Genomic DNA, 55205 nt, shown 5'->3' with positions numbered 1-55205 from the left:
GCGGCCGGCCGAGCTCAGGTGTTGCGCGACCTGGGCGTTCGCCGTCCCCTCCTGCGCGGTCACGGCGTTGCTGGTTTCGAACGTCGCGGTCGACTGCTGGACCTGGAAGTTGATCTTCGTCAGTTCGAGCTGCGTCTTGGTCAGGTCGTCCGCCTGTTGCTGGACCTGGTTCGTGTTGGTTGCACCACCTGCTGCCTGCGTACCCATGTTGCGCTCCTTTACGTGAACTGCATCCACCTGGCGACGAGAGCCCCATGCTCCGCCGTCGACGTGAGCCGCCGCACGCTCGCGACGCCCCGCGTACTGTGCGCACCGCGCGCCGCGCGATGCGCATGACCTGTCGCGGCGCTAGTGCGCCGCCCCCTTCGATGCGCGTGCCGCCGCGGCACCGGCCGCCGAACCATCCGTCAACTGCGTCGGCACCGGCTGCGCGATCCCGGCCGCCGCACCGCTCGCGAGCGGCGCCACGGGCGGTGCCGGCACCGGCTCGGGCGCCTTCGCCTGCGGCCCGCCGAGCGGCATCGTGATGTGCTGGCCGTTGCGCTCGAACACGACTTCGTCCGGGCCGATCGACACGACCGTCGCGCCTTCCTTCAGCCGCGCACCTTCGAAATAGCGGCTGCCGTCGGCCGTCTCGATGTAGCGCTGGTCGCCGTCTCCGGCGAACACGGTCGTGATCTCCGGAATCCCGGCCGTCCCGCCCAGCGTCGTCGCCGTGCGCGGTGCGGCCGGATCGGCATCGCGCACGTGATCGACCACTTCGAGCGCCGGTCGCGCGTCCTTCATGTAGTTGCGGATGCGCGGCTCGATCTGCGCGCGCGCGGCCGTGCCGGTCACCTCGATCCGGCCACGGCCGAGATACGCGACCGTCAGTGCCGTGTCGCTGAAATAGGTCTGCGCGGTCGCGACCAGGTCGCTGACCACATAGATATTGCCGAGCGCCGCGTTGTCGACGCCCGCGACGATCTGCGCGACGCGTTCGCGCGCGGCCGGATCGCTCACGTAGCCCGACACGATCACGCCGTCGTCGCGCGGCGCGACGGCCAGCTCCGGGTACGCGCGCAGCAGTTGCTGCAGCCGGTGCGTGCGCGCGAGCACCGATTCGTGCTGCCACGGCAGGCGCCCCGACCACGTGACGAAGCCGTAGCCGAGCGCGCCGAGCAGCACGCCGAGCCACAGCGCGACCAGCGCGATCACGAGCCGCCGGCTGCCGAGGCGGCGCAGCCCGCCCGCGAGCCAGCCGAGCCACGCGGCCTCGCGCGCGGTGTCCGGCGCGCCGGCTTCATCCGGCAGCGCGACGCTCGCCTGCGCATGCCGCGCGATGCCGAGCCGGATCGAGCCGACCGTCACGACGTCCTGCGGCGTCAGCGAGCGGCGGCCCGCGCCGAGCGGCTCGTCGTTGAACAGCACCGGCGCGCCGGCGTCGCCGCCGTGGTTCTGCACCGTCACCGCGAGCGCACCGACCTGCAGGCATACCTGCTTCGCGCCGATCTCGCGATCGGGCAGGATCACCTCGCAGTCGGCCGCGGTGCCGACCCAGTTCGCGCCGCGCGCGAGCGACATCGTGCGGCCGTACATCGGCCCGCTCAGGAAGCACAGGTTCCACGGCGACGCGGGCGCGGCCGAACCGGCCCCCGCGCCTCCCGCGCCGCCGGGCAATGCGCCGTCGCCGTGCGGATCAATGATGCTCGTCGACATGCGTGGTGGCTCCTGCGGTCGTCGCCGCCGGCCGCGCCGCCGAATCGGACGGCGGCGGCAACGCGGGCGGCCCGAACTTCGTGCCGGGCAGCGGCTTCGGCGTCAGCGGCACCGCGACGTCGTTGTCCGGCGGGCGGTACATCGACATCCCTTCCGGGTTGGCCGGCCCGTCGGCGCCCGGGTTCACCGGCGAGCCGTCGGGCGCATACATCGACGCGGTCGTCACCACGCGCGGCGTCAACAGGTAGAACCGCTCCATGTGGTTGCCCGACTTGTCGGTGTACTTGAACAGGTTGCCGATCAGCGGAATGTCGGACAGCCAGGGCACGCCGCTCTTGTTCAGCCTGACCTCGTCGTCGTTGAAACCCGCGATCAGCAGGCTCTTGCCTTCGTCGATCATCGTCTTGGTGACGATGTTGCGCTGCTGGATCACCGGCACGTTCGACACGGCCTGCCCCGGCACGATGTTGCCGTCCTGGATGTCGATCGACATCATCACGCTCTGCGGGTTGCCGGACACGGCCGCCGCGTTGCGGATCGCCTCGTCGACGATCATCGGCGTCACCTTGATGCTCGTGCCGGTCGTCACGCTGTACAGCGACGAATCCTGGTAGCCGGGCACCTGCACGTAGAACTGCGTGAGGTTCTCGAGGATCGCCTCGGTGTTGTCGAGCGCGAGCACCTTCGGCTTCGATCGCAGTTGCGCCTGCCCTTTCTGCGCGAGCGCGTTCACGCGCGTGAGCAGGTAGTTGCGCAGCGACCCGCCGATCGACGCGGTGAGCGCGATGCCGGTCGGCATGAAGGTGCCCGTCTGCCCGGTTTCCGACGTGCCGATCCCGAACGTCAGCGGCGGATTGCCGGTGCCGTTGTACTGCGTGTTGCCGTTCAGCGGGTTCTGGCCGTTGCCGATCTGCACGTCGCCGTGCGTCGTGTGCAGGCGCCAGTCGATCCCGAGGCTGTCGAGCGAATCCTCGTTGATGTCGATGATCGTCACGTTGATCTCGACGATGCGCGGCCGCTCGTCGAGCTGGTTGATCAGCGACTGGTAGCGGTACATGTTCTCCGGCAGGTCGCGCACGATCACCGCGTTGATCGCCGGGTCGGCGACGATCTGCGGCAGCGTGTCGCCGCCGCCGTTCGAGAACGGCGAGAACCCGCTGCCCGTGCTGCCGTCCGCGCCGCCATAGCCGCCCTGGCGCGGGCCGCCCGAGATATCGGGGAAGTCGAGTCGCGGTACCGCGATCGTCAGCCCGGAGCCGAGCTTCACCTGGCGCGCCGCCTGCCCGAGCGACGGGTTCGACGGCGCCGCGGTCGTGTCGCCCACCTTGCCGAACAGCCGCCGCAGGATCGTCGCCACGCCCGGCACCGTCACTTCCTTGCCCGAGCGGTTGATCGTGAAATCAGACGCCCATCCGTACTTGAGCCGGAACGCGCGGATATCCGCATGCGCGCCGTTCGCCGACGGATCGCCCACCGAGCCCACCGCCTGCCGCACGAGTTCGACATAGCGGCGCGGGCCGGCCACGTACACGCTGTTCGCGCGGTCGTTGATCACCAGCGTGTAGCGCTTGTCGGGGATCTGCATCGCCTGCAGCGCGCGGCCGATTTCACCGGACGCATTCGGCGGAATCGGGATCATCTGCGTCTGCGACTGGTCGGCCGGATCGACGTACAGGAACGAACCGTCGTAGTACCAGGTCAGGCCGTAGGTCGAGCAGATCGTGTCGAGCGTCTGCTGCGGCGTACCGGAGAAGCGGCCGCTGATCACGCCGTCGACCTTCGGGTCGACCACGGCCGTCACGCCCTGCGACGACGCGAGCTCGCGGATGAAGTCGCCGATCTTCTTGCCGTTCGCGACGATCGTGAACGGCTTGTTGCGCCAGCGCAGGTCCGCGGCGCGCGCAGGCTGCGCGGGCGCCATGCACAGCGAGGCCGCGAGCAGCGCGGTCGCGCACACGGCAAGCGCGGCCCGTTGCAGGCTGCGCGGTTGAAACCGGATCGAGGCGACGCGTCGACGCATCAAAGGACTCCTGTTGAAGAAACGAACATGCGTTCCAGCGCCTGCTGCGCGAAGCGCAGCACTTCGCCGCCGAGCCAGCCCGACAGCAGCACGAGGGCGACCATCACGGCGATCAGCCGCACCGCGATGCCGATATTGGCGTCCTGCACCTGCGTGACGGCCTGCAGGATCGCGACGACGAGGCCGGTCACGGTGGCGATCAGCACGATCGGCAGCGACAGCAGCAGCACGAGCATCAGCGCCTGGCGCGTCAGGTCGAGGATCGTCGAACTCGTCATTGCACGGCTCCCGGCACGCGCACGTCGGCGCCCGCGCCGACCGTCCCGTCGTCCGGCGGGTTCTTGACCCAGCCGACCGTATGCAACTGCACGTCCTCCTCGACTTCCTGGTACGACAGCACCGCGAGGTCGGGCAGCACCGGCTGCAGGATCGTCTTCACGTAGCGGCGCGCGCCGAGCGCGACCATCACCGCGAGCCGCGCGACGCCCTGCGCCGTGCCGTGGCCGCCGGGGCCGGCCGCCTGCGCGGCCTGCACGATCGCGCGCACCTGCTCGCCGATGTCCTGCTTGACCGCGCTCGACAGCGCGAGGAAATTGCCCTGCTTCGTGCGCATCACCGCACGCTCGATCCGCTCCTGCAGGTTCTGCTCGAACAGCACGACCCGCAGCTGGCGCGTCGTGCCCGCGTGGCGGTCGGTGATCATCCGGCGCAGGTCGACACGCACGAGCTCGACCAGCGCGATCACGTCGTCGGGTTCGTTCGGCGCCCAGGTGATCAGGCTCTCGAAGATCACGCGCAGATTGCGGATCGGCACCTGTTCCGCCAGCAGCCGGCGCAACACCTCGGTCACGCGCTGCAGCGGCACGAGCCGCGTCAGTTCGCCGACGAGCTCCGGATGGTCGCGGCGCACCAGGTGCACGAGCGCCTGCGTCTCCTGGATGCCGAGCAATTCGTCCGCGTGCTGGCGCACGATCTGCTCGACGTGTGCGGCAAGCGCGCTTTCGCTCGACAGCCACTTGCCGTCGGGCGCAGCGCCGTCGGGCTTGATCCACAGCGCGGTCGCGAACGGGCCGAACGCTTCGGCCGGCTGGCGCTCCGCGCGCTCGGGCAGCGGCGCGACGCCGTCCCACAGCAGCCAGCCCGGCTTCAGCGCGCCTTGCGCGGCGAGCACGTCCTGCAGGTAGATCCGGTACGTGCCGGCCGCCGCGCCTTCGTCGTCGTTCAGCGTGATGCGCGGGAACACCGTGCCGATGTCCGCGTCCACGCGCGCCTTCGCGCTCGACAGAGCAGCCTGCAGGTGCGCGAGGTTCAGGTTCGTGCGCAGGTCGTCGGACAGCGACACCGCGATCAGCGACGTGACGCCGGCCGCATGCGACACCTTCGCGGGCTGGCCGTCGTCGGCCGCGCCGGCGCGCCCCGCGACATGGATCAGGTTGAAGCTCGGCGCGGCCGTCTTGCGCCTGAGCTGCGAGAACGCGAACGCGCCGAGGCCGAGCGCGATCAGCGCGAACGACCATTTCGGGAAACCGGGCACGACGAGGAAGCCGCTCAGCACGAACGCCGCGATCAGCAACGCGCGCGGATGCGCGCCCAGCTGCTCGCCGAGCTGTTCGCCGAGCTGGCGCTGCCGCGCATCGCGCGTCGCGACGCGCGTCGTGACGATGCCGGCCGCGATCGACACGAGCAGCGACGGGATCTGCGACGCCATCCCGTCGCCGACCGTCAGGATCGCGTAACGTTGCAGCGCCTCGCCGATATCCATACCGTGCATCAGCGTGCCGACCGCGATCCCCGCGACGATGTTGATGAAGGCGATCACGAGGCCCGCGATCGCGTCGCCCTTCACGAACTTCATCGCACCGTCCATCGCGCCGTGCATCTGCGATTCCTGCTCGAGCTTCTCGCGGCGTTCGCGCGCTTCGTCGGCGCTGATGATGCCCGCGCGCAGGTCCGCGTCGATGCTCATCTGCTTGCCCGGCATCGCATCGAGCGAGAAGCGCGCGCCGACCTCGGCCACGCGCTCCGACCCTTTCGCGATCACGATGAACTGGACGACTGCGATCACGAGGAACACCACGCCGCCCACCACGACGTTGTTGCCGACCACGAGCCGCCCGAACGCGTCGATCACGTGACCCGCGTTCGCGTGCAGCAGGATCAGCTTGCACGACGCGATATTCAGCGCGAGCCGGAACAGCGTCGTGAACAGCAGCAGCGCGGGAAACGACGAGAAGCTGACCGCCGACGGCACGTAGGTCGACACCGTCAGCAACACGACGCTCGCGGCGAGATTCAGCGAGATCATGCCGTCGAGCGCGGCCTGCGGCAGCGGCAGGATGAACAGCGCGACGACGGCGACGATGAACGTCGCGAGGAACAGGTCGGCGCGCGGCGACGCGCCCCCGAGGCGCCGTCCGGACACGCCGCGGCCAGCGGAAAACAACCGCTGCCAGTCGCGGGGGAGCGCCTTCGGTTCTGCCATCGTGCCGTCGTCCTGTCGTTCTTGCCGGCTCGCACGGGCCACCCTGCCCCATGTCGCACGGACCGTTGAATGGGACGAGTGTAGCGACGGGGAACGACGGAAAAAGGGAGGCGCCTCGTAGCGTGAAAGCGCGTTTTCCGACGACGATCGAATCGGACTACGAAACCCGGCGGCGCGTGTCGGCACGCGCCGCCGGAACCGCTTCCATCGCGCGCCGGGCCGCCGGCGCGCGCGTCACGCGGACGTCAGGTCGGACGGCAGGCGCCGTGCGGCGAGGTACGCGAGCTGCGCGCGGTTCTGCACGTTGAAGAGCTTTTCGAGCGAGCGGATGTGGTGACCGACCTTGTGCAGCGACGTGCGCAGCGCGCTCGCGATCTCCTGGTCGGACAGCCCGTGCACGAGCCGGTCGAGCACCTGCTGCTGCTCGTCGCCGAGCGCGAAGCCGCGCATGCGCGCGATGCGCGCCTCGAGGAACGGCAGCGCGACGCGATGCACGGCGAGGCTCACCGACAGCGCGCCGCCGATCACCCGATCGTCGATCCAGTCGGTGCCGTGCGTCTCCGACGTCACGTTCACCGCGACACGCAGGTCGAGACGCGGCGCCGACAGGCCGAAGATCACGCCGCTGTTCATCGCGTGCGCGCGCAGATGGCCGGCAAGCGCCAGCACCTTGCGGTCGCCGCTGCCCTGCGCGGCCGCCTCGATCTCGTCGAGCCGCCACGCGACCGGAAAGCCGCTCTGCCGCACCTGCGCGAACCGCGGGTCGCTTTCGTAGAGCATGCCTTCGATGAACGGCTGCATGAACGTCGCGGGAGCGAGATCGCGCAACAAGTGCGCGCACAGGATGCGCCGCCCGATCATTTCATACGCACCGTAACCGAGCGTGCTGAATCCGATTTGCCGCAATCGCGCATGGCATTGCGCGAAATCGACCGGTGCGAAGTCGGATTTACCGGGCGCAATTGAGATGCCGGTAAAAAAGTCGCGTTCGATTGCCTGATATTCGCTCGAATAAGCGGCCGCAGCCGTTATATCGGCTTGTGAGAACCATTCGACGCGTGGTGCGCCGTCAGCATGTGTCATGAGGAGCCCGCCCTTTCCCAATATGTGAAACTGCGCCCCGTCACGATCTGGTCTTTTCTTTATGATTTTCTGGTCGTCGTTATATGCGTGCGAGTATGGATCTTTCGCCGCCATTCGTATTACGGCATATTACGCAGATACGAGCATTTTTGTACAATGCCCCCGCGTTTCGTCAGGGATGACGATCGGCGCATATCAAAACGATGCTCGATCGCACCGCCGTGAATGCCGTACACGATACGGCCGCCGCCAGGCGATGCGCGTCGATTCCGAGGGATGGCTCATGTCCGATATTGCATTGCATGAAGAAGCGGTCGCCTCCACCATGTCCCGCCCGTCGCGTGGGTTGAACGCATGCGCGGATGCGCTGCGGGAGCGCGCCGTGCAGGTCGTCTGGTGCGACGACGTGAAACGCGGCGACGTCGCGCAGCCGCACGCGCCGAAGCTCGGCGTCGCCGATACGCTCGCGCACGCGCAGAGCACGGCCGAGCGCAACCGGATCGTCACGAGCCTGCTGCATCTGACGGGCTTCTCGACGTTCGCGTACTTCGCGCTCGAATTCGCGCGCGAGCGGGTCGAAAGCCTGTACCTGCACGAAGCGTTCACACCGGCCACCTATCGCGGCGACTACGTGCGGCACCACCACCACGACATCGATCCGCGCACGCTCGGCGCACGCGTCTGCAACATGCCGATCGTGTGGGACCTGCAGCAGTTGCGTCGCGAACACCGCGAGCGCGACGACGGCCCGCGCGTGACGCCGGCCGCGCTCGACGGCTTCCTGCAGACGATGCAGGACGACGGGATGTGCAGCGGCATCATGTATTCGATGGCCGTGCCCGGCACGCGGCTGCATGCGTTCATGAGCTTCACCGCGCCGCGCCGCACGCGCGAATGGATCACGCCGGCGACGATCGAGCAGGCACTGTCGATCGGGCTGTCGGTGCACAAGTTCGCGTCGCCGCAACTGATCTCCACGTCGCGCGAGCGCGCTGTGAACGGGCTCACGCCGTTCGAGCAGGAACTGCTGCTCGGCATCGCCGAAGGCGCCTCCGACAAGGAGATCGGCCGGCGCCTCGACACGAGCGCACACAACGTCGACTATCACCTGCGCAAGCTGCGCAAGCGCTTCGGCGTCGCGAACCGGATCCAGCTCACGTACCTGACGTCGAAGCTCGAGCTGATCTGACGGCCGCGCAACGCGTGCGGCGTGCCGCAGCCGGCGCGTAAACGCACATGCCGGCCACGGAGGCCGGCATGTACGGGTTGCGGCGCGGTGCCGGGTCCGGCGCCGCTTCCTGGAAGACGACCTGCGTTACTTCAGCAGCGTCATCTGCACGACCTTGACGATCACCAGACCGACCGCGATCACGAGATAGCCGCGCAGCACGGCCATCCAGATTCGCGTCGCCACCGTCATGTTCTGCGGCTCGAGCGTGTCGAGCGGCGGCATGCGCCACGTGTCGCGCAGCGAGCGGTCGACGGCCGGCTCGATCACGCGCTTGTTGCGGCGGATCAATACCGTGGCGATGTAGCCCGTGATCGCGAGCACGGTGCCGCCAACCAGCACGTCGACGATCGCTTCGCCGCTGATATCCGGATACATCACCGATGCCGTGAGGATGATCGACAGCAGTACGAGTACCCAGATCACTGCGCCGGTGAACACGTTGAGCTTCGTCGAGTTGACCCACGGGCCGAGCACCTGACGATCATTGCACAGCACCAGCAGGAACACCGTCGCGCTCGGCAGCAGCACGCCCGCGAGCGTCTGCACGGCTTCGGTCAGCAGGCCGAGCGGGCTGCCCGGAATCAGCACGAGCGTGGCCGCGGCCGCGACGATGCCGAAATACACGAGATAGAAGCCCTTCGCATCGGACACGCCGCGATGCAGCGAGTGGCGGATCTTGAACACGTCGCCGATCGCATAGGCGGTCGACAACGATACGGCTGCCGCGCCGATGATGCACGCGTCGAGCAGCGCCACCGCGAACAGCGTCGCGCTCGTGCGGCCCGCATATTTCTCGAGGCCGGCGATGATGCCGCCCGCATCGGTGAAGTTGCCGGCTTCCGGATGCCCGTTGAACAGCGCGGCGCTGAACCCGATCATCGCAACCGCGCCGATCAGCACGAACATGATGCCGATCCACAGGTCGGCCTTCTCATACTTCATGAAGCGCGGCGTGATGCGCTTGTCGATCACGTAGCTCTGCTGGAAGAACAGCTGCCACGGCGCGACGGTCGTACCGACGATGCCGATCACGAGCAGCATCACGTCCGACAGCTTCGCGTGCGCGGGCCAGTTCGGCACGAAGAAATCGCGCGACATCTGCGCGACGGGCGGATGGATCGACACGAGCACCGGCACGAGCAGCAGGCTGAGCACGCACAGCCCGATCGCAAACCGTTCGAAGCGCCTGAAATCCCCGGTACTCACCGCGGCCATGGTCAACGCCGCGGCTACGCACACGCCGGCCACCTTTGGCAGCCCGAAGAAATCCAGCACGAACGTGATGCCGATGAACTCGGTGACGATGGTGAGCGCATTGAGCAGGAACAGGTCGATCACGCTGAACGCCCCCCAGAACTTGCCGAAGCGCTCGAAGATCAGCCGTGCGTGGCCGACACCCGTGACCGCGCCGAGGCGCAGCACCATTTCCTGGTTCACGTACAGCACGGGCACGAGCAGCAGCAGCGTCCACAGCAGCGTCGTGCCGTAGTTCTGGCCGGCTTGCGTGTAGGTGCCGAATGCGCCGGCGTCGTTGTCGCCCACCATCACGATGAGGCCGGGCCCGATGATCGCGAGCAGCGTACGCAGGCGCGCCCACCACGTGCCGCGCGAGCCGGTGTCGTGGTGCGCGATCGTACCGAGTGCACCGCGGATATCGCCCAGGTGGGCTTCGTCGAGCACGGCGCTGCGTTCGACGGCGATCGGTGGAGAAACGTTGGATGGCGTGGACATGATGTGTTCCGTACGGCTAATGGTTATTCGATGCGATGAGCGTGTGGTCTTGGAATGCGCACGCGGCGCCTGCCCGCAGGCAGTTGCACGTGCGCATGCCGAGACGCGCTCGGCGCGTCTTTCAGTGGATCAACGATTTCAGCTGGTTCAACAGGCGGGTGAACACGCGCGGACGGGCGTCGAGGTTCAGCATCGCGTCGTAGTGGTTACGCGATTCCGTGACGTGCGGGAGATTCGACAGCAGAAGGCCGAAGTTCATGGTCTGGCTCCGTGCGGCGACGGCAGGCGTGCCGGCCGCGTTTGGGTGCGGGGCCAGTCCGGGGCCTGAACGACGTGTCAGGCTAATGCGCCGGATTGTCCCTGCGACCCGGGTTCAAAAGGGTCTGTGTATGCAACGGGCATAAGGGACAACTGTCACTGTCGTTCATGGCGGCTCCTGTGCGGTGTTCCGGAGAACACGGTTGACCGCCGTCAGGCCTGCGGGCCGGGATTCGCGACGCAGGAAAAAGCGTGCGCGAACGCGGCCGCCTGCCAGGCGGCGGTGAAACCGGCGGGCGCATGCGAAAACGCATCACGCTAACCGGCGCGAATCAGGGTGCACGTAGGGAGTTACTGCGGAATACTGCTGCGCGCACCGTTTGCCTGGGAGACAAACGGCGGCTTCGATGAGGCGCGGACGTCGGTCGCTCAGGCGGAAATTTCGTTCGAAGATCGACTACTGCAGGCGTCCAAGGCGGCGGCCCCAAGAGTGAAGATGGCGGATTCTATGGACGGCCCGAAAGTGAAGTCAACCCCTCGAAACCCCATTTCTCGAAATAATTTTCGCGTGTCGCGGCACTGAAAGAATTGCCCTTGAAAACACGCGGCGCAACCTTTCAGGGCGCGCCGTGGGGCAACGGTCGATGCGTATGAACAACGGGGCGGCGCCTCCCCTCGTGTGCATTCGTTGCCCGACCCACTCGGTCACGAGCCGCCGAGGCGTCCGCGCAACGTGCGCCATTTTTATGCGTTTTTTACTTGCGCCGCAGCAAACGACACGAATACAATCCGCCGCAATTCATCAAGGGAGTCCCTCCGTGGACACATGCTCTAGTTGCAGTTCGATGCCGGTCCAGGCCGGCCAAGCCATCGCGAGATAGCAGCCAGACGCATGTCTTTCGCCGCTAACTCGCATTCGTCGGGTTAGCGCGCTTCCTCCCGGGCCGGTCATCGCCGGTTCGTCCGTTGCACGCTCCGTTACGTTCCACCCTCCGATCGCAGGCCGCGTCATGCGCCCGCGCTCGACCACGTCGTCCGGCCCGAGCCGGACACGACGGAGGCAGCGTCATGTTTTTTCAATCGTTCGCGGTCAGACTCAAGCGCATCGTGCATGTCGCATGCGACCGCTCATTCGTCTCCGGCCTGTCGCCGCTCGCCCACGCGTTCAGCAACTGGCGCGGCACGGCGCTCGCCCACGTGCCGGCGGCGCCCCGCCCGCTCGACTGCCTGCTGGTCGCCGTGATGGCCGCCGCGGTCGCCCTCGTCGCGCTGCTGTGCTCGGCCGCGCCGCGCCTCGGCTTCGCACAGGTGGGGCGCGTCGGCGGCTGGCTGCCGTAAGCCCCCCGTCGCGCGGCAGTGCCACGCGCCAGGTGCCGCCGCGCGACCGTCTCGCCACATTTCCCGCATCACGTTTTCGTTTCGTCAGCTTAACTAATCAAACCGTCAACGGAACCCACATGAAGAACTACCTCGGACCCGTCCCGCGCAAGCTCCGCCTCAACGCGCTCGCCGCGCTCATGCTGTCGCTCGCCGCCGCGCCCGCGTTCGCGCAAGCGTCGTCGCCGGCCGCGGCCGAACCGGCGGCCGGCGCCAGCGACGCCGCCGCTCCCGCACAACAGGCCGCCGATGCTGCCGCGCCCGCTCCCACCGGCTTCTGGGAGCGCTCGAACCTGCTCGGCAACATGGGCGGCCTGCGCGACGTGCTCGGCGATCACGGCATCACGCTGAGCCTGCAGGAAACCAGCGAGTACCTGTACAACACGTCGGGCGGCACGAATCGCGGCGGCGCGTACCAGGGGCTCACGCAATTCGGTTTCAACGTCGACACGGGCAAGGCGGTCGGGCTGCCGGGCGGCACGTTCAACGTGTCGGCGCTGCAGATTCACGGCACCAACCTCACGCAGCGCAATCTGCAGACGCTGCAGACCGCGACCGGCATCGAGGCGAATTCGACCACGCGCCTGTGGGAGCTCTGGTACCAGCAGTCGCTGCTCGACGGCAAGGTCGACGTGAAGGTCGGCCAGCAAAGCGTCGACCAGGAATTCATGGTGAGCCAGAACGCGGCGACGTTCATGAACGCCACGTTCGGCTGGCCCGTGCTGCCGTCGACCGACCTGCCGGCCGGCGGCCCCGCGTACCCGCTGTCGTCGCTCGGCGTGCGGCTGCGCGTGAAGCCGGCCGATGCGTGGACCGCGATGGTCGGCGTGTTCGACGGCAATCCGGCCGGCCGCACCGACGGCGATGCGCAGGTGCTGAACGCGCACGGCACCAACTTCAACCTGCGCAGCGGCGCATACGTGATCGGCGAAGTGCAGTACGCGCTGAACGCGCCGCCCGCCGATCCGAAGGCGCCGCAGCCGGTTGGCCTGCCGGGCACGTACAAGCTCGGCTTCTGGTATCAGTCGCAGCATGCGAACGATCCGCGCTACGGCACCGACGGCCTGTCGCTCGCGAATCCGGAAAGCAACGGCATTGCCGCCACCCATCGCGGCAACTACGGGTTCTACGCAGTCGCGGACCAGATGGTGTGGCGGCCGTCGGCCGACAGCCCGCGCTCGGTCAACGTGTTCGCGCGCGTGATGGGCGCGCCGGGCGATCGCAACATCGTCGATTTCGCGGCCAACGCCGGCGTGACGCTGAAGGCGCCGTTCAAGGGGCGCGACAACGACGTCGCGGGTATTGCGGTCGGCTACGCGAAAGTCGGCTCGCACGCGCGCGGCCTCGACGGCGACACCGGCGTCTACACGACGCCCGGCTACCCGGTGCGCCGCGCGGAGACGGTCGTCGAAGCGACCTACCAGTACCAGGTCACGCCGTGGTGGCAACTGCAGGCCGACCTGCAGCACTTCTTCCGCCCGGGCGGCGGCATCCCGAACCCGAACGCGGCCGGTGCGCGCATCGGCGACGAAACGGTGGTCGGCGTGCGCACGACGATCACGTTCTGAAGCACGGCCTGAAGCGAACACGGGCCGGACGGCCGCTTGCGCGACCGGCCGGCCCGTGGGTTCTCTTGCAACACCAGCGCGCGGCCCGCGCCGCGCGTCACTCGCCGTACAGCCCGAGCAGTTTCAGCGTCACGCCGTTGGTCCAGCCGAAGCCGTCCTGCAACGGATACTCGCCTCCGCCGCCGCCGCCCGTGCCGGCGCCTTCGACCACGTACTTCTCGACGAGCTTGCCTTCGGTCGCATACACATGCTTCACGTCGGACAGGAAACGCGTGCCGATGTCCTTCGCGAGCGCCGGTTCGCCATAGCGGCGCAGCCCGTCGATCGCGATCCACTGCAACGGCGCCCAGCCGTTCGGCGCATCCCACTGCTGCCCGGTGTTCTCGGTGGTCGTCACGAGGCCGCCCGGCTGCAGCAGCGTCTTGCGCACCTCGCGCGCGGTCGCCTTCGCGCGCTCGGGCCACGCCACGCCCGCGAACAGCGGATACAGCGCAGCGGCCGTCACGGCGTCGCGCGGATTGCGCAATTGCCAGTCGTAGTCGCCGTAGTAGCCTTTGCGGTTCCACAGATAGCGGTTGATCGCGGCCGCGCGCCGCGCCGCGCGCGCGGAAAAATCGGTCACGCACGCAACGTCGCGCGTGACCGCGCAGCCCTTCACGATCGTCGTCTCGAGATGGAACATCAGGCTGTTCAGGTCGACCGGCACGATCGACGTCGTGCGGATCGTCGCGAGCGTCTTGCCGTCGCCGAACCAGCGCGAACTGTAGTCCCAGCCGCTTTCGGCACCCGCGCGCAGGTCGCGATAGACCTCGTTCGCCGGACGCCCCGGCGCCGACTTCGCGGTCGTCACGTCCTCGAGATACGACTCGTCGCGCGGCGTATCGCTCGCGTCCCAGTAGCGGTTCAGCACCGCGCCGTCGGGCATCGCGACTACATTGCGCGTGGCCTGCCCGCGCGGTGTCGTGGCTTCGCCCTGCATCCAGTACGCATATTCCTTGCGCAGTGCCGGCAGGTATTTCTGATAGACCTTGTCGCCTTCGGCCTGCGCGGCGAGCGTGACCATGTACGCGAAGAACGGCGGCTGCGAGCGGCTCGCGTAGTACGTGCGGTTGCCGTTCGGGATGTGCCCGATCGTATCGATCAGGTGGGCGAAGTTGTCGAGCATGTCGTCGACGAGATCCTCGCGGCCCGACACCTGCAACCCGAGCATCGTGAAATAGGTATCCCAGTAGTAGCCTTCGCGGAAGCGGCCGCCGGGCACGACATACGGTTTCGGCAGCGGGATCAGCGAGCTGTACGGCGGCACCGTCGTGCTCGTGCGCGTGAGCTGCGGCCACAGCCAGTCGATGTGCTGGCGCAGCGTCTGGTTCGGCGGGGGCGTCACGCCGCCTTCCGGCGGCGGCGTGAAATGCTGCGCGACAAACGCCTTCAGCGAGAAGCCCGGCTGCGATTTCTGTTGCTGATACAACTGCACGATCGTCGCGGGATCGCTATCGGGCGTCGCGTCGACGAAGGTCTTCTGGTCGGGATAGATCTGCGCGGTCTGCACCGCGACGAACAGGTCGCCGTAGAGCTGGCTCGGCGGCGGCAGCAGCGTGCCCGATGCGGCGGTGGCAATTGCAGCTGTTGCCGGCGGTGGCGACTGGGCAGCGGCCTGGTTCGCGTTGTCGGCCTGCGCGGCGCAGCCGGCAACGGCGAGATAGGCGACGGCCAGTGCGGCGGCCCAGCGAAGACGCGGCGTGGGCGGCGCGGGTGGCGGTGCGAGTCGGGCTGCGGAACGACTTGAGAAGCGACTCGAGATGCGCGATGCGATCGATGCGACACGATGTGACGTCATGACGTGTCCCCTCCTTTCGATGGTGAGTGGGTCGGCACGAGGTCTCGTTCGCGCGCGCGCTCGTCTCGATGGCCTTCGATCGATGCGCGTCGTTTTGTGGTGCGAGTGGGCCCGACTTTCGCACGAAACGTGCACATCAAGCAAGTTTCGATTCGGGCGACTCGCGCAGAAAACCGCGCCTGGCTCGCCACTCGTGCCTCGCCGAGCGCCCCGCTGCATCGACGCGCCCTCTCACGATCGCGAGCAGAGCATGCGCGACGACGTCGGGCGCAGCGCATCGCACGGCCCGAGCCCGACCCTGAACCCGTGCAGCAGCGACGCGCAGTCGTTCTTTCCACGCCACCGCCAACCAGGACGACTGTTGCAACATGCGGAACAACTGTTGTCGTACGTGACTCAACGGTCACATTGTGGGCATAATGGCGTCTTTACCGCGCGCCCAGCCCATGTCGCCCGTCTTTCTAGCACCGCTCATCGTTGCCTGTGCGTTGTTCATGGAAAGCGTCGACGCGAACATCATCGTCACCGCCCTCCCCGCGATGGCGAGGGACTTCGGGCACAACCCCGTCACGTTGAACATTGCGATCACGGCCTACGTGGTCGGGCTCGGCGTGTTCATCCCGATTTGCGGCTGGCTGGCCGACCGCTTCAGCGCACGCTCCGTATTCCGCACCGCGATCGGCATCTTCGTCGTCGGCTCGCTGATGTGCGCGGCATCCAATTCCCTCGGCGTGCTCACGTTCGCGCGCTTCATCCAGGGCGTGGGCGGCGCGATGATGGTGCCCGTCGGCCGCATCATCATCTTCCGCGCCGTGCCGCGCTCGGATCTCGTGCGCGCGATGAACTACCTCGCGATTCCCGCGCTGTTCGGGCCCACGGTCGGGCCGCTCGTCGGCGGCTTCATCACGACCTACCTGCACTGGCGGATGATCTTCTTCATCAACGTGCCGATCGGCATCTACGGGATCTACCTCGCGAGCAAGCACATCGCGAACACGCGCGAGCCCGATCCCGGCCCGCTCGACTGGTTCGGATTCCTGCTGTCGGCCAGCGGCGCCGCGCTGCTGCTGATGGGCCTCACGCTGATCGACGGCTCGCTCACGTCACGCTCGAACGCGCTCGTCATGTGCGTGGCCGGCACCGTCCTGCTCGCGCTGTACGTACCGTACGCGCGCCGCAAGGAGCGCCCGGTGCTCGACCTCAGCTTCCTCAAGATCCCGACGTATCACGCGAGCGTCGTCGGCGGGTCGCTGTTCCGTATCGGCCTCGGCGCGGTGCCGTTCCTGCTGCCGCTCGCGCTGCAGGAAGGGCTCGGCATGAGCGCGTTCCATTCGGGGCTCATCACGTGCGCGTCCGCGTTCGGCGGCGCGATGAGCCGCTCGACGGCCACCCACACGCTGCGCCGCTTCGGCTTCCGCACGGTGCTGATCTACAACGCAGCCTTCGCGGGGCTCGCGATCGCCGCGTACGGCGTGTTCCATCCCGGCATGGCGACCTGGGCGATCTGGCTGATCGTGCTTGTCGGCGGCATCTTCCCCGCACTGCAGTTCACGAGCCTGAACTCGATGATCTACGCGGACATCTCGCCGCGCGACGCCGGCCGCGCGACGAGCCTCGGCAGCGTCGTGCAGCAGATGTCGCTCGGCCTCGGCGTGACGGTCGCCGGCCTCGTGCTGCACATTTCGCACTGGCTGCAGGGCCATCAGAAGATGATGTGGTCGGATTTCTGGCCCGCGTTCCTCGTGGTCGGGCTGTGCTCGCTCGCGTCGATTCCGATCACGCGGCGGCTGCCGCCCGGCGCCGGCGACGAAGTCGCGCGCGGCAAGCGGCAATAAGCGGCGGGCACCGCGAAATCATTTTCGCCGCCATCGCGCTGCCGGCAAATTGCATCGCTTTTTATTTTCGAACGCCGGATTTATTCAAAAAACAGAAACGCCGAAAACGCAGGCCGAAAGCGCAATCTGAAAACGGCATCGATCTGAAAACCCGGCTGTCCGGAATTGCCCCGGGTCTCGCATTGTCCGGCGCGACGCCTGCCCTGCCGCGCGCCCGGCGCGCCGCGGCATCGCACACGCGGATAACTTGAAAATCCGGAATAAATGGCCCAATAATGAGCGGGCACATCGGCGCAAACATTATCCCCACGCCGACATTCGGGTAGCCGGCATAACAATCCCATCCGCTGCTTCACGTTTCGATCGCTTCCTCGCCTCGAAGGAGTCTGCATGACTCAAGAGCTGATTTTGCGCGCGCCGGAACCATTCGCCGCCAACTCGCCTGTCGCGCCGGGCGTTGTACCGCATCCGTTACCCACGCATCTCGCCGTCATTCTCGACGGCAACCGGCGCTGGGCAGACCGGCTCGGCGTGCCGGCCGCCGAGGGCTACCGGGCCGGCGGTCGCAACGTGCATGCGCTGCTGTCGTGGTGCGAGGAAGCCGGCATCCCGTTCGTCACGCTGTGGCCGCTGTCCACCGAAAACCTCGGTCGCGACGCAGGTGAATTGCGCGACCTGCTCGCGGTGATCGCCGACGTCTTCGATGAACTCGCCGCCAGCGGCCGCTGGCGCCTGCATGTGATCGGCGACCTGACGAAGCTCCCGCCCGCCACGGCCGAGCGCATCGGCGCCGCGCAACGACGCACGGCCCACACGCGCGGGCTCGACGTGAACATCGCGGTCGCGTACAGCGGCCGCCTCGACGTGCTGCACGCGATCCGCTCGCTGATCGAGGAACACGTCGCGGCCGGCACCGTCGACCAGTTGCTCGCGCAGCTCAGCCCCGAGCTGATCGAGAGCCGGCTCTATACGGCCGGCCAGCCGGAGCCCGATCTCGTGATCCGCACATCGGGCGAGCAGCGCCTGTCGAATTTCATGCTCTGGCAAACCGCTTTCTCGGAGTTCTATTTCACGCCGACGTGCTGGCCGGATTTCGGGCGCGACGATTTCGAACAGGCCATCGCTGCCTACGGCACACGCGCGCGCCGGTTCGGCAAGTAGGCCGCGCCGCCCTTCACGACATCCGTCGTCACCCGCCATTCGCGAGATACATCATGCCCCCCGTCGAAACCGTTGCCGCCGCGCCCGTGCTGACGCTGCCGCACCTGTTCCATCCGTTCGAAACGCCCGTGCATCCCGACGCCGACCGTGCTGAAGCCGACCTGCATGCGTGGATGAACGGCCACGGTCTGCTCGACGATCCGCGCTGGGCCAGCGGCATCCGTCACGGCAAGGTCGGCGAATACTGCGCGCGCGTCTATCCCCATTCGACCTTCGACGGCCTGTGCACGACGACCCGCGCATACGGCTGGATCTTCTCGATCGACGACGGCCTGTGCAGCCTGCACGGCGCCGCGCGCTCCCCTGGCGACCTCGGCGCGCTCTACCTGTGGCTGTACGAGATGATCGCCGATCCGGCCGGCCATGATCCGGTGCCGCTGCGTACCGCGCTGGCAGCACGGCTGCCGCACATGGCCGCATTCCTGCCTGCCTTGCAACGGGCAACACAGGACATCTGCACGCGTATCGCGGCCACGTCCACGCGCGCGCAATACGCACGCTGGACGGCCGGCATGATGACGTTCCTGTTCTCGACGCTGTGGGAAGCCGGCCGGTACGCGACGGACGTCGTGCCGAGTGAAGCCGAATACCTTTCCGGACGCACGTACAACGGATGCGGTGAAGGTGCGTTTGCGCTGATCGACATCGCCGCGGACTACGAAGCGCCTGCCGCGTTCTATGCCGACGAAGCGGTTCAACGCCTGCGCAAGCTGTCCGGCCTGATCCTGTGCCTGTGCAACGACATCTTTTCGTATCCGAAGGAAGCCGGCGAATCGAGCAGCAATCTCGTCTGCGTCCTGATGCACGAAAGAGGGCTCGCACCGCAAGCCGCGCTCGACGAGGCGGCCCGGATCCACAACGGATATCTGGCTGAGTATCTGGATCTGGAAACATGGGTGCGGCCGCGCACCGGCGACCGGACGTCGCTACGCCTGCTTGACGATGCCCGCGCGTACATTCGCGGCAACTACGACTGGCATTTCGGCTCGCCGCGTTACGGCGCGGCTCGGCACTACGACCTGTCGCGCGCGCTGCGGCCGGGGGAAACGAGTGTCGCGATCTGACGGGTCGCAACAGCGGGGAAAACCGGAAAATACAAAAAAATCAGCGGACATCCACACGGGGCCGGTGCACAGCCGCATGGATGTCCGCTCAGGGCTCCGGGTCTCCCGATGGGGGTTGAGAATCCCGGATTCGCTTCCTGCGTGCCATGGACATATGTGCGTCGGAAGCAAAATCGTTGCGCGTATTTATCGTCGCGCCATGAAGTGCACTATAGGGAAACTTGCAAAACGCGTCTGTCAAGCATTGTCAGACGCGGTGCATCGGCACGTCGCACGCGCGCGCCGCTTTCGCGCTAAAGTGGTTCCCGACCATCACTCCCGGCCGCCCTTCCGATGCTTACGCTCTCGACCGCCGCCGCCCGCGCGCTGCATCTCGCCGCGCAAGGCCTGCTGACGCCGCCCCGCCGCAAGGCAACCAAATCCGACGTGCTCGACGCGATCCGCCGGATGGCGCAGTTGCAGATCGATACCATTCACGTCGTTGCGCGCAGCCCGTATCTCGTGCTGTTCAGCCGTCTCGGCGATTTCTCGCCGCAGTGGCTCGACGAACATCTCGCCGAGGCGCGCCTGTTCGAATACTGGTCGCACGAAGCGTGCTTCCTGCCGGTCGAGCAGTTCGGCCTGATGCGCTACAAGATGCTCGATCCGTCGGGAATGGGCTGGAAGTACGCGGCCGAGTGGCATGAGCAGAATCGTCCCGACATCGAGCGGCTGCTCGCGCGGATTCGCGCCGAGGGCCCGGTACGGTCGGCCGATTTCGCTCGCGAGGATGGCGTGAAAGGCAACGGCTGGTGGGATCGCAAGCCCGAGAAGCGGCACCTGGAAGTGCTGTTCACGACGGGCGACCTGATGGTGTCGGAACGCCGCAATTTCCAGCGCGTGTACGACGTGCGCGAGCGCGTGCTGCCCGACTGGGACGATACGCGCGACCTGCCGCCGCGCAGCGCCGTGCTGCCCGCGCTGCTCGACTACACGTGCCGGGCGCTCGGCGTCGTGCGTGCGGACTGGGTGGCCGACTACTATCGGCTGCCGCGCCGCTCCTACCGCGCCGAACTCGAGCAGCTCGCCGGCGCGGGCGACCTGATCCCGGTGGCGATCGACGACTGGAAGGAGCCGGCCTACGTGCATCGCTCGCTCGAAGCGCTGCTGCCGGCCGCGGAGGCCGACACGCTGCGCTCGACGGTCACGACGCTGCTGTCGCCGTTCGATCCGGTGGTATGGGACCGGCGGCGTGCGTCGACCCTGTTCGGTTTCGACTACACGATCGAATGCTATACGCCCGGGCACAAGCGGCGTTACGGCTATTTCTGCCTGCCGGTGCTGCATCGCGGGCGGCTGGTCGGGCGCATCGACGCGAAGGCGCATCGCACGCTCGGCACGTTCGAACTGAAGGCCGTGCATGTCGAGCCGGGCGTGCGGGTCGGCACGGGGCTCGCAGCCGATGTCGCGAAGGCAGTGAAGAAGCTCGCGGCGTGGCACGGCACGCCGGAAGTCACGGTCGGGCATCAGGCCCCGCCGGAACTGGTGAAGGCGCTGGCAGGCGCGTAGACGTCTGCGCGCCCGGCTGGCACGGCGGCGGCGCGCGCCGCCGGCCGTCAATCAGTCGCGCAGCTTGCGGAAACGCGGCGTGCCGTCTTCGAGGTTGCCGTTGAACATCGCTTCCGGCCGGACCCACAGCCCGCGCGCATGCGGCCACAGGTGTTCGTACACGACCACCGATTCCTCGGTTTCGGAATGGCGGGCAACGCCGATGTAGCGATACAGCCCGCCCTTGTAATGGCGATGCGTCGCGAGCTGTTCGGCTTCCTGTTCGGTCATGATGGGCTTCTCTTCGGCAAAAACGGAAAGCGCGTATTGTATGCGCTGCGCCGCGCGTCAGCGTTTCGCGTAGATGTCCGGGCGGCGGATCTCCATCACGCGCTCCGGATTCGCGCACGGCTCGAAGCCGACCGGCCGGTACAGCGCGTGCGCATCGGACGTCACGAGCATGATGCGGCGCAGCCCCTGCACCCACTCCTGCGCGAACACGTGGTCGATCAGCGCGCGGCCGTAGCCGTTGCCGCGTTCGGCCGGCAGCACGAACACGTCGCACAGGTACGCGAACGTCGCGTGATCGGTCACGAGCCGCGCGAACCCGACGAGCCGGTCGCCCACGTAGGCGCCGAAACACAGCGAGCCGTCGATCGCCCGCTCGACCACGTCGCGCGGAATGCCCTGCGACCAGTACGCGTCGCGATGCAGGAAGTCGAAGATCGCGTCGACGTCGAGTTCGCGCTTGTCGGTGGAAAATCTCAGCGTGGCGGGGGTGGCAGCGGGCACGTCGGTCTCCGGTCGGGATGGCGGAAGGCGAGACGCTGACGATACCGCGCGGCGCGGCGGGGTTCAAGCGGCGCCGACCATCCTGACGAAGCGAAGAAGCTGCTCAACTACCTCGCGTCGCCGCAGGCGCAACCGACCATGCAGGCGACGAGCGTCGATTCGGTGACAATATCGCCTGCCCCATAAACCCGCCACGCCGCTTCATGCCCTATCGCCTCATCGCATTCGACTTCGACGGCACGCTCGCCGATTCGCTCGACAGCTTTCTCGCGGCGCTGTCGGAAGCGTCGCGCATGCACGGTTTTCGCGACGCCACGCCCGAGCTGCGCCCGGCGCTGCGCGGCATGTCGGCGCGCGACATCATTCGCGCGCTCGACGTGCCGATGTGGAAAGTGCCGCGCGTGACGATCGACATGCGCCGCCTGATGCAGCCGCGCGTCGCCCAAGTGGCGCTGTTCCCCGGCGTCGCCGAAACGTTCGACGCGCTCGCTGCGCGCGGCATCCGCATCGCGATCGCCACGTCGAATACCGAGGCGATCGTGCGCGACCGGCTCGGCCCGCACGCCAGCAGCCGCGTCGAGCACTTCGCGTGCGGCATTCCGCTGTTCGGCAAGGCGCGCCGCCTGCGCGCACTCGTTCATGAGGCCGGCGTGCGCAGCGACGAAGTGCTGTACGTCGGCGACGAAATCCGTGATGCCGAAGCGGCTCGACGCGCGCGCATTGCATTCCAGGGCGTCGCGTGGGGATACACCGCGCCGGACGCGCTGCAGGCGCATTGCGCGACACCGTTGCTGCCGCGTCTCGACGCATTGCTCGATCGCGTGTGACGCATTCGTGCGCTGCGCGCATCCGGTTCGCCCCGTCGATCGACGCACACGTCATCGCACGACACAACAGCACAACGATGAAAAGCCGATGACACACACGTGCATCCCGCACGCCCCATGCGCGCAAAAATTGCCGCCGCTGCGCACGCGACAGGTACGCAATACCTGTCGCCACGCTGGCTCATCGATTCGTCTTACCAACCGTTACACAAACCACAGCGCGGTTGCACCTGCTACCGGTTCGCTCTCCTAGAATCGGTCGGGCCGGGAAACACTTCGACCGGCGCCGCGGCAGAGCGGCGGTCGAATCCGGCCCGGGCGCGCCCGGTCTCTCGCACAGCGACGGATCACGTGATCCGTTTTTCAACCAGAGCCCCGATCGAAAGGAGGTCCCATGAACCGCTTTCCCCCCATCTCGCGCCTTGCTTTGTCTGCCGCTGGCCTGCTTCTCGTCGCCGTGACGGCGACCGCGCAAACCGCACAACCGGCACCGGCCGCACCGAACGCACCGGCCGCCGCCGCGACGCGCATCCACGAAGCCGACCAGGCCTTCATCACCGACGGCACGAAGACCGTGTCGACGCAGCACGACGCGGCACGCATCGCCGATTCGCGCACGTCGGACAGCCAGGTCAAGGCGTTCGCGCAACGCGTGTCGACCGACGATGAAAAGATCATCCAGGCGATGCGCGCAGCCAGCCCGCGCGGCGTCGACGTGCCGGCCAACGACCCCGACACGGCCGTGCTGAGCAGCATCAAGAACCTGCGCGGCGCCGAGTTCGACAAGGCGTATATCGAGCAGGTCGCCCTCGCCGGCCAGCAGAAGGCCATCTCGGCATTCCAGGCCGAAATCGCGTCGGGCCGCGACACGAAGCTGAAGGAAGTCGCACGCCAGTCGCTGCCGATCCTGCAGAAGCACTACGCCGACGCGCAGAAGCTCGCGGAGCGCCATCACCTCGCATCGGCGCAGTAAGTAACGCGCCGCAGCGCCGCACATCACGCGCGGCGCACTGCTTCCCCTGTCGTCGCGTCGCCGCCCCCCTTCCGGCGGCGCGACGCATGTCAAACGTTACGCTTCACGCGTTACGCGTCACGTAGCGAGCTTCGCCAACAGCCGCGCACGTACTTCCGGCCATTCATCGTCGATGATGCTGAAGCGCACCGAATTGCGCTTGCGGCCATCCGGCATGATCCGTTCGTGCCGCACGATACCTTCCTGCTTCGCGCCGAGCCGCAGGATCGCCGCGCGCGATTTCTCGTTCAGCTCGTCGGTCGTGAACTGCACGCGCACGCATTGCAGCACGTCGAACGCATAGCCCAGCAACAACCATTTCGCTTCGGTATTCGCGCGCGTGCGCTGCGCCGATTCGCTCAGCCACGTGTGGCCAATCTCGAGCTTGCGGTTCTTGCGATCGATCTTCCAGAAACGCGTGCTGCCGATCACGCGGCCCGATGCGCGATCGACGATCGCAAACGGCATCACAGTGCCGGCCGAGCGCCCCTGCAATGCGGTGTCGATATACGCGTCGATCGTCTGGGGGCCCGGCACGACCGTGACCTTCAGGTTCCACAACTGGCCATCCGCGGCAGCGTCCAACAGCGCCTGCCGGTCGGATGAATCGAGCGGCCTCAGTTCGACGCGCTCGCCGGTGAGGATCGGTGGTTCGAGGGAAGCAGAAACGTCGGTCATGAAAGATTCCGATGAAAGGTTCCGGAAAAGAGGCGGCGATGGCGGCGAAACACCGATCATACGGCCGCGTCAGCCGAGGAGCGCGGCCAACCGGCGGCGAATCGCCTTCGCCTCGCTGCGCAGTGCGTCGGCGAACGCATCGACGAGCAGGCTCTTGGGCCGGTGCTCGGGCACGATCACGCTGACGCGGTACGGAAACGATCGCGTGAGCGGCCGCACGTGCAGGTCGCGCCCGACGAAATCGAGCGCGGTCAGCGGATTGACGATCGCGGCACCGAGCCCCTGCCGCACGAACGCGCACACCGACACGGCCGACGGGGTTTCGACGACCGAGCGCGGCGCCACGCCGAGCTGCGCGAACGCCTCGTCGATCAGGATGCGGTATGGATCGTTCAGCGACAGGCTCACGAACGGGCGATCCGCGAGATCCGGCAGATCGATCGCGTCCTGCGCGAGGAGCGGATGGCCGTCGGGCAGCACGCACACTTCATCGAATTCGAGCAGCGGCGTGAGCACCGTGCCGGCCGGCGCGACGTCGCGCTCGGTCAGCCCGAGGTCGTAACGCTGCGCGGTCAGCCACTCTTCGATCACCGGCGATTCCTGCGTCGCCACCGACACGCTGACGCCCGCGTGCTTCTCGCTAAAACGCCGGCACGCACCGGGCAGGATCGCGTGCGAGAACGCCGGCAGCGCGATCACCGACAACTGCCCGTCGCGAAACTCGCGCAGGCGCGCGGCGGTTGCCGCGACGCGTTCAAGCCCCACATACGCGAGCCGCACGTCGTCGAACAGCGTGAGCGCGGCCATCGTCGGCCGCAGCCGGCCGTGCGCGCGCTCGAACAGCGCGAAGCCGACGACCTGCTCCATGCGCGCGAGCTCGCGGCTGATCGTCGGTTGCGACGTATAGAGCATCTCGGCCGCGCGCGTCGTGCTGCCGGTGACCATCAGCGCGCGAAAGACTTCGATGTGGCGGTGCGTGAGCATGATCGTCTATATCAGATATGAATCGAATGTCGATATTCAGGCATTTTACTGTATAGCCGATCAGGTGCATCATTCCCGTTATCCGTTCATTCGACCCGATTCATCCGCCATGTCCCTCGATTCCCGCCAGCTCGCGACGCTCGCGCAGCAATACGGCACCCCGCTGTGGGTGTACGACGCCGACGTCATCCGCGACCGCATCGCCCAACTGCGCCAGTTCGACGTGATCCGCTACGCGCAGAAGGCGAATTCGAACGTCCATATCCTGAAGCTGATGCGCGAGGAAGGCGCGTGCGTCGACGCGGTATCGCTCGGCGAGATCGAGCGCAGCCTCGCGGCCGGGTTCAGCCCCGCCGGCGAGCCGGAAGGCGTCGTGTTCACGGCCGACCTGATCGACCGACCGACGCTCGCGGCCGTGCTGAAGCACGGCGTGACCGTGAACGCCGGTTCGCTCGACATGCTCGCGCGCATCGGCGAGCATGCGCCGGGCCACCGCGTGTGGCTGCGCGTCAACCCCGGTTTCGGCCACGGCCACAGCAACAAGACCAACACCGGCGGCCCGCAGAGCAAGCACGGCATCTGGATCGACGACGTGCCGCGCGCGATCGAGATCGTGCGCCAGTACGGGCTGAAGCTCGTCGGCATTCACATGCACATCGGTTCGGGCGTCGACTACGGCCACCTGTCGCAGGTGTGCGATGCGATGGTCGATCTCGTCACGTCGCTCGGCCATGACATCGACGCGATCTCGGCCGGCGGCGGCCTGTCGATCCCGTATCGCGACGGCGAGCCGCGCGTCGACGTCGGTCATTACTTCAGCCAGTGGGACGCCGCGCGCAAGCGGATCGAGCGTCATCTCGGCCACCCGGTGCGCATCGAAATCGAGCCGGGCCGCTTCCTCGTGGCCGAAGCCGGCACGCTCGTCACCGAAGTGCAGGCCGTCAACCGCCGGCCGAAGCACGACTTCGTGCTGATCGACGCGGGCTTCAACGACCTGATGCGCCCGTCGATGTACGGCAGCTACCACGCGGTGTCGGTGCACGCGCACGATGGCGCGCTGCCCGCCGCACGGCCGCTCGTCGATCTCGCGATCGCGGGGCCGCTGTGCGAATCGGGCGACGTGTTCACGCAGGACGCGGGCGGCGTGGTCACGCACCGCAAGCTGGCGCAGCCGCAAATCGGCGACCTGCTGTTCCTGCACGATGCAGGTGCTTACGGCGCGTCGATGTCATCGAACTACAACAGCCGGCCGCTCGCGCCGGAAGTGCTCGTCGATCGCGGCGCGCCGCGGCTGATCCGCCGCCGGCAGACGATCGACGAATTGCTCGCGCTCGAAACGTTCGAGTAACGCGCGCATCGCGGAACAGAACGGGGTGCGCGGCCTGCGCCTGTATGAAGCGTGGAAAGCGCTCGGCGTGCCGTTCGAGCAGGAGCCGATGACGGCCGTGTTCGGCCTGACGTTCGTCGCGCTCGATCCGGACGGCCACCGCTTGCGCGTGTGCACGCCGGACAATTGAGGCCGCGCGGGCGCGACCTTCGACCGGTCGCGCCCGCGCATCGGTTCAGGCTTGTACGTCAGCCCACGCGCCGCACCGGCGCCATTTTCGAGAAGTATTTCGCGCCCGCCACGCAGCCGACCACGACGACCGTCACCACGACCATCGACGACGGCACTGCCTCGTGCAGGAGCCCGGCCGCCAGCAGCAGGCCGAAGAACGGCTGCAGCAGCTGCAGCTGGCCGACGCCCGCGATCCCGCCGAGCGCGAGCCCGCGATACCAGAACACGAAACCGATCAGCATGCTGAACAGCGACACGTACGCGAGCCCCCACAGCGCGGCAGAATCGACGCCGTCGAACGACGCGGGCCGGGTGAGCCACGTGAGCGGCAGCATCAGCGGCAGCGACAGCACGAGCGCCCACGAGATCACCTGCCAGCCGCCAAGCACGCGCGACAGGCGTGCGCCCTCCGCGTAACCCAGCCCGCATGCGACGATCGCAGCCAGCATCAGCGCATCACCGACCACAGATGCCTGGCCGCCGTTGCGCAGCGCAAACGCGGCCACCGCGCCGCTGCCGATGATCGAGAAGATCCAGAACGGCAGCCGCGGCCGTTCGCCGCCGCGCCACACGCCGAACAGCGCGGTCGCGAGCGGCAGCAACCCGACGAACACGATCGCGTGTGCCGATGTCACGTGCTTCAGCGCAAGCGCCGTCAGCAGCGGAAAACCGATCACGACCCCGAGCGCGACGATGGCCAGCGACACGGCCTCGACACGCGTCGGCCGCCGCTGCTTCAGCACGACGAGCAGCAAGAGGCCGAGCGCGCCGGCGATCGTCGCGCGCGCAAAGGTGAGGAACAACGGGTCGAGCCCCTGCACCGCGATACGCGTCGCGGGCAGCGAGCCGCTGAAGATGATCACGCCCAGCAGGCCGCTGAGCCATCCGTCGGTCGTCTTTTGCACGGGAAATCCTGAACGGGGAAGGTGGATGACCGATGATCCGCCGCCCGCGAAAAGCGCGTAAGCTACAGCCCAATACAATCCCGACAAACTGTACTGGACAACCGGCCGTACAGTTCGATCTTCACGATGAGCCAGGCCGCCCCGCTTCCCGTTCCGCCCACCCCGTCGCGCACGCGCGTGGAAACCGTGATGGATACGTTGCGCGCACGAATCGCGAGCCGCGCGCTGGTGCCCGGCGCGCGCGTGCCGTCGATCCGGATGATGGCGGACGCGCTCGGCGTGTCGAAATCGACCGTCGTCGATGCGTACGAGCGGCTCGCGAGCGAAGGTGTGCTCGTCGCGCGGCGCGGCTCGGGTTTCTACGTGTCGGGGCACGCGCCGCCGCTCGCGCTCGCCGATCTCGGCCCGCAGCTCGATCGCGGGCTCGATCCGCTGTGGCTGTCGCGCCAGTCGCTCGAAGCGGCGCCCACGTCGGTCAAGCCCGGTTGCGGATGGCTGCCGCCGTCGTGGCTGCCGGACGAGAGCCTGCGCCGCGCACTGCGCGCCGCGTCGCGCGACGAAGCCGACGCGCTGACCGACTATGCGACGCCGCTCGGCCTGCCCGCGATGCGCCAGCAGCTCGCCTGGCGGCTCGCGCAGCACGGCGTCCAGGCCGAACCCACGCAGATCATGCTGACCGACGGCGGCTCGCACGCGAAAAAAAAAACACGGTCGTGCTCGACGATCCGTGCTACTTCAACTTCCAGGCGCTGCTGCGCGCGCACCGCGCGCGGATCGTCAGCGTCCCGTACACGCCGAACGGCCCCGATCTCGCGCGCTTCGAGCAGGTGCTCGCCGAGCACCGGCCGCGCCTGTACATCACCAACTCGGCACTGCACAACCCGACCGGCGCGACGCTCTCGGCGCCCATTGCCCACCGGCTGCTGACGCTCGCGGCCGAGCACGGCCTGCTGATCGTCGAAGACGACATCTTCGCGGATTTCGAAAGCACGCCCGCGCCGCGTCTCGCGGCCTTCGACGGGCTGTCGCGGGTCGTGTCGATCGGCAGCTTCTCGAAGACGCTGTCGGCCGCGATCCGCTGCGGCTACGTCGCCGCGCGCCCGGAATGGATCGAGGCGCTCGTCGACCTGAAGCTTGCGACGTCGTTCGGCCATGCGCAGATCGGTGCGAACGTCGTCCACCGGTTGCTCGTCGACGGCACGTACCGGCGCCACGTCGACAGCCTGCGTGTGCGCCTCGCGGACGCGATGGGCGAAACGCTCCGGCGCGTCACGCGCGCCGGGCTGCGGATCTGGACGGAGCCGCGCGGCGGCTCGTTCGTGTGGGCGGAGTTGCCGGACGGGCTCGACGCCGCGCGCGTCGCGCGCCATGCGCTGGACCACGATGTAGTGCTTGCGCCCGGCAACGTGTTCAGCCCGTCGCATGGCGCGACGTCGTACCTGCGCTTCAACGTGTCGCGCTGCAAGGGGCCGGTGGTGTTCGATGCGCTGGCGCGGGCGATGGAGGCGGTGCGGGCGGCGGACACGACCGGGCGCATGCTCGCCCGCGAATCGTGACGGCGGCCGCGCGCTAGCTGCCGGGCGCCACGATCTCCGCGACGAAATCGACGAACGCCCGCACCTTCGCGGGCGGCAAATGGCGCGACGGGTAGTACGCGAACAGCGGGAACGCCTCGCCGCGCCAATCCGTAAGCAGCTCGACGAGCCGCCCCTGTTCGATCAGCCCCGCCACCCCGCTCGCCTTGAAGCGTGCAATGCCGACGCCGGCCAGGCATGCGCCGAGCATCGTGCCGGCGTCGTTGACGAGCAGCCTGCCCGTCGTCTTCACCGGCACGCGCTTCCGGCCGAGCTGATAGACCCATTCGAGCGGCTGGCCGGTCAGCGTGTTGCGCATCTGGATGCACGTATGGCCGACGAGGTCGGCTGGCGCCTCGGGACGCCCGTATCGTTTCACGTACGCGGGTGCGGCGACGGTCACCGCTCGCGTCTCCAGCAGCTTGCGCGCCACCAGCGACGACGAAGGCGGTTCGCCGAACCGCACCGCGACGTCGAATCCTTCTGCAACCAGATCGCCGAGTTGCTCGCGCGCCGCCAGTTCAAGCGACAGATCGGGATGGCGCGCCAGGAACGCGGGGAGATGCGGGGCCAGCACCCGCCGGGAAAAATACGCGTCGACATTCACGCGCAGCCTGCCGCGCACGGCCGCGGCCGAACCGGCGGCCAGCGTAACCGCGTCGCCGATGCCGGCGAGCAGCGGGCCGATGTCCTCGTACAGGCGACGCCCCTCGTCCGTCAGCGTGACCGAGCGCGTCGTGCGGTCGAGCAGCCGCACACCGACCCGCGCCTCCAGCCGGCCCACGGCCCGGCTGACACCCGACGGCGACAGGCCGAGCGCATCGGCCGCACGCGCGAAGCTGCCGCTTTCGACGATCGCGGCGAGCACGCCCACGTTCGCCAGGATCCGCCCGTCGATGCTCATGATTTCACTCATGACAAAAGATCACCAATCAAATGACATGGATTCGATTCCATCAGGAATCACCGATCCCTATCATGCAACCCGATGCATCGCGACGGCAAGCCCGATCGTTCCGGCATCCGTCTTCTCCACTTCTCGATGAGGATTTCGAATCATGTACGCCATTACCGGCATCACCGGACAGGTCGGCGGCGCGCTCGCCCGGGCATTGCTCACCGCGGGCCAGCCCGTACGGGCCGTCGCGCGCGACGCCAATCGCGCCGCGCCGTGGGCCGCGCGCGGCTGCGACGTCGCACTCGCCGACATGACCGACACCGCCGCGCTGACAACGGCCTTCTCGAACACGGCCGGCGTATTCGTGCTGCTGCCGCCCTGCTTCGACCCGTCGCCCGGATTCCCTGAAACGCGCGCGGTCATCGACGCCGTCGGCGCGGCGTTGCGCGCCGCTCGGCCGCGCAAGGTCGTTTGCCTGTCGACGATCGGCGCGCAGGCGACGCAGGTGAACCTGTTGACGCAGTTGACGATGATCGAGCAAGCGTTCGGCGACCTGCCGATGCCCGTCGCGTTCCTGCGCCCCGCATGGTTCCTCGAAAACGCCGCATGGGACGTCCCGACCGCGCGCGACGCCGGCGTGATCCGCAGCTTTCTCCAGCCGCTCGACCGGCCGGTACCGATGGTTGCCACCGAAGACGTTGGCCGCACTGCGGCGGCCCTGCTGCAGGATGAATGGTCCGGTGCGCGCATCGTCGAACTCGAAGGACCGCGGCGTGTCAGCCCGAACGACCTGGCCGCCGCGTTCGCCCGCGTGCTCGGGCGCCCCGTACAAGCCGAGGCCGTCCCCCGCGACACATGGGCCGGCCTGTTCGATGGGCAGCAGATGCGCTACCCCGAACCGCGCATGCGCATGCTCGACGGCTTCAATGAAGGCTGGATCGATTTCGCGTCGGCGCCTGCGGATGTCCTGAAAGGGGACCTCGACGCAGACGCCGTGCTGCGCACGCTCGTCACGCGCGCCGCCTGAGCGGGCACGAGGCGGCGGGATACACCGCCGCCTGCTTCACACCTCCCCCGCGTGCGCCCTCGCCCGCACTTCGGCAAACGACGTATCGACGAGCAGGCGCCCCGTATCGAACACCGTTTCCAGCGCGTCCTCCCAGTCGCCCTCCAGCATCCGGTCGTCCCACGCGGCGGGCAGCGTTGTCGTCCGATACTCACCGGTGCGGAAATGGCGCAGCAACGTGAGCCGCCCCTTCTTCGAGCGCTTGCCGTGATCGGTGACCGGATCCTTGCAGACGTCATGCCATACGTCGCCACGCCGGATCGCCGAGCACTTCATCGCGAAGCGCTGCGTATCGCGGTTCACCTGCTGCAGCAGCCCGCCGCCCATGCCGAACACGACGTTGCCGGCCGCATAGCCTGCGTCGTCGAGCGCGGACAGAATCGCTTCGATCGACAGTTCGTCGACGCCATCGCCCTGGATCACGCGCACGCGATTCAGCACGCGCCGCCCCTTGCCGTTCACGGTCGAGCCGAACGATGCGTCGAGCGCGCGCACGGTCTGCAGCACGATCGCCACCGGGTCGCCCGAATCGGGCCGCACGACCAGGGTCGCGCCCGAATCGAGCACGGCCTGCCGAAGCTCGCCGCCCCACAGATCGAGCGCCGCGAAAAGATCGTAGGAGTCCGACACGACCGACACGATCGCGCCGGGCAGGCCGAAGCGGCGAATCATGTTCCGGTACGCATCGACTTCGTGTTCGCGGCCCCACGATGTAATCGTGCTGTGCTCGGCCGCCGGCACCGAGTACGCGGCCATCGGCTCCCGATAGAAACGGTTCGCGGCCAGCACGCCGAGCACCGTATCCGAACCCATGAAGTTCACGAGATGCGCGGCACCGCCGATCGCGGCCGACTCCGCGCTCGATACACCGCGCGCGCCGAAGTCGTGCAGCTTGAACGGCAGTTGCGCGAGATCGTCGTCGGTCTTTTCGAGGAAGCGGCGGATCGTCTGCCTCAGGTGCCAGCTGCGCGTTGCGACCGTCACCGGATACCACACGCGCAGCAGCATCGTCTCGAGATACGACGCGAGCCAGAACACCTGCGGGTCGTCGCATTCGACCGTCATCAGCACGTTGTGCACCGGCACGACCGAGCCCTCGGGCACCGCGCGGATCTTCACCGGCAGGTAGCCGTCGTAGCGTTCGACGATATAGCGCCACCCTGCTTCGTTGAACGGCTCGCCGTGCACCGTGAAGAAATCGCGCGCTTCGTCGATCATCGCGTGTGTGATCGGCTTGCACAGATATTCCTTCAGCAGCATCTGCAGGCCGAAGAACACCGTGCGGTCGTAGCGGCCGCCGCGCGATTCGACGTACGAGAACATCGCCGATGCGTCGGGCGGATATTGCAGGAAGTGGGAAGCCTTGTACGAGTCCGTGTTGAGGATCGGATTGGCGAGAACCGCGGCAAAGCCGCCGAGATCGTTTTGCATGGCTAGAGCTCCTCTAGGCCGTTGAAGTGCCGCCGCGTCTGTCGCGGCGGACGGAATGCGGGGAATCAGCGGATCACAGCTTCCCCAGGAAGTGATACGCGATGTCGAAGTGATCCTCGAACATCACGCTGCGCATCTGCGCGAATTCGTTGAGCGGCACCCAGCGCGCCTTGTCGGCGTCGTCGCTGCCCTTCACGCGCGGCAGCTCGCCGGTCGGGAAGTTGAACAGGCACGCATGCGTGATCGTGCGGCCGCGCAGCGAGCGCGTCGGGTGATCGAACACCTGGCGATCCTTGATCGAGCCGCGCAGCACGGGCTCCGGCAGCTTCAGGCCGGTCTCCTCGCGCAGCTCGCGGATACAGGCCGCGTCGAGCCGCTCGTCCTGGTTCACGAACCCGCCCGGCAGCGCCCACAGGCCGCGGCCCGGCTCGCTGCGGCGGCGCACGAGCAGGATATGGCCCGAGTGCACGACCACCGCGTCGACCGTCACGAACGTGACGGGATACGGGGCGGCCGCCCACGCCTTGCGATACCCGGCGATGAATTCGGCTTCCGACTTCAGCTGCGCGAATTCCGGCTGCGTGCGGAAACGTTCGAGCCAGCCGAACACGGGTTCCGGCACGGCCCACTGCACGAAGCTGTTGGTGCGTTCGGCGAAATACTGGTCGCGGATCTCGGTGGCGGAAATGTCTTCCGTCGCGTCGACGTCGACGAGCTCCCATTGCGGGAACATCCGCAGGTAATACGACGTTGCGTCCTTCTCGTGGCCGATCAGCCCGACCTTGCGCTGCGCGATGTCGCCGAGCGCGGACGCGACGGCGTCCTGCACCCAGCGCACCCAGTCGCCGTCGTTGTAGGTCGAATCCTGCAACGGCGCGACGGTGACGCGGTCGCGCTCGGACGCGTCGAGCAGCGAGGCCAGCATCTGGCGGCGCTCGTCGAAAGAGAACGGATCCTTGATGGTGCGGGGCTTGTCGGTCGATCCGATCAGCACGCACACACGCTCGGCCCGGCTCAGTGCCGACTTCAGCACGTTCAGGTGACCACGATGCGGAGGCTGGAAACGACCAATGAAAACGAGCGCGTCGAAGCGCCGGTTCTGTTGCGTACTCATGAGGCTCCCTCAAGAGATTGAAACGCTTCGGGTCTTTCCCGAAGGATGGACAAATCCTAGGGGAAATCCCGGGGTGCGTCAATCGGGCTTGTTCGAGCACACGCTCGACTTGACGAAGTCTGACGAAACACGGGTTATTGGCGCGGTACACTCGATTTCATCCCACTCCGCGCGAGGGCGCCCGCCATCATGAGGATCTCAGTCAGCCGCACCGTCGGCGTCGATCGCAGACGCCTCTTCACGTGGTCGCAGGATTACGCGCGGCGGCTCGTGTGGGACAGCTTCCTCTCCGACGCCTACCTGCTCGACGGCATGACGGCCGACGTCGGCGTCGACGCGTTCTGCCGCAGCCAGTCGGGCGCGACGATGGTGTCGCGCTACATCTCGTACCGTCCGCCGCAGGTCGCCGCCATCGAAATGGTCGACGGGCCGAAAGTGCTCGAACGCTTCAGCGGCAGCTGGAACTTCACCGAGCACACGCCCGGCACGACCGAAGTGAAATTCACGTACCACTTCCGCGCCCAGCCGGCCTGGCTGCGCTGGCTGCTCGAACCGCTGATCGGCGCGTTCTACCTCGTGCAGACGCGCCGGCGTCTCGATTCGTTCAAACGCTGGGCCGAAGCCGAAGCACTGCCGCACTGACAGGCGACGCGGGCCGCACGGCCCGGCTCGGCAGCCTGTCGCCAACATCCGCAAGCGTCAAAACACACTGCACGGCCCGATCCGCAACGGCCGCTCCTCCGGCCGCGCCGTTCGAACCGCATCCGCGCTAACGTGTGCCGCCCCCGCGCAACGGGAACGTTTCCGCCCCCGCATCGCGGCGCAACGTGACCTCCGTACCGGTCAGCCATCCTGACGATTGAAGGATCGGGCGCGCGATCGCGTACAGGCGGTCGGCGCTCGCACCATAGAAGTACAGATAACCGTCGTTGCCGTCTCGATGCAATTCGGTCTCGCCCAGCTCGCCGGCGCCTGCCTGCTTCACCGCACGATCCAGCCGTTGCTCCAGCGCGTGAAGGCGCGCCTTGTCCTTCTCGTAGTAATCGAAGTGCACCATCACGACCGGCCCGGGCGGCTTCGGCGACACATCGGCGGCAGCGTTGGCGGCAAGCAATGCCCAGCCGAGCAACGCGACAATTCGGATTCCGTTACGCATATCGGTCAAGGACTTGAATGGCCCGCCGACGTCGGCGCACCGCCGCGCGCAACCTGCCGCCGGACTTGCGCCTGCGTGCCGAGCGCCGCGGCGATCGCATCGACCGCGTCGGCCGCACGCGCCGCGCCGCACATGAACGCGTCGACGGCCGCGAAGCGATGCTCGGGCCACGTGTGGATCGTGATGTGCGATTCGGCGAGCAGCACGACGCCCGTCACACCATGCTCACCGCCGAAATGATGGAAATGCGCGCCGATCACGCGTGCGCCCGCCTGCTGCGCTGCTTCGGTGAGGATCGACTCGAGCCGAGCGGCGTCGCGCAGCAGCACCGCGTCGATGCCGGCCAGGTCGGCCAGCACATGCGAGCCGAACGTCGCGCGCGGTGGCGTGATCCCGTCGCGCGCGGTCATTTGTGCGACCCGTACGACGAGTAGCCGCTGCGGGCCGACGAACTGCCCCAGCCGCTGCCGCCCGACCCGCTGCCGCCGATCGATGCGCAGCTGAACAGCGTGACGACGATCAGGCCGTAGATGCCGTAGAGGATGTACCGGATCACGCGTTGCCCCCGTCCGACGCAAAGCTCTTCCACAGCCACTCAGGCAGCCACAGCACCAGCAGGCCGACCAGCACGTAGAAGGAGCGGCCGCTGAACGAGAACAGCGAGCCCATGTTCAGGATGACGAGCAACGCGCTGAACACGAGCGGCAGCGGCGCGAAACTGTGCGGGCCCTTCCGGCCGAACAGACCCGTCGACGCGGTGGCGCCCGTTGCCGCCGCAGCCGCGGCGGTCGCGAGCGCCGGCGTGCCGAAGCGTTCGGCAAGCGTGCTGCCCGACAGCGGCCGCGCACGCGACCAGACGATCTCCGCGTCGCTGCGCTCGCGCGTCAGCTTGTCCTTCTGCCAGCCGTAGTCGATGATCGACGTGCGATCGCCGACCTGCACGCGCCAGTTGAACGCACCGACCACGTAGACGACCTCCGAGTCATATTCCTCGCGCAGGCGGTAGGTCTTGTCGCCGTCGGTCACGTCGGCATCGCTGCCGATCGTCGGCCATTGGTCGAGCACCTGCACGCGCTCCCAGCGCCCTTCGCTGTGCACGAGCCACAGGAACCCGCGCTTCGGGTTCAGCAGCAGGTACTCGTCCCACGTCTCTTCGTCGCCCGGCACGCGGCAACGCATCATCCCGATCACCGTGTACTTCACGCCGTCGAACGTGCCGATCGCGCCGAGCGCCAGCGCACCCTTCACCGCTTCGAGCTTGCGCTGCGCCGCGAACACGGTCTGCTGCTCGGCCGTGCACTGCACGCCCGCATGGCAACTGCCGCACACCACGTAGTCGGCGACGTTCGGCGCATACGACAGCGGTGCGCCGCAGCTGGGGCACGCGAACGGCACCATCTCCGCACCGCGCTTCTCGCGCGTGTCGTGGTCGGTATCGCGCAACCCGGTGAATGCGAGTGCATCGAATTCGAGCGCTTCGCCCGTATAGACGGCCGGGCTCCCGCCGTTCGAATCGGCGTCGGAATAGTCGTAGGTCGCGAATGCGTTGCCGGTGCGCAGGTCGACGACGCGCGCCTCCCAGCCGGCGTCGACGCGGAACGGCAACTCGCCGTCGCCGCCCGTGCAGCGCGCGATGCGCACGTCCGACACGAGAAACGCGCGGCCGCCATGGTCGATCCGCATGCCCGGTTCCAGCGTGCTGAACGCAGGCCACGCGCCGCCGGACGCATCGTCGGGCTCGCGCACCGTGATCGCATACTGGCCCGACGCATCCGACAGCCAGCCGAACGTGCCGTCGTCGAACACGACGTACCACTCGCTCCACGCGCCGGCGTCGTAGGTCATCTGGATGCGCCCGAGCACCGTGAACGCACGCTTGCCGTAGCGACCGGCCGTGCCGATCTGGATCGGCGACGCATCGTCGAGCACCGTGGCCAGTTCGCCGATGCGTTCGACGTCGGTGCCGTGCTTGAGCAGCGTGCTGCGGCAGAACGCGCAGACGGCCATCACCGCCGCCGCCGAGCGAAACTCGACCGGCGCGCCGCACTGGGGGCACGAGGTACTGAACATGCGCGACGCTTACCGGGTGAGCTTCGCGAGGATCTCGGCCTTCGCGCGCGAATATTCGTCTTCGGTCACGAGGCCCTTGTCGAACAGCGCCTTCAACTGTTCGAGCCGCTGCACGTAATCGGTGCCTTCCGCCGGCGCGGCAGTCGGTGCCGCGGCCACCGGTGCCGCGGCGGGCGCCGGTTGCGCGGTGCCCGCCATCTGACCGGCCATCGCCTGCCCGATCGCCGCACCCGCGGCGAGCCCCGCGCCGATTCCGGCGATGCCGCCCGGGTTCTGCGCGGCGAGCGGAATCGCCTGCGCGGTCTGGTATTGCGTGGCGCGCGCGAGATCGCCGGCCATCCCCGCGCCGATCCGCAGGTCGAGCGCCTTCTGCAATTCGGCCGGCAGCGACACGCTTTCAACCGCGAAGGCGTCGAGCGCAAGGCCGTAGCGCGTGAACACCGGCACCAATGCCTCGGCGACACGCTGCGACAACAGCGACTGGTTCGCGGCCATGTCGACGAACGGTACGTCGGCCGAGCCGAACGTCGTGCTCATCGCGGTGACGACCAGGTTGCGCAGTTGCTGTTCGAGATCGTCGACCGTGTACTGCGCGCGCGTGCCGCTCACTTCCCGATGGAACGCGCCCGCGTCGACGATCCGGTACGAGTAGATGCCGAACGCGCGCACCTGCACGAAGCCAAATTCGCGATCGCGGATCGTCACCGGCTGCGCGGTGCCCCAGCGGCGGCCGAGCTGCAGCCGCGTGCTGAAGAAATAGACGTCCGACTTGAAAGGCGATTGAAAGAATTTGTCCCAGTTCTTCAGGTACGTGAGCACCGGCAGCGTGTTCGTTTCCAGCGTGTACAGCCCCGGCTGGAACACGTCGGCGACCTTGCCTTCGTTCACGAAGATCGCGACCTGCGTTTCGCGCACGGTCAGCTTGCCGCCGTACTGGATTTCCTGGTCTTCCATCGGATAGCGCCAGGCCAGCACGCCGTCGGTGTCTTCCGTCCATTGCAGGACGTCGACGAACTGCTTGCGGATAAACGATCCCAGACTCATGTCGGTCTCCTCGAAACGCGTGGCGCGTCAGGTCAGGCAGGCGGCATTGATGATGCCGACGACGAGCGACGCGGTGCCCATCAGGCCGCCCATTGCGACGTTGCGATCCTCGATCGCATGATTCATGCCGGGCATCAGGCGCGTGAGCGCCGCATAGGTGATCAGTTGCACGATCATCGCGCCGACGGCCCAGATCACGACCTCGCCGAGCGTGGAATTGTGCGCGATGCTGGAGGCGAGCGTCAGGCAGAAGCCGATCAGCGCACCGCCGAACGACAGCGTCGCGGCGGCGTTGCCGTCGCGGATCAGCGCCAGTTCGTCGAACGGGGTGACCTTCAGGTACACTGCCGCGAACACGAGAAGCAGCACGAACGCCGACAGTAAATGAACCGCATAGAGATAGGCACTATTCATTCTTTCCCTCGGATTTCGTGCTCGGTTCGCCGCCCCGTCGCCGGCCGGCCCATGCAGGGCCAGCGGACGGATGGCCGCCCCTCGAAAATCCGCGCCAGTATATCCACATTGCCGAGCGCTGCACAACGGACGCGCCATGCTGCATAGGCGCGCGCTCGTCCTGTCGATTCTCGTGCTCGCGTCGTGCGGGCTCGGCTACGAACTGATCAGCAGCGCGCTGTCCAGCTACCTGCTCGGCGATTCGATCCTGCAGTTCTCGTCGGTGATCGGCTGCTACCTGTTTGCGATGGGGATCGGCTCGTGGCTCGCGAAGTTCGTCGAGGACGACGACGTGCTCGACCGCTTCGTCGACATCGAGCTGCTCGTCGGCCTGCTCGGCGGCGTGTCGGCCGCGCTGCTGTTCGTGGTGTTCGCGTGGCTGGCCGCGCCGTTCCGCGCGGCGCTCTACGCGTTGGTGCTGGCGCTCGGCCTGCTGATCGGGATGGAGATCCCGCTCGTGATGCGCGCGTTCCAGCAGCGGCGCCAGGCGTTTCGCCATACCGTCAGCGAAGTGCTGACCTTCGACTATCTCGGCTCGCTTGCCGTGTCGCTGATCTTCCCGCTGGTACTCGCGCCGCGTCTCGGCCTGCTGCGCACCAGCTTCCTGTTCGGGCTCCTGAATGCATGCGTCGCGCTGTGGACGACGCACCTGTTCCGCGACGAGATCCGCAACGTACGCGGCAAGCTGATGCGCGCGTCGCTCGTGATCGGGCTGCTCGTCGCCGGCTTCGCGCTGTCGGACCGCATCACGCACTGGGCCGAACACGGCGTGTACGGCGACGAGACGATCTATTCGGAAACGACGCCGTACCAGCGCATCGTGCTCACGCAGTGGCACGACGACATGCGGCTGTACCTGAACGGCAACCTGCAGTTCTCGTCGCGCGACGAGCATCGCTATCACGAGGCGCTGATCCACCCGACGATCGAGGCGCTGCCGTGGGCGAAGCGCGTGCTCGTGCTCGGCGGCGGCGACGGCCTCGCGGTGCGCGAGCTGCTGAAGCACCGCAACCTCGAACAGATCACGCTCGTCGATCTCGATCCCGCGATGACGAAGCTGTTCTCCACGTCCGCCCCGCTCGTCAAGCTGAACCAGGGTTCGCTGAAGGACCCGCGCGTGCACGTGATCAACGACGACGCGGTGCGCTGGCTCGAATCGAATGCCGACGTGTACGACGCGATCGTCGTCGACTTCCCCGATCCGACCAACTTCGGGCTCGGCCGGCTGTATTCCGTGCCCGTGTTCCGGCTGCTCGCGCGCCACCTGTCGGAGAACGGCTACGCGGTGATCCAGTCGACGTCGCCGTATTTCGCGCCGCACGCGTACTGGACCATCATCGCGACGCTGCACGAAGCCGGGCTCAACACGTGGCCGTACCACTGCTACGTGCCGTCGTTCGGCGACTGGGGCTTCGTGATCGCCGGCAAGCGCCGCGACTTCACGGTGCCGACGCACTACTCGGTGCCCACGCGCTGGCTCGACGCGCAGACGGCCGCCGAGATGTTCCACTTCCCGGCCGACATGCCGGCGCTGCCGATGTCGCCGAACGAACTCAACGACCAGCCGCTCGTGCGCCGTTTCGACGACGACTGGAAACACGTGCTGCGCTGATGGACCGCCGCACGTTCCTCGTCGCGTCGGCGGCCGCGTCGCTCGCCGCCTGCGGGCGCACCGGCTGGATCGAGACGACGCCGCATGTCGGCTACCCCGGCATGCGCGAAGGCCACGCGCTGCGCGACCATGCGACGCTGCCGCCGCCGTCCGGCACGATCGAGACCGACGTCGCGATCCTCGGCGCGGGTGCCGCCGGGCTGTCGTGCGCGTGGCAGCTCGCACGCGCGGGGCACAAGCGCTTCGCGGTGCTCGCCGGGCCCGAATTCGGCGGCAACGCGGCAGGCGGCCGCTTCGGCGAGCTCGGCTATCCGAAAGGCGCGCACTACCTGCCGCTGCCGTCACTCGAATCCGCGCATCTGCGCGACATGCTCGCCGATCTCGGCGTGATCGAGGCGTCGCCGTTTTCCGCGCGCCCGGTGTACGACGAGCGCGTGGTCGTCCATGCACCCGACGAACGGCTCTTCATCGCCGGGCAGTGGCAGGACGGCATCGTGCCGACGGCCGGCCTCGGCGCCGACGAGCTCGCGCAGCAGGCACGCTTCTTCGCGTACACGGACGGGCTGCGCACCGCGCGCGGCGCCGATGGCCGCAAGGTGTTCTGCATCCCGATCGCGGAATCGTCGCGCGACCCGCGCTGGCGCGCGCTGGACCGGCGCTCGTTCCGCCAGTGGCTGCTCGACGAGGGCTACACCGCGAAGGCGCTGCACTGGTACCTGAATTACTGCTGCCGCGACGACTATGGCGCAGGCTACGAGCATGTTTCGGCATGGGCCGGCCTGCACTATTTCTCGTCGCGCGGCGGCCACGCGGGCGACGCCAGCGACGGCGCGGTGCTGACCTGGCCCGACGGGCTGCATACGATGGTGACGAAGCTCGCCGATTCGATCACCGCACGCACCGGCTCGAATGCGTGGTCGCGCGACGGCTTCGCGGTGCGCGCGACCGAACGCGCGGGCGGTGTAGACGTACTGTGCGCGCGCGTCGGCAACGACGGCGCGCTGTCGACGTTCACGCTGAAGGCACGGCGCGTCGTGTGCGCGATGCCGCTGTTCGTCGCGGCGCGCGTGTTTCCGCAGCTTGCCGCGTACGGCTTCGATCCCGCACGCGACCTGCCGCCGCGCGCGCCGTGGCTCGTGTCCAACTTCCTGCTCGACGGCATGCCGGCCGAGGAAACGGGCGTGCCGCTCGCGTGGGACAACGTCGTCTACGACGGTGCGGGCCTCGGCTATGTCGTGTCGACGCACCAGCTGATCCGCATGTCGCCGCCGACGCGCTCGGTGTTCTCCGCGTACCAGGCATTGAGCGCGCAAGCTCCGGACGACACGCGCCGCTGGCTCGCGCAGGCCAGCCCCGACGCGTTGCGCGAACAGGCGGCGATCGACCTGCAGACCGTCTACGGGCGCAATCTGTGGAAACACGCGACGGCGCTCGAGATCACAGTGCGCGGTCACGCGATGGCAACGCCCGATGTCGGCTTCCTGAGCCGCCCGGGGCTGCTCGCGTTGCGCGATGCCGACGGCCCCGTCGTGTTCGCGCATGCCGATCTGTCCGGGCTGTCGCTGTTCGAGGAAGCATCGTACTGGGGCGTGCTCGCCGCCCGGCGCGTGCTGGCCTGACGGCCGTCATCCGTCATTGCGGCGCCACCGCCACCCGCTATAATCGCCCGACATTCCGACTGCATTGAGCAGGCCGACGGTGCCGCGCCACGCGCCGTATGCCCACCTCGACAACAACAATGACGAACCGAACCATCCGACGCCTTCGCCCGCTCGTGTGCGCCGCCGCGCGCGTGCTCGCTTGCGCCCCGCTGCTCGCCGCACCGCTGGCGCTGCATGCGGCCGACACCTCGGGCGCCACCGGCACCGCCTCCGGGCGCTACATCGTCGTCGACACCGGCCATACGCCGACGCACCCGGGCTCCACCGGTGCGAGCGGCCGCGTCGAATACCAGTACAACCTCGACCTGTCCGCGGCGGTCGCCGAGAAACTCGCCACGCATGGCGACCGCGTGCTGCGCACGTCGGCCGATGGCCGCGAGATCGCGCTCGACCAGCGTTCGACGCAGGCGCCCGACGCGAACCTGTTCGTGTCGATCCATCACGACTCGATGCAGCAGCAGTTCATCGACGCGGGCCGGCAGCGCGAATTCCGCGGCTTCTCGGTGTTCGTGTCGGAACGCAATCCGCACTACGCGGAAAGCCTGCGTTGTGCGAAGGCGATCGCCGAGCGGCTGGTCGCGTCCGGCGAGCGGCCGTCGCTGTATCACGCGCAGCCGATCCGCGGCGAGAATCGCCCGCTGATCGATCCGCAACTCGGCATCCACCGCTTCGACGATCTCGTCGTGCTGCGCACCGCGCCGATTCCGGCCGTGCTCGTCGAAGCCGGCGTGATCGTCAATCCGGACGAGGAAGCACGGCTTGCGCGACGCGAGACGATCCAGAAACTGTCCACTGCGATCGCCGGCGGGATCGACGCGTGCACGGCACCGCTATAAACAACGATAACGCCCGTCGGGCCCAACGGTTTTCACCCAGTCAGGAGCCTCACCATGAAAATGAAAAATCTGCTCGCATCCTGTGCGCTGCTCGCGCTTGCCGTTCCGTTCGCCGCTCACGCGGCCGGCTGCGGGAAGCCGCGCAGTGCGTTCGACCAGGTGTACTGCAGCAGCACCCAGTTCTCACAAACGGACCGTGACCTCAACGACGAGTACGGCCGCCTGCGCAAGCAACTGAGCAGCGACCAGCAGGCGACGCTGAAGGCCGGCCAGCTCGCGTGGCTGAAGCAACGCGACGCCCAGTGCAGCGAGACGCGCAACAACGGCTACCTCGTGGATCTCCAGTGCGCGACCGACATGACGCAGTCGCGCCTGTCGTTCCTGCGCGAACGTGAGCGCGAATGCTCGAGCACGGGCTGCGTGACGTCGAAGCTCGGCGAGTAAGGGCGTCGCGCGTGCCGCGCCGCGAAACGCTTCGCGACGCGGCGCTTCATGCCCTTGCGAACTCGGCGCATCGGCACCGCGAAAGGAGCAGCGATGCGACAGGAATTCTCCGAAGTCCTCAACGATCTGGTCGACTATTTTCTCGTCGGCGATCTCCTGCTGCTGAAACGCTTCAAGGAACAGCACGGGCTACCGGACGACGTCGCGACGGCGTTCATCACGAGCGACAGCGGCGACCGCGCCGTGCTGGAAGGTGTCGTCATTCCGCTGGCCGGCATCGAGAACCATCCGTACACGATCATCTTCACGCTGGATGGCGACACACCCGAATTGCTGAAAACGGGAAGCCGCCTGCTGCATCGGCGCGGCGGGTACGTGCTGCGCGTCGAACACCGCTTGGTCATGATCTACACGTGGCGGATTCTCGAACGCTTCAACGACACAACGGTCGATGCGCTGCTCGCGCGTTACCGCGAGCCGGGCAGGCCCATGATCGAAATCGACAACGGCTGGTATGACGTCGAGGTCCTCGGCGGCGAAGTGCCGCGCAGCGGCTGGTTCGAGCCTGCGTTCGAATTCGTGCTGAAGAGAACCGACGTGCCGGGCGATGCGTCGCAGGTGGATATCAACTACCGCTTTGCGATAGAGGGCACTCTGGATCCGGCGAATTGAATCCCGCGCGCGACGGCGCGGCACACGGCAACCGATCAGACGGCGCACACATGACACCGAACACGACGAACATCGACATCCGCCCTGCCACGCCCACCGATGCTCCCGCCATCGCCGCCATCCACGTCGCATCGTGGCAGGCCACCTACCCGGGCATCATGCCGGCCGAGTTCCTCGCCGGCCTGTCGGTCGAAAAGCGCACCGCTTCGTGGCGCCATGCGCTCGACGCAGGACGGCCGCGTGTCGCGCTCGCGTTCGCGGAAGGCGAGCCCACGGGCTGGATCGCCTATGGCCCGACCCGCGACACCGACAAGGATCGCACCTGGGGTGAAATCGAAGCGATCTACCTGCATCCCGCACATTGCGGGCAAGGCGTCGGCGCGGCGCTCGTCGACCATGCATGCCGTGCGCTGCATGACATGGGCCACGAATGGGTGTCGCTCTGGGTGCTGTTCAAAAACCATCGTGCGCGGGCGTTCTATGAGCGCGAGGGGTTCGTCGCCGAAGACGACATCAAGACGTTCGAGATCGAACATACACCGATCGAGGAAGTGCGCTACTGGCGCGCACTTCCCTGGTGATCCGCCTCGGCTCGCGGACGATCACAGAAACCACCGATACTCCCGCGCCCCGATCTCATTGCGAAAATCCAGCTCCTCCTGCCGCTTGTTCTCGCAATAGACCATCACGAACTCGCTGCCGAGCCCTTCGCGCACGGCCGCATGATCCTGCATCGCCGCGACCGCCGACAGCATCTCCTTCGGAAAATCGATCCCGCTGCCGCGATCCTCGTTGAGCGGCGCGATCGGTTCGCGCTTCGCGTCGAGCCCGTGCTCCATCCCGGTGAGGATCGCCGCGAGCACGAGGTACGGGTTCGCGTCCGCACTCGCGAGCCGGTGCTCGATCCGCAGGTTGCGCGCATCCGACTCCGGAATCCGGATGCACGCATCGCGATCCTCGAAGCCCCAGCTCGCACGGCTCGCCGCATTCACCATCGATCCGTATCGCCGGAACGCATTGTGATTCGGCGCGAACACGGGCATGCAGTGCGGCAGCAACGCGAGGCATCCGGCCACCGCGTGCCGCAGCGGCCGCTGCCCGTCCTCCGCGAGCAGGTTGCGCCCCGCATCGTCGTACAGGCTCACGTGCACGTGCATCCCGCTGCCCGGCGCATGCAGGTACGGCTTGCCCATGAAGCTCGCGCGATAGCCGTGCTGCAATGCGACGCCGCGCGTGCTGCGGCAGAACATCGCCGACCAGTCGGCCGCGCGCAGCCCGTCGTCGCAATGGCCGAAGTTGATCTCGAACTGGCCCGGCCCGAGCTCCGCGGTGATCACGGTCGCGTCGATTCCCTGCATGCACGCGACGTCGACCATCTCGTGTAGCACGTCGGAGAAGCGCGACAGGCGCTCGATATGCATGTTCGGCTGATCGTCGCGATCATCGGACAGGCGATCGCGCGGATACTTCGGCATCCCCGCTTCGAGCTGCGCGGCAAACAGGTAGAACTCGAGCTCGAACGCCACGACCGGCCGGATGCCGCGCCGCGCGAGCCGCGTCAGCACGCGCGCGAGCACCTCGCGCGGCTCGAACTCGACCGGCGCGTCGGTGCCGTCCGTCGTGATCAGCATCTGGCCGAGCGGCTGCTTCTCCCAGGTCACCGGCTTCAGCGTGCCGGGGATCAGCCGGCGCACGGCGTCCGGGTCGCCATCGTTGAAACAGTAGTCGCCGATCTTGTAGAGCCCGCCCTGCGTGCCGAGCAGGATGCAGTTCTGCGGCAGCTTCAGCAGCGAGCCCGCCGCCACCTTCTCGAGTGCGTCGATCGGGTAGCGCTTGCCGTAGAAATGCCCGGGCAGGTCGAGGCAGATCAGGTCGACATAACGGATCTCGGGGTGCGCCTGCCGGAATGCGCGGACTTCATCGACCAGCGCGGGAACGACGTCAGCCATGTCTCATCCTTTCCATGTCTTGTATGGCGGTGCCGCGATGCGGCGAACCGGATTCATGCGGCATGCACGACGTCGCACGCCCCTTTCAGATCAGGACTGCAAACAAGCATGCCGGCGCGGCCTCTCCCCCGACCGCATGCCGCGCCGACGACTCAGGTGAATACCCAGATCACGCGCGTCGGCGCATCGGTCAGATTGGCGTAACGAAAGCGCTTGTGCGCAGGAAGCTGGAATGCGTCGTTCGGGCCGAGCGTGACGGGCGTATCGTCGCCGTCGACCCAGATCGTCAGTTCTCCTTCGAGCACGAAACCGCCCTGCTCGTCGCTGTCGTCGACGGGCCGCTCGCCGCTGCTCGCGCCCGGCGCGAGATGGCTTTCGAGAATCGAGAAGCGCGCGCGCATGTTCGGCGACACGAGGATGTCGGTAATGCCGGCCGCGTAATACACGGTGCGCCGCTCGTCGGGCCGCGTCACCCACGGCACGCTGCGCGGCTTGCTCAGGCTGTAGAAATAGGTGGTCGGCACGCCGAGCGCCTCGCCGATCGCGGTGAGATCCGCCACCGTCGGGCGCGACAGCCCGCGCTCGACCTGCGACAGAAAGCCGACCGAGCGGCCGATCCGTTCCGCGAGATCGTTGAGCGTGACCTTGCGATGCTTGCGCAGGTCGCGGATCAGGATCGCCAGGCTTTCTATCTCTTCCTGTTCATTCATGATGGGTTCCGGTGCAGTCAGACGGTATCGCGCAGACGGTACCAGGCCTTGCCGATCGCTTCCAGCGGCGCGGCGAGCCGGTCGCCGCCGGGGAAGCGCGGATTGCGGATGCGCTGGTACTGCGCGAGCAGGCGTGCGTCGCCGAGCACCGCGTCGGCCACCGCGCGCGCACCGGCAAGCGTCGGCAGCACGCCGTGCCCCGAGAACCCCTGCAGCCAGAAACGCTGCCCGTGGCGGCCGATGTCCGGCGTGCGGCGCATGCTGATGTCGATATGGCCGCCCCACGCGTAATCGAGCGGCACGCCGGCCAGTTGCGGGAACACGCGCTCGAGGTGCGGGCGCGTTGCCGCCGCGATATCGGCCGGAATGCCGCCGAGATACGTGCAGCCGCCGCCGAACAGCAACCGGTTGTCGGGGCTCAGGCGGAAATAGTCAGGTACGAACTGGTTGTCGATCACGCAACTGTTCTGCGGCAGCAGCGAACGGGCGACGTCGGGTGCAAGGGGCGCGGTGGCGACCTGGTACGTGCCGACCGGCAGCAGCCGGCGCGCGAGATCGCGATCGAGCCGGTCGACGTAGGCGTTGCAGGCCAGCACGAGCACGTCCGCACGCACTTCGCCGCGCGCCGTGCGGGCGACGTGGCCGCCGGCCGTCTCGCGGCAGTCGAGCACGCGGCTCTGCTCGAAGATGCGGCCGCCCGTGCGCTCGATCGTCTGCGCGAGGCCGAGCGCGAGTTTCAGCGGATTCAGGTGGCCGGCCTCGGGATCGTGCAGCGCCGCAAGGTAACGCGTGCCGCCGATCCATTCGGGCATCTCGGCACGGCCGATCACGCGCAGCCGATCGTAGCCCCAGCGCTCGGCCGCTTCGTCGCGCGCCCGCTCGAGCATCGCGACGCGCCGCGGCCGCACGGCGGCCCACAGGCTGCCGGGCCGGTAGTCGATGTCGAAACCGTGCCGCACGGGCAATTCGCGCACCTCGGCCGCGGCCCAGCGCATGCTGTCCCACAGCAGGCGCGCGCCGTCGCGGCCGAGCGAATCCTCGAGCGGCTGCATGTCGCACGACCAGCCGAGCAGCGCCTGCCCGCCGTTGCGGCCCGACGCGGCCCACGCGACGCGGCTCGCTTCGAGCACGACGACCCGCTTGCCGGCCAGCGCCAGGCGCAACGCCGTATGCAGCCCGCTGAAGCCCGCGCCGACGACGAGCACGTCGGCGTCGATGCGTTCGTCCAGCTCCGGACGATGCGGGATCGGCGCCGGGTAGGTGCCGGCGTAGTAGCTTGCGACGTGACGGTCGGACTGCACGAACATGCGGACTCCCGTGAAAATTACGCCGATGAATTTCATGAAAAATTAGCACGGTAATTTCACGGAGGCAAGCGGGCAAAAAAAGTCCGAGGAACTAAATGTCACCCAATTTGGGACTCCGGCGGCCGAATCGGACATTCGGCAACATTGAGTGACATTCGGCTGGCAACGCGCGGTGCGTATCAGGCGACCGGTGACAGGCGTCCGAACCCCGTCGCGGGGCTTCCCAGCGTAGCGGTGCAATGAGCCGCCCAAGCGCGGCCGTCGCACGGCAACGCGCCGGCTGGACCGCTCGCGAACGGTCCAGCTTCGGCGATTCGTTGGCAACTCGGCAGCCAAGCGCATACGAAATCCTTTTAAACAGCGCCCCGGTCATCAAAGCGAGGCGCTTTTCAACAGCCTGCTAGGGCCCGTTATTAGCGTGAACAGGCCCTGGACTGGAGCGCGGCTGGTGTAATCAGCACGTCGCGGCACGACGCTTTCGCGGGCTGCAACTAAAGTCCACCCACTCTTGCCGATCGCGGCATGTAAGTTCACCCAATGTTGCCGCCGGCCCGACCAGACGGTAGAGCCCCGCTCAACGACGCCCTCGTCGATATAGAAAGTCCTTGCCTCCGGACGATTCACGAACGAAACGATCGTCCACCCACTGCTTTCGTCGCGAGTCCGCCGCCGCGCGGTTCAGTTGTAGCCGAGGACGACCGGTGCGGCGTCGCTCGCGTCGGTCGAGTCGGCGCCGAAGCGGCCGGGCACGTCCGTGACGTAGTGCGGCCCTGTGCTGATCTGCGACGACTTGTGCTCGACTGGACGGAATTCGGCCATGCCCGGCGCTGCATCCATCCATGCGGTGTCGTTGATGACGATGTTCATGTGTGTCTCCTCACGCGGCCAGCGCCGCACCATATGCGCACACGAGGCACGCCACCCGTTGCCGGATCACGTCGACGACGGGCGCAGCGATGCGGCGTCGACGTTGTCCGCGAAGAACGCCTTGCCCGGCGCGAAGACGCGTCTGCTTCGCGATCACGTAGCGCCGCGCGATCTCGGCCGGCGCGATCGTCCAGCCCACGCGCAGCCCCGGCGCGACGATCTTCGGCAGGCTCGCGAAATGCACGATCCAGTCGCGCGCGCCGTCCACTTCGCTCGCGAGCGCGAGCATCGACGGCACGGCTTCGACCGCGAAGCGAAGGTCGCCGTACGGATCGTCCTCGACGATCAGGAAACGGTATTGCACCGCGAGACGCAGCAGCTTCAACCGGCGTTCGCGCGTGAACGTCGCGCCCGTCGGGTTCGCGAAGGTCCGCACCGTGTACAGCAGCTTCGGCTGCCCGATCGTGCCCGACGCAAGCAGCGTGCCAAGGCGATCGAAGTCGAGGCCCGCGCCATCGACCGGGATCGTCACGATGCGCGCCTGATGCAGGCGCATCGCCGACAGCGTCGCCGGGTACGCCGGTTGTTCGGTCAGCACGACGTCGCCCGGCGCGACCATCACGCGCAGCAGCAGGTCGAGGCCTTGTTGCGAGCCGGTCGTGACGAGCAGTTCGGCCGCCGTGCAGGTGACGCCGCGGCGCGCCATCAATGCGATCAGTTGCTGCTTCAGTTCGGCGAGGCTGTCGGTCGGGCCGTATTGCAGGCAGCGGACCGGCTGCGCGTACGCGCGTTCGGCGGCCGTGTTCAGGCCGTCGGTGTCGAACAGGTCGCTGCCCGGAATCGCGCGCTAGGCATTCGGTGGAGCTACGCCCTTCCCGACATAACCGGCAATCGCCTCCAGCACGCCGAGATCGAGGTCCTGCTCGCGCTCGGCCCCGAAATGAGCCAGCCACTTGCGCCAAAGCTCGGTCTGCGTTGTCGTATGCCCGGTCGCGGCAACGGTCTTCAGGTCTTCCAGTGCTGAACGGTGGTCCATATCTTCTCCGTGATTGCCGAGGGGCGGGGCGTTGCCGGTGCCCTCGGGATCAAGACGCTGCTATACGGCTTCCAGGGCGAGGGCGATGCCCTGACCGCCGCCGATGCACAAAGTCACAATGCCGCGTTTCACGCCATCACGGCGCATCGAATGCGCAAGACGGGTCGTCAAAACAGCACCGGTCGCACCGATGGCGTGACCATGCGCGATCGCCCCGCCTTCGACGTTCACCAGCTCTTCATCAATGCCGAGCTCCCGGAGGACCGCGATCGGCACGGCGGCAAAAGCCTCGTTGATCTCGAAACGCTCGACGTCCTTCAACGACCAGCCGGCGCGCGCGAGCGCCATCCTGACCGCCGGTACGGGCCCGAGTCCAAACATGCCCGGCTCGACCGCGCCCACCCCGTAGGAAACGAGCGTCGCGATCGGCTCGATTCCACGCGCCTCGGCATACTGCCGCTCCGCCACGATCATCGCCGCCGCGCCGCTGTTCAGTCCCGGCGCATTGCCCGCGGTAATGGTGCCGTCGGACCGGAACGCAGGTTTCAATTTCGCAAGCGACTCGATCGTCGTGTCCGGTCGCGGCTGCTCGTCGCGCTCGAATCTGACGTGTTGCTTCCGCTCCTCGATTTCGACCGCGACCAGCTCGGCGTCGAACGCCCCGCGCCCTTGAGCCGCCGCGAAGCGCTTTTGCGAACGTTCCGCCCAACGGTCCTGCTGCTCGCGCGTCATGCCGATCCGTGCCACGAGGTCTTCCGTATGCCATCCGGAATGCCGGTTGGAAAACGCGTCGACGAGACCGTCCCCGAGCATGCTGTCAACGATCTCGCCATTCCCCATGCGATGGCCCCATCGGCCGCTTTCCAGCAGATACGGCGCGCGGTCCATGTTTTCCATCCCGCCCGCCACCGCGACCTCGCCGAATCCAAGCCAGATTTCCTGCGCCGCACTCACGATGGCCTGCGCACCCGAGCCGCACACGCGATTCACCGTCAGCGCAGGCACGGTCACCGGAATACCGCCCCCGACGGCTGCCTGGCGCGCGGGATTCATCTTGTTTCCGGCCTGAATGACGTTGCCCATCATGACCGAAGCCAACGCCGCGGGATCGACCTTGCTGCGACGTACCGCTTCGCACACCGCGACCGCGCCCAGCGCCGTCGCGGCAACGTCCTTCAACGCGCCACCAAACGCCCCGATGGGCGTTCTTACAGGACTGCAGATCACTACCTGTCGAGCAACCATTTCAACACTCCATTCAAAGTTCGACTCCGCCTGGTCGGATACGCCCGAACCGGCATGGCATGCCTGCTGGATACGCGTGACGTGCCGGCGACCCGCTTGGCTGCCTGCATGCGGGCCGCCAAGGCAAGGACCCCATGCGAGTCAGATCGACACCATTTCGAAATCTTCCTTGCCGACGCCGCACTCGGGACACTTCCATTTGGCCGGAATGTCTTCCCAGCGCGTACCCGGCGCAATACCGTCGTCAGGCGCACCACGCTCTTCCGAGTAAATCCAGCCGCACACCAGACACATCAACGTACGCATCTCCACCGCTGTCGTGTTCATCTCGCCAACTCTCCAAAATTCGACATCTGTCGCGTCACAAATTCGCGCACCTGCTCGCGTACCCTCGCGTCCGACAGGATCCGCCCATGCCCCGCGCCCGGCGCCGGCCGCAATGTCGCCTCCCGCAGGCCTGCCACGACCCGCTGCGCCTCGCAGTACGGCACCACTGAATCGGCCGGGTCGTGCACGACCAGCACCGGAACGTCGAGCGACGCACCCCGCGCGAGAATGTCCCAGTGGCTGACCGGCACGCCGTTGCGGAGCTGCAGCTCCGCATAGATGCGATCGACCACTGGGCGCGGGAATGCCATGTCGCGGCTCGCCCAGCGCTCCAGCACCTCGGTCAGCCCGCCCGTCGGGGCGATCAGTACGATGCAGCGCAACGATGCACGGCGCGAGCGCTCCGCCAGCGCCGAGATCGCCGCGATCGAGCCGAGCGAATGCGCGATCACCACGTGCGCACCTTCGATCGCATCCAGCACCGCGCCCGTCGCGCCGGTGAACTGCGTCATCGTCGTGTGCTTGCCCGGCGAACGGCCGTGCGCGGGCGCGTCGAACGTCGCCACCGAGAAGCCCAGCGTCTGCATCGGCTTCACGAAGCTCAGCATGCTGCTACTGTCGGTGCCCCAGCCGTGCACGAGGAGCACCCGCGACTCACCGCCCGCCCAGTAATAGGCCCGGTCGATGTCCGCATTGCCCTCGATGGAGATCTCCTTCGCGCCGAGCGGCACCCGCTCGCTGACGGGCAGGCCGTAGCCGCGCGTGAAGCCGAACGCGTCGGCCGCCCGCCGCCCCGCGGTGAGCGGTGCGAAGGTATTCAGCACCCGGAACGCGCGACGGCCGAGCCGCGCGCGCAACGACGGCACCTTCGCCTTCCGCCGTGCGATCGGCGAGACTTCGGTATGGTTCGCGGACGCCATCACCGGCCCTCCTCCGCCGCCGCCGCATGCGCGCCGACGGGCACGGCCTCCCGCGACAGGCTCCGGTAGTAGCCCGACTCGGTGTCGTAGAAATGGCAGTGACGAATCACGTGCCACAGATCGCCGAACGTGAAATCCTTTTCGCGGATCATTCCCGGAAATGCTTCCTTGAGCGCCGCCTGCGCCTTCGGCAGGTTGTAGAACGGCACGATCGGCGCGACGTGGTGCGCGGTGTGCACCGAAATGTTGTGCGTCATAAAGTGCAACCACTTCGGATACCGGTAGTCGGTCGTCACCAGCAGGCGACTGGCGTTCGCCGTCCAGTGCTGCGACGGCAGGAACGGGATGTCGTCCGACGTGTGGTGCATCAGCGTCGTGGCGCTGAACCACGCATGAATCATGAGCCACGGCACGACGAAGTACAGGAACAGGCCCGTAATGCCGGTGAAGTAGATCAGCGCCGGAAAATAGACCGCCGACACTATCAGCACGAAGGCGATCGAGCGCTTCACGTCACGCCGCATCTCGCGCTTCGGATAGAAACCGGGGCGGAAGCCCGATTCCTTCCAGTAGCTGACCGTACCTGCCCAGAACATCCACTTGCGGGTGCCGGCGTACTCGAGGCGCTTGAACAGCGACATGCGAGCGTAAAGCGGCGCGGGAATCGGCCGCCAGTCGGTATCGAGCTCCAGGTTGTTGGTGTTCGCGTGGTGCAGGTTGTGCGTGTGGCGCCACGCGTGGAATGGATACAGCAGCGGCAGAAGCGACAGATGCCCGATCGCCAGATTGAACCACCGGGAGCGGGAGAACGAGTTGTGCCCGCAATCGTGCGCGATGCAATGCAGCCCCCAGCCGCCCAGACCTGCGACCAACCACAGCGGAATGTAGAACAGCCAGTGGGGCGCATACGCGATGCCGACAATCGCACCGATGTACGCCGCGTAGCTCACCACGAAGCCGAGCACGCCGCGCCATGCGCGCGGCTCGTATAACGACTTTGGAATTGCGTCGGTCAACCGCACGCCCTCGAGCGCCTTCGACTTCTGCAGGAATTCGTCGAAACGCGCGGGCGGCGCGCTCGGAACGGTGTATTTGTTCGCCATGTCGTTCTCCCGCTTACGCTGCCTGCAGACCGAGCTCGGTCGAGAGGTGACGCGCCAGCTCGTCGATGCTGTTGTGTTCGAACAGCAGCGCCGGGGACAGCCGCTGCTCGACGACCTTCTCCAGATCGCCCGACACCTGTACCGCGACGATCGAATCGAGGCCGTATTCGTCAAAGCGCTTGGCGGGGTCGATGGCAGCCCGGTCCACCTTCAACTGCCTGGCGAGCCGGTCGATCAGCCAGCTGCGGATCGACGATTCGGTCAGCGGGCCGATGTCGGCGGCCACCGCTTTCTTGCGGCCAAACAGGCTACCCAGAATTCCAGCTTGAGACATGATGAATAATCCTTCCATACGAGGGAAATGAACGAAATTACGACGGCAACTTGCTTCAATACGGCTGCTTGGCGAGCTTGCGGATCGCCGCCGGCCCCGGCTGGCGCAGGTCCCAGACGACACCCGCCTTGCCGAGCGTCCAGAGCACCCACGCGCTGAGATCCGGCTCGTACCACTTCACCGAGTGGCGATATGACGCGGGGAACGCGTGGTGGTTGTTCTGCAGGCCTTCGCCGAACGTGAGCACGGCGACCGTCCAGTTGTTCGCGCTGTTGTCGTCGGTCTTGAACGGTCGTCCGCCGAACATGTGGCACACCGAACCCACGCACCAAGCGGCCTGATTGGCCAGGAAAATCCGCGCGAAGCCGCCGAACAGCAGGCCGTTCCACGCGCCGTGCCAGGAGCCCGCAATGGCGCCGCCGATCGCTGCAGGCAGCACGAGGCCGAGCACGATCCACCAGGTGTAGGTGCGGTGATAGAAGAACAGACGGCGATCGCGCAACACGTCGGGGGCGAAGAACGTCCAGCCCGATACGTCCGGAGCCAGCATCCAGGGCATGTGCGCATACCAGAGGCCACGCAACTTCGCGAACAGGCCTGCTCCGACCAGGTTCGGCGAATGCGGATCGCCTTGCTGGTCGCTGTACAGGTGATGACGGCGATGCGTCGTCACCCAGAACATGATCGGTCCTTGCGCAGCCATCGACCCGCAGATCAGCAGCAGTCCCTCGAACCACTTCGAGGTCCGGAACGTCTTGTGCGCAAGATACCGATGGAAGCCCATCGTGATCCCGCCCATGTGCAGGAAATAGAACACCCCGAACAGCACCAGGTCGGTGACGGCGAAGTCTCCCAGTACGAGCTGGCGTACCGCCAGCGCAAAGCCGGCGAGCGGCACCAGCATCACGGCCAGGGCGGTATAGCGTTTGACGCGCGCACCACTGCCCTTTAGCGGCGAAACACCGGGGATCTGCCCGTCGGCGGTCGAAAGCCCGCCGTCGGCAGTCACGCCGGGTGCAACCTGAATCGACGAATTCATAGGATTCTCCAAACGCGAATAAGGATTACGGCGAAGTTGAGGGGGCCGCCGCGCGGCGCTTCGGGGCATAGCGCACCTCCGTGACCAGGCCCAGCGCGTCGAGCAGGCGGATGACCCAGGCAGAGGGATCGAGTTGCCAGAACGCGTGATCGTTGTTGGCGAAGGCCGGCTGCGCGTGATGATTGTTGTGCCATGCCCCGCCCACCGAAACGATCGCAAGCAGACCAAAATTTCGGCTTTGGTCGCGCGTCGCGTGCGGACGGGTGCCGATGGTGTGGCACAGCGAATTGACGGCCCAGGTCGACTGATCGAGCAGGAAGATCCGTGCGAGTCCGCCCCACAGGAAGCCGCCAGCGGCCCCGAGCAGGGTCTGCCCGGCGGGCGCGACCAACCCGCCCGCGAGTGCGGGAATCGCGAGGCCGAGCAGCACCCACCAGCCGTAACGCAGATTGAGATTGACGATCAGGCGGTCGCGCAGCAGGTCCGCGGCATACGCGCTCCAGTTCTCGCGGCGCACGGTGAACATCCAGCCCACGTGGCCGTGCCACAGGCCCGCGAGCCGGCTTGGCTTGCCGTGCCGGTTCACGCGCGGACGCGGCGAATGAGGATCGCCATCCTGATCGGTGAACGCGTGATGCATCCGATGCGT

General features: G+C 67.3%; 54 protein-coding genes and 2 pseudogenes (2 of these 56 cut by a window edge). 20 read left to right on the top strand and 36 right to left on the bottom strand.

Translation table 11 applies throughout. The annotated features are described in order from the left end of the window. The 6 genes from FFS49_RS03180 to FFS49_RS03155 all read right to left on the bottom strand — a co-directional run. Positions 1-207 carry the 5' portion of a hypothetical protein gene (locus tag FFS49_RS03180; protein WP_034180511.1) on the bottom strand. 6 nt of this gene lie to the left of the window's left edge, so only the first 207 of its 213 coding nucleotides appear in the window; it begins with the start codon at positions 205-207; its stop codon lies off the left edge, out of view. Between the two features lie 141 nt (positions 208-348). Next, complete coding sequence (gene sctD / locus FFS49_RS03175) at positions 349-1698, bottom strand: type III secretion system inner membrane ring subunit SctD (RefSeq protein WP_105818123.1); 1350 nt, start codon at positions 1696-1698, stop codon at positions 349-351. Next, positions 1679-3718, bottom strand: a complete 2040-nt coding sequence (gene sctC / locus FFS49_RS03170) for a type III secretion system outer membrane ring subunit SctC (protein ID WP_105818124.1) — start codon at positions 3716-3718, stop codon at positions 1679-1681. Before sctC ends, sctD begins: the two co-directional genes overlap by 20 nt. Further along, positions 3718-3996 (bottom strand): type III secretion system export apparatus subunit SctS, encoded by a 279-nt coding sequence (gene sctS / locus FFS49_RS03165; protein ID WP_006480854.1) that lies wholly within the window; start codon positions 3994-3996, stop codon positions 3718-3720. The genes sctC and sctS overlap by 1 nt, the downstream gene beginning before the upstream one ends. Beyond that, the gene (sctV, locus tag FFS49_RS03160; RefSeq protein ID WP_105818125.1) at positions 3993-6200 is read right to left on the bottom strand and encodes a type III secretion system export apparatus subunit SctV; all 2208 of its coding nucleotides are present in this window, start codon (positions 6198-6200) and stop codon (positions 3993-3995) included. The genes sctS and sctV overlap by 4 nt, the downstream gene beginning before the upstream one ends. Before the next feature lie 234 nt (positions 6201-6434). Continuing rightward, complete coding sequence (locus tag FFS49_RS03155; RefSeq protein ID WP_039360863.1) at positions 6435-7283, bottom strand: autoinducer binding domain-containing protein; 849 nt, start codon at positions 7281-7283, stop codon at positions 6435-6437. A 283-nt stretch (positions 7284-7566) separates the two neighbouring features. On the opposite strand from FFS49_RS03155, the gene FFS49_RS03150 reads away from it, so the two are divergent. Then, on the top strand, positions 7567-8472 hold the full coding sequence (locus tag FFS49_RS03150; protein ID WP_039361024.1) for a LuxR family transcriptional regulator: 906 nt from the start codon (positions 7567-7569) through the stop codon (positions 8470-8472). 126 nt (positions 8473-8598) lie between these two features. On the opposite strand, the gene FFS49_RS03145 is transcribed toward FFS49_RS03150, so the two are convergent. Next, a complete protein-coding gene (locus tag FFS49_RS03145; protein ID WP_071333577.1) occupies positions 8599-10245 on the bottom strand; it encodes an Nramp family divalent metal transporter in 1647 nt (548 codons plus the stop codon). Between the two features lie 121 nt (positions 10246-10366). Beyond that, positions 10367-10504 (bottom strand): hypothetical protein, encoded by a 138-nt coding sequence (locus FFS49_RS41855; RefSeq protein WP_171026714.1) that lies wholly within the window; start codon positions 10502-10504, stop codon positions 10367-10369. 1067 nt (positions 10505-11571) lie between these two features. On the opposite strand from FFS49_RS41855, the gene FFS49_RS03140 reads away from it, so the two are divergent. Next, entirely contained in the window at positions 11572-11841 is a 270-nt protein-coding gene (locus FFS49_RS03140) for a hypothetical protein (RefSeq protein ID WP_039360861.1), read from the top strand. A 119-nt stretch (positions 11842-11960) separates the two neighbouring features. Further along, positions 11961-13448 carry a carbohydrate porin gene (locus FFS49_RS03135; RefSeq protein ID WP_105818126.1) on the top strand — a complete coding sequence of 496 codons (1488 nt, stop codon included), beginning with the start codon at positions 11961-11963 and terminating at the stop codon, positions 13446-13448. A gap of 97 nt (positions 13449-13545) precedes the next feature. On the opposite strand, the gene treA is transcribed toward FFS49_RS03135, so the two are convergent. Next, positions 13546-15285: an alpha,alpha-trehalase TreA gene (treA, locus tag FFS49_RS03130; protein ID WP_105818127.1), complete on the bottom strand. Its 1740-nt coding sequence runs from the start codon at positions 15283-15285 to the stop codon at positions 13546-13548. A 446-nt stretch (positions 15286-15731) separates the two neighbouring features. On the opposite strand from treA, the gene FFS49_RS03120 reads away from it, so the two are divergent. The 4 genes from FFS49_RS03120 to FFS49_RS03100 all read left to right on the top strand — a co-directional run bounded on the left by FFS49_RS03120 (position 15732) and on the right by FFS49_RS03100 (position 20953). Continuing rightward, complete coding sequence (locus tag FFS49_RS03120) at positions 15732-17120, top strand: MFS transporter (RefSeq protein ID WP_105818128.1); 1389 nt, start codon at positions 15732-15734, stop codon at positions 17118-17120. A gap of 390 nt (positions 17121-17510) precedes the next feature. Further along, entirely contained in the window at positions 17511-18281 is a 771-nt protein-coding gene (gene uppS, locus FFS49_RS03110; RefSeq protein ID WP_071332206.1) for a polyprenyl diphosphate synthase, read from the top strand. Between the two features lie 53 nt (positions 18282-18334). Continuing rightward, positions 18335-19405 (top strand): terpene synthase, encoded by a 1071-nt coding sequence (locus FFS49_RS03105; protein WP_105818129.1) that lies wholly within the window; start codon positions 18335-18337, stop codon positions 19403-19405. 333 nt (positions 19406-19738) lie between these two features. Next, the gene (locus FFS49_RS03100) at positions 19739-20953 is read left to right on the top strand and encodes a crosslink repair DNA glycosylase YcaQ family protein (protein WP_105818130.1); all 1215 of its coding nucleotides are present in this window, start codon (positions 19739-19741) and stop codon (positions 20951-20953) included. 51 nt (positions 20954-21004) lie between these two features. On the opposite strand, the gene FFS49_RS03095 is transcribed toward FFS49_RS03100, so the two are convergent. Both FFS49_RS03095 and FFS49_RS03090 read right to left on the bottom strand, forming a co-directional pair. Then, positions 21005-21223 (bottom strand): DUF1653 domain-containing protein, encoded by a 219-nt coding sequence (locus FFS49_RS03095; protein WP_006480837.1) that lies wholly within the window; start codon positions 21221-21223, stop codon positions 21005-21007. A 57-nt stretch (positions 21224-21280) separates the two neighbouring features. Next, on the bottom strand, positions 21281-21724 hold the full coding sequence (locus FFS49_RS03090; protein ID WP_105818131.1) for a GNAT family N-acetyltransferase: 444 nt from the start codon (positions 21722-21724) through the stop codon (positions 21281-21283). Between the two features lie 203 nt (positions 21725-21927). Here FFS49_RS03090 and FFS49_RS03080 point away from each other — a divergent pair, with 203 nt between their 5' ends. Together FFS49_RS03080 and FFS49_RS03075 are read left to right on the top strand one after the other, a co-directional pair. Continuing rightward, a complete protein-coding gene (locus tag FFS49_RS03080; protein WP_039360815.1) occupies positions 21928-22551 on the top strand; it encodes an HAD hydrolase-like protein in 624 nt (207 codons plus the stop codon). Between the two features lie 394 nt (positions 22552-22945). After that, on the top strand, positions 22946-23524 hold the full coding sequence (locus tag FFS49_RS03075; protein ID WP_039360813.1) for a DUF4142 domain-containing protein: 579 nt from the start codon (positions 22946-22948) through the stop codon (positions 23522-23524). Between the two features lie 117 nt (positions 23525-23641). Here the strand turns inward: FFS49_RS03075 and FFS49_RS03070 are convergent, their stop codons facing one another. Together FFS49_RS03070 and FFS49_RS03065 are read right to left on the bottom strand one after the other, a co-directional pair. Continuing rightward, positions 23642-24241, bottom strand: coding sequence for a GNAT family protein (locus FFS49_RS03070; protein WP_039360811.1), 600 nt, complete (start codon positions 24239-24241; stop codon positions 23642-23644). 69 nt (positions 24242-24310) lie between these two features. Further along, positions 24311-25225: a LysR family transcriptional regulator gene (locus FFS49_RS03065; RefSeq protein ID WP_105818132.1), complete on the bottom strand. Its 915-nt coding sequence runs from the start codon at positions 25223-25225 to the stop codon at positions 24311-24313. Between the two features lie 109 nt (positions 25226-25334). Here FFS49_RS03065 and lysA point away from each other — a divergent pair, with 109 nt between their 5' ends. Beyond that, positions 25335-26573, top strand: a complete 1239-nt coding sequence (gene lysA / locus FFS49_RS03060) for a diaminopimelate decarboxylase (protein ID WP_105818133.1) — start codon at positions 25335-25337, stop codon at positions 26571-26573. 25 nt (positions 26574-26598) lie between these two features. Further along, positions 26599-26742, top strand: a complete 144-nt coding sequence (locus tag FFS49_RS03055; RefSeq protein ID WP_223274250.1) for a hypothetical protein — start codon at positions 26599-26601, stop codon at positions 26740-26742. A gap of 58 nt (positions 26743-26800) precedes the next feature. Here FFS49_RS03055 and FFS49_RS03050 read toward each other — a convergent pair whose 3' ends face one another. After that, positions 26801-27688 carry a DMT family transporter gene (locus tag FFS49_RS03050; RefSeq protein ID WP_105818134.1) on the bottom strand — a complete coding sequence of 296 codons (888 nt, stop codon included), beginning with the start codon at positions 27686-27688 and terminating at the stop codon, positions 26801-26803. 126 nt (positions 27689-27814) lie between these two features. Between FFS49_RS03050 and FFS49_RS03045 the strand changes: the two are divergent. Then, positions 27815-29244 (top strand): annotated as a pseudogene (locus tag FFS49_RS03045) (PLP-dependent aminotransferase family protein). A 13-nt stretch (positions 29245-29257) separates the two neighbouring features. Here the strand turns inward: FFS49_RS03045 and FFS49_RS03040 are convergent. Beyond that, complete coding sequence (locus FFS49_RS03040) at positions 29258-30166, bottom strand: LysR family transcriptional regulator (protein WP_105818136.1); 909 nt, start codon at positions 30164-30166, stop codon at positions 29258-29260. A gap of 154 nt (positions 30167-30320) precedes the next feature. Here FFS49_RS03040 and FFS49_RS03035 point away from each other — a divergent pair, with 154 nt between their 5' ends. Beyond that, positions 30321-31187: an NmrA family NAD(P)-binding protein gene (locus FFS49_RS03035; protein WP_105818137.1), complete on the top strand. Its 867-nt coding sequence runs from the start codon at positions 30321-30323 to the stop codon at positions 31185-31187. Positions 31188-31223: 36 nt separating this feature from the next. Here the strand turns inward: FFS49_RS03035 and FFS49_RS03030 are convergent, their stop codons facing one another. Together FFS49_RS03030 and FFS49_RS03025 are read right to left on the bottom strand one after the other, a co-directional pair. Continuing rightward, positions 31224-32657, bottom strand: a complete 1434-nt coding sequence (locus FFS49_RS03030) for a nicotinate phosphoribosyltransferase (RefSeq protein ID WP_105818138.1) — start codon at positions 32655-32657, stop codon at positions 31224-31226. A gap of 73 nt (positions 32658-32730) precedes the next feature. Beyond that, the gene (locus FFS49_RS03025; protein WP_046548352.1) at positions 32731-33771 is read right to left on the bottom strand and encodes a bifunctional nicotinamide-nucleotide adenylyltransferase/Nudix hydroxylase; all 1041 of its coding nucleotides are present in this window, start codon (positions 33769-33771) and stop codon (positions 32731-32733) included. A 189-nt stretch (positions 33772-33960) separates the two neighbouring features. Here FFS49_RS03025 and FFS49_RS03020 point away from each other — a divergent pair, with 189 nt between their 5' ends. Further along, entirely contained in the window at positions 33961-34413 is a 453-nt protein-coding gene (locus tag FFS49_RS03020; RefSeq protein WP_039360788.1) for an SRPBCC family protein, read from the top strand. Between the two features lie 127 nt (positions 34414-34540). Here FFS49_RS03020 and FFS49_RS03015 read toward each other — a convergent pair whose 3' ends face one another. From FFS49_RS03015 to FFS49_RS02995, 6 genes are read right to left on the bottom strand one after another with little or no spacing between them, the layout of a single operon-like run. After that, positions 34541-34927 (bottom strand): hypothetical protein, encoded by a 387-nt coding sequence (locus FFS49_RS03015; RefSeq protein WP_105818139.1) that lies wholly within the window; start codon positions 34925-34927, stop codon positions 34541-34543. A gap of 5 nt (positions 34928-34932) precedes the next feature. Further along, positions 34933-35337: an adenosylmethionine decarboxylase gene (gene speD / locus FFS49_RS03010; protein WP_105818140.1), complete on the bottom strand. Its 405-nt coding sequence runs from the start codon at positions 35335-35337 to the stop codon at positions 34933-34935. After that, a complete protein-coding gene (locus tag FFS49_RS41850; protein WP_155291822.1) occupies positions 35334-35483 on the bottom strand; it encodes a hypothetical protein in 150 nt (49 codons plus the stop codon). The genes speD and FFS49_RS41850 overlap by 4 nt, the downstream gene beginning before the upstream one ends. After that, on the bottom strand, positions 35480-36997 hold the full coding sequence (locus FFS49_RS03005; RefSeq protein WP_105818141.1) for a DUF4178 domain-containing protein: 1518 nt from the start codon (positions 36995-36997) through the stop codon (positions 35480-35482). The genes FFS49_RS41850 and FFS49_RS03005 overlap by 4 nt, the downstream gene beginning before the upstream one ends. A gap of 9 nt (positions 36998-37006) precedes the next feature. Next, positions 37007-38041, bottom strand: coding sequence for an SPFH domain-containing protein (locus tag FFS49_RS03000; RefSeq protein WP_105818142.1), 1035 nt, complete (start codon positions 38039-38041; stop codon positions 37007-37009). 27 nt (positions 38042-38068) lie between these two features. Next, positions 38069-38455 (bottom strand): DUF350 domain-containing protein, encoded by a 387-nt coding sequence (locus tag FFS49_RS02995; protein WP_059239663.1) that lies wholly within the window; start codon positions 38453-38455, stop codon positions 38069-38071. A gap of 136 nt (positions 38456-38591) precedes the next feature. On the opposite strand from FFS49_RS02995, the gene FFS49_RS02990 reads away from it, so the two are divergent. The 6 genes from FFS49_RS02990 (at position 38592) to FFS49_RS02965 (ending at position 44300) form a co-directional block, all read left to right on the top strand. Beyond that, positions 38592-40106 carry a polyamine aminopropyltransferase gene (locus tag FFS49_RS02990; protein WP_039360775.1) on the top strand — a complete coding sequence of 505 codons (1515 nt, stop codon included), beginning with the start codon at positions 38592-38594 and terminating at the stop codon, positions 40104-40106. Beyond that, a complete protein-coding gene (locus tag FFS49_RS02985; protein WP_105818143.1) occupies positions 40106-41725 on the top strand; it encodes an FAD-dependent oxidoreductase in 1620 nt (539 codons plus the stop codon). The genes FFS49_RS02990 and FFS49_RS02985 overlap by 1 nt, the downstream gene beginning before the upstream one ends. Positions 41726-41844: 119 nt before the next feature. Next, a complete protein-coding gene (locus tag FFS49_RS02980) occupies positions 41845-42603 on the top strand; it encodes an N-acetylmuramoyl-L-alanine amidase (RefSeq protein WP_105818144.1) in 759 nt (252 codons plus the stop codon). 54 nt (positions 42604-42657) lie between these two features. Further along, positions 42658-43047: a lysozyme inhibitor LprI family protein gene (locus FFS49_RS02975; protein WP_071332187.1), complete on the top strand. Its 390-nt coding sequence runs from the start codon at positions 42658-42660 to the stop codon at positions 43045-43047. Positions 43048-43140: 93 nt separating this feature from the next. Further along, a complete protein-coding gene (locus tag FFS49_RS02970; RefSeq protein WP_105818145.1) occupies positions 43141-43719 on the top strand; it encodes a hypothetical protein in 579 nt (192 codons plus the stop codon). A gap of 50 nt (positions 43720-43769) precedes the next feature. Beyond that, positions 43770-44300, top strand: coding sequence for a GNAT family N-acetyltransferase (locus FFS49_RS02965; protein ID WP_105818382.1), 531 nt, complete (start codon positions 43770-43772; stop codon positions 44298-44300). Between the two features lie 21 nt (positions 44301-44321). Here the strand turns inward: FFS49_RS02965 and FFS49_RS02960 are convergent, their stop codons facing one another. From FFS49_RS02960 to FFS49_RS02900, 13 genes and pseudogenes are all read right to left on the bottom strand, one after another. Next, the gene (locus FFS49_RS02960; RefSeq protein ID WP_105818146.1) at positions 44322-45668 is read right to left on the bottom strand and encodes a glutamine synthetase family protein; all 1347 of its coding nucleotides are present in this window, start codon (positions 45666-45668) and stop codon (positions 44322-44324) included. Positions 45669-45820: 152 nt separating this feature from the next. Continuing rightward, a complete protein-coding gene (locus tag FFS49_RS02955) occupies positions 45821-46378 on the bottom strand; it encodes an XRE family transcriptional regulator (protein WP_039360762.1) in 558 nt (185 codons plus the stop codon). A 17-nt stretch (positions 46379-46395) separates the two neighbouring features. Next, complete coding sequence (locus tag FFS49_RS02950) at positions 46396-47685, bottom strand: FAD-binding oxidoreductase (RefSeq protein ID WP_105818147.1); 1290 nt, start codon at positions 47683-47685, stop codon at positions 46396-46398. A 678-nt stretch (positions 47686-48363) separates the two neighbouring features. Then, on the bottom strand, positions 48364-48552 hold the full coding sequence (locus tag FFS49_RS02945; protein WP_105818148.1) for a hypothetical protein: 189 nt from the start codon (positions 48550-48552) through the stop codon (positions 48364-48366). Between the two features lie 10 nt (positions 48553-48562). Next, positions 48563-49384: pseudogene (locus FFS49_RS02940) on the bottom strand (PLP-dependent aminotransferase family protein); the annotation flags it as partial. A 15-nt stretch (positions 49385-49399) separates the two neighbouring features. After that, positions 49400-49588 (bottom strand): hypothetical protein, encoded by a 189-nt coding sequence (locus FFS49_RS02935; protein WP_105818149.1) that lies wholly within the window; start codon positions 49586-49588, stop codon positions 49400-49402. A 60-nt stretch (positions 49589-49648) separates the two neighbouring features. Beyond that, positions 49649-50833, bottom strand: a complete 1185-nt coding sequence (locus FFS49_RS02930; protein ID WP_105818150.1) for an acetyl-CoA C-acyltransferase — start codon at positions 50831-50833, stop codon at positions 49649-49651. A 141-nt stretch (positions 50834-50974) separates the two neighbouring features. After that, a complete protein-coding gene (locus FFS49_RS02925) occupies positions 50975-51160 on the bottom strand; it encodes a rubredoxin (protein ID WP_105818151.1) in 186 nt (61 codons plus the stop codon). After that, entirely contained in the window at positions 51157-52080 is a 924-nt protein-coding gene (locus FFS49_RS02920; RefSeq protein WP_105818152.1) for an alpha/beta fold hydrolase, read from the bottom strand. The genes FFS49_RS02925 and FFS49_RS02920 overlap by 4 nt, the downstream gene beginning before the upstream one ends. After that, positions 52080-53183, bottom strand: a complete 1104-nt coding sequence (locus FFS49_RS02915; RefSeq protein WP_105818153.1) for a fatty acid desaturase — start codon at positions 53181-53183, stop codon at positions 52080-52082. Before FFS49_RS02915 ends, FFS49_RS02920 begins: the two co-directional genes overlap by 1 nt. Positions 53184-53196: 13 nt before the next feature. Next, complete coding sequence (locus FFS49_RS02910; protein WP_105818154.1) at positions 53197-53517, bottom strand: acyl carrier protein; 321 nt, start codon at positions 53515-53517, stop codon at positions 53197-53199. A 55-nt stretch (positions 53518-53572) separates the two neighbouring features. Beyond that, positions 53573-54556, bottom strand: a complete 984-nt coding sequence (locus FFS49_RS02905) for an acyl-CoA desaturase (protein ID WP_105818155.1) — start codon at positions 54554-54556, stop codon at positions 53573-53575. Positions 54557-54581: 25 nt separating this feature from the next. Further along, a protein-coding gene (locus FFS49_RS02900) for an acyl-CoA desaturase (RefSeq protein ID WP_105818156.1) crosses the window boundary here: on the bottom strand, positions 54582-55205 show its 3' portion. The gene runs 336 nt beyond the window's last position; only the last 624 of its 960 coding nucleotides appear in the window; its start codon lies off the right edge, out of view; its stop codon occupies positions 54582-54584.

It is taken from the genome of Burkholderia sp. 4NA327C6 (genome assembly GCF_005502655.1).
Taxonomy (GTDB): Bacteria; Pseudomonadota; Gammaproteobacteria; order Burkholderiales; family Burkholderiaceae; genus Burkholderia; species Burkholderia contaminans.
The sequence above is the reverse complement of the archived record's forward strand: the minus strand, read 5'-3'. Positions and strand labels throughout refer to the sequence as shown.

Bases quoted from the DNA above. Each gene is read 5' to 3' on its own strand.
- FFS49_RS03005 (WP_105818141.1), bottom strand. From the start codon at position 36,997: ATGTTCAGTACCTCGTGCCCCCAGTGCGGCGCGCCGGTCGAGTTTCGC.
- FFS49_RS02995 (WP_059239663.1), bottom strand. From the start codon at position 38,455: ATGAATAGTGCCTATCTCTATGCGGTTCATTTACTGTCGGCGTTCGTG.
- FFS49_RS02975 (WP_071332187.1), top strand. From the start codon at position 42,658: ATGAAAATGAAAAATCTGCTCGCATCCTGTGCGCTGCTCGCGCTTGCC.
- FFS49_RS03095 (WP_006480837.1), bottom strand. From the start codon at position 21,223: ATGACCGAACAGGAAGCCGAACAGCTCGCGACGCATCGCCATTACAAG.
- FFS49_RS03105 (WP_105818129.1), top strand. From the start codon at position 18,335: ATGCCCCCCGTCGAAACCGTTGCCGCCGCGCCCGTGCTGACGCTGCCG.
- FFS49_RS03040 (WP_105818136.1), bottom strand. From the start codon at position 30,166: ATGAGCATCGACGGGCGGATCCTGGCGAACGTGGGCGTGCTCGCCGCG.
- FFS49_RS02930 (WP_105818150.1), bottom strand. From the start codon at position 50,833: ATGGTTGCTCGACAGGTAGTGATCTGCAGTCCTGTAAGAACGCCCATC.
- FFS49_RS03080 (WP_039360815.1), top strand. From the start codon at position 21,928: ATGCCCTATCGCCTCATCGCATTCGACTTCGACGGCACGCTCGCCGAT.
- FFS49_RS03030 (WP_105818138.1), bottom strand. From the start codon at position 32,657: ATGCAAAACGATCTCGGCGGCTTTGCCGCGGTTCTCGCCAATCCGATC.
- lysA (WP_105818133.1), top strand. From the start codon at position 25,335: ATGTCCCTCGATTCCCGCCAGCTCGCGACGCTCGCGCAGCAATACGGC.
- FFS49_RS02950 (WP_105818147.1), bottom strand. From the start codon at position 47,685: ATGTTCGTGCAGTCCGACCGTCACGTCGCAAGCTACTACGCCGGCACC.
- FFS49_RS02960 (WP_105818146.1), bottom strand. From the start codon at position 45,668: ATGGCTGACGTCGTTCCCGCGCTGGTCGATGAAGTCCGCGCATTCCGG.
- FFS49_RS02935 (WP_105818149.1), bottom strand. From the start codon at position 49,588: ATGGACCACCGTTCAGCACTGGAAGACCTGAAGACCGTTGCCGCGACC.
- FFS49_RS03070 (WP_039360811.1), bottom strand. From the start codon at position 24,241: ATGACCGACGTTTCTGCTTCCCTCGAACCACCGATCCTCACCGGCGAG.
- FFS49_RS03135 (WP_105818126.1), top strand. From the start codon at position 11,961: ATGAAGAACTACCTCGGACCCGTCCCGCGCAAGCTCCGCCTCAACGCG.
- sctD (WP_105818123.1), bottom strand. From the start codon at position 1,698: ATGTCGACGAGCATCATTGATCCGCACGGCGACGGCGCATTGCCCGGC.
- FFS49_RS03025 (WP_046548352.1), bottom strand. From the start codon at position 33,771: ATGAGTACGCAACAGAACCGGCGCTTCGACGCGCTCGTTTTCATTGGT.
- FFS49_RS03145 (WP_071333577.1), bottom strand. From the start codon at position 10,245: ATGTCCACGCCATCCAACGTTTCTCCACCGATCGCCGTCGAACGCAGC.
- FFS49_RS03015 (WP_105818139.1), bottom strand. From the start codon at position 34,927: ATGCGTAACGGAATCCGAATTGTCGCGTTGCTCGGCTGGGCATTGCTT.
- FFS49_RS02955 (WP_039360762.1), bottom strand. From the start codon at position 46,378: ATGAATGAACAGGAAGAGATAGAAAGCCTGGCGATCCTGATCCGCGAC.
- FFS49_RS03120 (WP_105818128.1), top strand. From the start codon at position 15,732: ATGTCGCCCGTCTTTCTAGCACCGCTCATCGTTGCCTGTGCGTTGTTC.
- FFS49_RS02990 (WP_039360775.1), top strand. From the start codon at position 38,592: ATGCTGCATAGGCGCGCGCTCGTCCTGTCGATTCTCGTGCTCGCGTCG.
- FFS49_RS03100 (WP_105818130.1), top strand. From the start codon at position 19,739: ATGCTTACGCTCTCGACCGCCGCCGCCCGCGCGCTGCATCTCGCCGCG.
- FFS49_RS02985 (WP_105818143.1), top strand. From the start codon at position 40,106: ATGGACCGCCGCACGTTCCTCGTCGCGTCGGCGGCCGCGTCGCTCGCC.
- treA (WP_105818127.1), bottom strand. From the start codon at position 15,285: ATGACGTCACATCGTGTCGCATCGATCGCATCGCGCATCTCGAGTCGC.
- FFS49_RS02970 (WP_105818145.1), top strand. From the start codon at position 43,141: ATGCGACAGGAATTCTCCGAAGTCCTCAACGATCTGGTCGACTATTTT.
- sctC (WP_105818124.1), bottom strand. From the start codon at position 3,718: ATGCGTCGACGCGTCGCCTCGATCCGGTTTCAACCGCGCAGCCTGCAA.
- sctV (WP_105818125.1), bottom strand. From the start codon at position 6,200: ATGGCAGAACCGAAGGCGCTCCCCCGCGACTGGCAGCGGTTGTTTTCC.
- FFS49_RS03000 (WP_105818142.1), bottom strand. From the start codon at position 38,041: ATGAGTCTGGGATCGTTTATCCGCAAGCAGTTCGTCGACGTCCTGCAA.
- FFS49_RS03035 (WP_105818137.1), top strand. From the start codon at position 30,321: ATGTACGCCATTACCGGCATCACCGGACAGGTCGGCGGCGCGCTCGCC.
- FFS49_RS02910 (WP_105818154.1), bottom strand. From the start codon at position 53,517: ATGTCTCAAGCTGGAATTCTGGGTAGCCTGTTTGGCCGCAAGAAAGCG.
- FFS49_RS03020 (WP_039360788.1), top strand. From the start codon at position 33,961: ATGAGGATCTCAGTCAGCCGCACCGTCGGCGTCGATCGCAGACGCCTC.
- FFS49_RS03155 (WP_039360863.1), bottom strand. From the start codon at position 7,283: ATGACACATGCTGACGGCGCACCACGCGTCGAATGGTTCTCACAAGCC.
- FFS49_RS02980 (WP_105818144.1), top strand. From the start codon at position 41,845: ATGACGAACCGAACCATCCGACGCCTTCGCCCGCTCGTGTGCGCCGCC.
- FFS49_RS02945 (WP_105818148.1), bottom strand. From the start codon at position 48,552: ATGAACATCGTCATCAACGACACCGCATGGATGGATGCAGCGCCGGGC.
- FFS49_RS41855 (WP_171026714.1), bottom strand. From the start codon at position 10,504: ATGAACTTCGGCCTTCTGCTGTCGAATCTCCCGCACGTCACGGAATCG.
- sctS (WP_006480854.1), bottom strand. From the start codon at position 3,996: ATGACGAGTTCGACGATCCTCGACCTGACGCGCCAGGCGCTGATGCTC.
- FFS49_RS02915 (WP_105818153.1), bottom strand. From the start codon at position 53,183: ATGGCGAACAAATACACCGTTCCGAGCGCGCCGCCCGCGCGTTTCGAC.
- FFS49_RS03075 (WP_039360813.1), top strand. From the start codon at position 22,946: ATGAACCGCTTTCCCCCCATCTCGCGCCTTGCTTTGTCTGCCGCTGGC.
- FFS49_RS03065 (WP_105818132.1), bottom strand. From the start codon at position 25,225: ATGCTCACGCACCGCCACATCGAAGTCTTTCGCGCGCTGATGGTCACC.
- FFS49_RS02965 (WP_105818382.1), top strand. From the start codon at position 43,770: ATGACACCGAACACGACGAACATCGACATCCGCCCTGCCACGCCCACC.
- speD (WP_105818140.1), bottom strand. From the start codon at position 35,337: ATGACCGCGCGCGACGGGATCACGCCACCGCGCGCGACGTTCGGCTCG.
- FFS49_RS03150 (WP_039361024.1), top strand. From the start codon at position 7,567: ATGTCCGATATTGCATTGCATGAAGAAGCGGTCGCCTCCACCATGTCC.
- FFS49_RS02925 (WP_105818151.1), bottom strand. From the start codon at position 51,160: ATGAACACGACAGCGGTGGAGATGCGTACGTTGATGTGTCTGGTGTGC.
- uppS (WP_071332206.1), top strand. From the start codon at position 17,511: ATGACTCAAGAGCTGATTTTGCGCGCGCCGGAACCATTCGCCGCCAAC.
- FFS49_RS03140 (WP_039360861.1), top strand. From the start codon at position 11,572: ATGTTTTTTCAATCGTTCGCGGTCAGACTCAAGCGCATCGTGCATGTC.
- FFS49_RS02905 (WP_105818155.1), bottom strand. From the start codon at position 54,556: ATGAATTCGTCGATTCAGGTTGCACCCGGCGTGACTGCCGACGGCGGG.
- FFS49_RS02920 (WP_105818152.1), bottom strand. From the start codon at position 52,080: ATGGCGTCCGCGAACCATACCGAAGTCTCGCCGATCGCACGGCGGAAG.